This window comes from Microbispora sp. H10670 (genome assembly GCF_014161385.1).
Lineage (GTDB): Bacteria > Actinomycetota > Actinomycetes > Streptosporangiales > Streptosporangiaceae > Microbispora > Microbispora triticiradicis.
Window position 1 is genome coordinate 1 of sequence record NZ_JABBWW010000033.1, and the last position, 56,520, is coordinate 56,520.

The window sequence follows — 56,520 nt, forward strand, 5'->3', positions numbered from 1 at the left end:
ATCTTCACGTACAGTGCGGTGGCGAGGGTGTCCAGGTCTTTCGTCACAAATCGATCTTGGACACCCTCGCTTCATGTCCGCAGGCAGTTCGCGAACCTCAGCCCTTGGAATCAATCATCTAGTCGTCGAAGTAGCCGTGCTTCGCGCCAGCGAACGACAGCGCGCGCTCCTGGCTGGCGTTCACCCCGGTCATGCAGCATCTGAAGCCGATCAAGTGGCTTCGCATCGAAGGGGTCTGGGGTTCAAATCCCCCAAAGCCACCACGACGAACGCCTGTCAGGCGATCCACCTGATGGGCCTTTCTCCTGCTGAAGGAGCGGAGACCGCCCCGAACCCGGTTGGTTCCGCAGCCAGGAGGGGCGCGTGTAGCGGTGAGCGTGGTCGAGATCTGGCCGTGCATGAGCAGGTCGGCTACGTCAGTCGCTGCCTTTCATTGCTTGAGGAACGGTGACCGGTTGACGCGCAATGAGGCCCGGCTCGCGCCTCCGTTGCAGGCCCGCCCGTAGCTACGGCGGCGGCCCGACGGCGTACGAGGTGACCGGCTTAAGAAGAATTACCTGTCGCTGCCAGTGAAAGGCAGACAAAGAACTTACGCCTCGGGAGGGTCCTTGGGCTCCGGTTCAGCGTCGGGTGTGGATGGGCCATCCTGCAAGTCAACGTCGGTCGTGGGCACGCTGGACTCGGAGGGGACAAGAGAGGAGTAGTCCGAGCCTGCGGGCATCGATAGCTTCAGCTTGTTAGGCGCGGAATGGGTGGACGGTGGTCCATAGAAACGGCAGCCGAGAGTGTGAATGGAGTCATATTTAAGTCCATCTAACGTGGCCGAGGCGTGAAATTGGGCCTCATCGAATGAGACTTCAACGAAGATCGATCGCTTGAATCGGGTGGTGCCCGCAAAAATTGCCTTATCGAAAGTGGCCAGTCTTGCGTGGACATCAAGAAAGTAAGCTGAACTCATGAAGGTTGCGGAATCTAACCAGAGCTCTTCATGAAATTTCGATCTACTGAAGTCGGCGGCCTGATGAAAATCGGACCCGGAGAAATAAACGACGTCAAACGCTGAGGCTTCTTGGAACCAAAACTCACCTGCAACGACCAGATGCTTAAAGGTGGCTTCTTCATAGAATCTCGCCCAGTCATAGTCGGCCAGTGTGTAGAATTGTGAACCTGTGAAGCTTACCTCGCTGAAAAAGGCACTAGTGAAGCGGGCGTCGTCTTCGAATCTGACACCGTCAAAGTTGGCCATGATGTTGAATTTAGCGTTCGCGAAATTAGCATTCGCTGCGAACTGTGCGCCTTCAAATAGGGTAGCGCCATGAAACTCGGCATATTGAAAGTCGGCCTTTCGGATGCGGCAACCTCGAAAGTCTGCAGAAAGTAGTGTGGCATGGTTGAGATCTAGGTCGACATTCTTCCACTGGAGTACGTCACCTGCATCCACGTGCCCGAGATGGTTAGCCAATATGCGCTGCGCTGTTTTCCTGACTTCCATCTCTTGCCGACCTCTCCGGTACTCCTCCATTAAAGGAGCTGACACATCAGGATCGATATCTTGGCCATCGTCTAGATCCTTTGGTGACCGGGGAGATTCGAATGGCATTCGAAGGTATGCGCACAATACGTTTACGATAGTTTGGCGCTGATGTACATGGTCATCCGCCAGTCGTTCTAACGCATAAAGCGCAGCAAGTCGCACAGGTGCTTTATCGCTACCTAATTGTTCGACGGCCTTGCTGTACAGTTCGGTGACAGCAGATACCTCTTCCTGATGCTTCTGTGCTCGTTCGCTCAGCCATTGGCGGCGCATGGAGAGTAGAAGCGCTACGGCTCCGCCCGTCCCGGCCCCGACGGTTAGCCCTGTTCGAATTGCTTCGCTTCGGAGCTTAGCTAGTTCAAGATTGTTGTTTGTAACGACACTGGCTTCATTAAGAAGGATTGTAGTGCTGATCCACATAGAGGTCCCGATAAGTGCCAAACCAAGCACTACCATCCACCCGGGAAGGGTTCTAAGGGGCTTTCGATCTGTAGTCTTTGGTTGCCGCTTTCGAATTAGTATCACTATAGAAGCGACTAGTAATATCACTGCGATTGTGGCAGGAAATAACGATGCGTCGATTGTTGTAATATGGACCCAAAGCTTTTTCAGGAAAAGCTTCTGAATTATAGTGATTGTGGCGAGTAGAATGCCGAATGTGAACAGGGCGGTGACGAGTCCGTGTTGCCGAAGAGCGTGGAACTGGGCGCGTATCCTCTTTCGCATGGGGTTATCTTGTAGCAGCACAGCCTCTAGTTGAGGGCACGTGATCGAATCGTGCTGATGACAAGCGCGACGATGTCGGAGCTGGTTCGCCGCGTCTTCTACCGTGCCTGGCCCGAATGAGGCGATGCCACCATTCGCCTCTGCACGTCACCAGCCGTCCGTGTAGGCGTGCTCTGGTGGTCCGGGCTGGATGGCCATGTGAATCCTGTCGTACCTGCTGTGGGAAACCAGCTCTTAGACCACAGCCTCACAGGGGCAGGCGTACCCCAAATGACTGGCAAGCGGGCCACGAAGGAGCCGCGTGAACGGGGCCTCATCCGCAGCGTCCACGGCAAGGGCACCTACGTGCAGGCGCCGCCGACTACAAAGGCCGCCGCCACGGATGAGTGAGCCAGGCCTGAGAGGCCGGTAGCTGGGGCCTGTGCCCCATGCATGCCCAGGATGACCACAAGAGGCGCAGCGAAGAGCGGTTGTGCCAGCTCAAAGGGTACGCAGAGGCCGGGTAGAGGGACCCCTTAAAAGGGCTGTGGTGTGGGTTCGAGTCCCACCGGGGGCACTGTGTGCCGCCTCGCCCAACAAGCCCGTGACCTGCGGGAGCGCGCCCACGGGCCGATCGTGACCGTCCGGCCGACTTCGGCCGAATTCGAACGTCCACACAGAAGCCGTGCCCCTGGTGTGCCCGCGTCGGCGCGAACTCTTGAGCAGACAAATCCTCTGGGCCGGAATGCCGCTGACGAGGTATCCGCCCTTCCCCTGTAATCAGGTGGTCGCGGTGAACCAGACGGTTCCTTTCGGCAGTTCCTCTTCCAGCAGACCGAGGCGGAACGCCGGCCCCGCTTCAGACGGTCTCCACCCACGGACCAGGGCGGTGCGGATCGCCGAGGCCACAAGTGCCGGCCTCACTGTCGTCGACCTGCCCAGGGACCAGCCGCGCGGATGGACGCATGGCAGAGAGACCACGAGAACGCTGCCTGACCGCACACCGTGCTCCACCGCGAACGTCAAGGGGGTCCAGCCGTTCCCCTGGCTGTAGGTCGGCTTCTTGCGCACCGTCCAGCGGTACTGGGTCTCGCCGACCGTGATGGGCCGTGACCCCTTACTCGCTAGTGCCATCTCTCTCCGTCTTGATCGCCTGCCCCTCAGTGTGCGCTGTCAGCCCCGCTCGTGTCCAAGGCCGCTTCGGAAACGTCGGCGTTGCTCGGGGTGGACATGTAACCCCTGTGGGGGTACAAGGGGGTTATGCCGAAAATCAATGTGTATCTGCCCGATGATCTGGCGGAGGCGGTGAAGGAGGCCTCCCTGCCGGTGTCCGCGATCTGCCAGCGGGCACTGGAGCAGGCCGTACGGCGGGTGACGGCCATCCGGGAGAGCATCCTCGGTGATCTGGAGATCGACGATCCGCGGTTGTCGCACTTCACGCCGCGGACCCGCGCGGTCTTCCGGCTCGCGCTGGAGCGCGCCCGGGGTGAGGATGCCCCCGGAGTCGGTACCGAGCACCTGCTGGCGGCGATGCTGGCCGAGGGCACCAACCTGGCGCTGCACGTCCTGCGAGCGATGGAGATCGAGCCAGCGCTGGTCGAGCGCGACCTGGCGGCCCGCCACCCCGCCGTACGCTCCGAGGCCGGGCGAATCGGCCAGGCCGGCCAGGCCGGGGAGAGCGCGCCCGAGACGGGTGAGGAGCCCGCGCGGGAGGAGGACGGCGAACCGGCCGCCGGGCCCGGCCGATTCGACGCCCTGGCGGCCAACGCCCTGGAACTGGCCGTCGCCGAGGCCCAGTCGCTCGGGCACAACTACATCGGGTGCGAGCACCTGCTGCTCGGCCTGGCCGCCGAGCCGGAGGGGATCGCCGGGGAGGTGCTGCGGGCGCGGGGAGCCGAGCCCCGCCTCACCCGCCGTACGGTCGTCGCGGCGCTCGCCGGCTACGTCCACCTGCGGGCGCAGGCACAGGAAGCCGCAGGTTCCGTACAGGGCGGCTCGGGACAGGGCGGTGCGGGGCAACAGAGCGGTGGCACGGCGGCACAGGGCGATGGTGCGGCGCAGATCCGGGAAGCGGTCCAGATGGTGGCGGCCGTGGTCCGCCGGGAGATCGCGCCGCTCCTCGAACGCGTCGAACGTCTGGAGCGGCACGCCGGTGTCGCCGGATCGGCCGAGGACGAGACGCCGTGACCGCACGGGTGCTGCTGGTCGCCACAGGCGACGTCATGGCGTACGCCCGGCGGACCTCGCGGCCGGGACTGGCGACGGCGGACGACCTGCTGGCCGCCGTGTCCCGCGGCCTCGGCGCGGATCCCGGCGCGGACCCCGCTGCCGACCTCGTGGCCGGCAGCACCGGGGACCTCAGCGCGTACCTCGGTGCAGATCTCGGTGCGGATCTTGGCGCAGGCCCACGCCCGGATCTCGGTTCGGATCTCGGCCTGGAGGTCGTCACCGAGGACGTGCGGGCCGAGCCGAGCTGGGACACCTCGCCCGCCACGATGCTGTCGCTGGCCCGGCGGGTGCGTACGGCCCTGCTCGACGAGGGGTTCGACGGCGTGATCGTCACCCACGGGCTGGACACCGTCGAGGAGACCGCCTTCCTCACCGACCTCCTCGCGGGACCGGCCGCGCACCGGGGCGGCATCGTGTTCACCGGGGCCGTACGGCCGCTCGACGCGTTGTCGAGTGACGGGCCGCGCAACCTCGCGTCGTCCCTGGTCGCCGCGGCCGACCCCGCTCTGCGAGGAGTGGGCGCGGTGGTGTGCGCCGGGGACGAACTGCACGCGGCCCGCTGGGTGACCATGGCCGACGCGACGGCGGTGACGGCTCTTTCGTCCGCTCCCGCGCCGGTGCTCGGCCGGGTCGCGGACGGCGGGGTCGAGATGTGCGCCGCGCCGCCGCCCCGGCCTCCGGAGCAGGAGGGGGAGCCGGAGACGAACGTGGCACTGGTCAAGACCTACCCGGAGATGGATCCGGTGCTCCTCACGGCCGTCGTGGACGCCGGGGCCAGGGGGGTCGTGCTGGAGGGGACCGGCGCCGGGAACGTCCCCGTCGGGCTTTTCACGACGATCAGCGAACTGGCGGAGTGGGACATCCCGGTGGTGGTCGCCTCGCGGTGCCGCACCCGGCCGGTTCCCCTGGAGGCCCTGCCGCCCGGCTACGGGCTCGCGGCGAAGGTCGGCGCGATCGGAGCCCGAGGGCTCGCCCCGGTCAAGGCGCGGTACGCGCTGATGGCGGCGCTCGGCGGGGGAGGGCGCCAGGCCGTACGGGACTGGTTCGCCCGGCTCTGACCCAACCGGGAGTCCCGGCTTTTTTCCTTACCAGGTGGCGGGAACCCCACCGGGGGGCCGAACGTTGCCATTGTGGCGGGGTGGCGTTCCATGCGAGACACGTTCGAGGAACACCGCTCCCCGGGCATGTCCCCACTGGCCGCCCCAGCGGCTGATCGGCAAGTCGCGTCCTGGAGGAAGCGGATGGAGAGCAAGAACCCGATATTCAGTCGGCGCGGTCCGGCTGGTCAGCAGACGTGGACCGGCCCGACGCCCAGCGTGCACGAACTGAACGACATGTACGCCGCCCCCTCCTACGCTCCGCCGGCGGCGCGCGCCATGACGATGGACGACGTCGTGATGCGCGGCTTCATGACGCTCGGCACGCTCGTCGTCTCGGCCGCCCTGGCGTGGTACTTCAACGTCGGCTGGGGGCTCGCGGCACCCGCGATGATCGTGGGTCTGATCCTCGGGCTCATCGTGTCGTTCAAGCAGAGCACGAACCCGGCGCTGATCCTCGGCTACTCCCTCTGCTACGGCATCGCCATCGGCGTGCTGAGCCACATGTACGAGACGGTCTACAACGGCATCGTCCTGCAGGCCGTGCTCGGCACGATGGTCGCCTTCGGCGGCACGCTCGCGGTGTACGCGCTGAAGATCTTCCGGCCGACGCCGAAGTTCGCCAAGTTCGTGGTCGCCGCCGCGTTCGGGGCGATCGGCCTGATGCTGATCAACTGGATCGCGAGCATCTTCGTCAGCGGTGGCCTGGGGCTGCGTACCGACAGCCCGATCGGCTGGATCTTCAGCATCGGCATGATCCTGCTTGGCTGCTTCTTCCTGCTGCTCGACTTCAGCGAGATCGAGCAGGGGGTGCGGGCCGGCGTGCCGGAGCGCTACTCCTGGCTGATGGCGTTCGGCCTGACGCTGAGCCTCGTCTGGCTCTACCTGGAGATCCTCCGGTTCATCAGCTACTTCACGAACAACGACTAGCCGGTGCCCGCGGGACCTGCCGAAGGTCCACCGGGCACCTCCCGATCGCGGGGTGAGCAGGGCGCCGTTCCTCCCGGAGCGGCGCTCCTTTTTTGGTGCTATAGCAGGATTCGGTGATCGGTTCTGTAAGTTTGGATCAACATCCTGTAACAAAACGATGCCGTTGGGGGCTTGTCAAGCGCGGACCGGTGATGCACTGTGACACAAAGCAGCCTTTTCCGTGGAGGTGCCCATGTCGTTGAACCACTCACCGGAGACCCAGACCAAGCTGATCGCCCGCGTCCCGTCCATAACCGGGCGTGAACTCCCCGAGTGGTTCGAAGCCATCGACAACGGTCCGTCGTTCCTGCGCTGTGAGGAGCGGGCCAACTGGCTCGCCGACGAGCACGGGCTGAGTCACGGCTACGCCGCCGCGATCGTCCGCGAGCACGAGCGGCGTCGGCGCTTCTAGCGACCGGCCCGCACAAGCAGAAACGCGCCCGCACCGGTCAGGTGCGGGCGCATCATTGTCTTCATGGATCTCGACAAGGCGCGTGAGTTCGTCAGGAACAACCACCGAGCGGTCATGCTGACCTGGCATCCGGACGGACGCCCGCAGACCTCTCCGGTCACCGTCGGCTGTGACGAGGACGGCCACATCGTGGTCAGCAGCCGCGAGACCGCCGTGAAGACCCGCAACCTCCGCAACAACCCCCAGGTCGTGCTGACCGTGACGACCGACGCGTTCTTCGGCGCGTGGGTCCAGATCGAGGGCAAGGCGGAGGTCGTCCCGCTGCCCGAGGCGATGGAGCCGCTGATCCGGTACTACCGCGACATCAGCGGGGAGCACCCGGACTGGGACGACTACCGCGAGGCGATGGTCCGGGACAAGCGCGTGATCATCCGCATCGAGCCCACCCGCGCCGGTCCCGACCACCACGGCTGACCACCCCATGTGCCGCCCGCGCCGGGGCGGTCCCGGCGCGGGGGTCACGTTCAGGACAGCCGCTCCAGCACCATCGCCATGCCCTGGCCGCCGCCGACGCACATGGTCTCCAGGCCGATCGACCTGTCGTGGAACCGCAGGCTGTTGACCAGCGTGGAGGTGATGCGGGCGCCGGTCATGCCGAACGGGTGGCCCACTGCGATCGCCCCGCCGTTGACGTTGAGCCGGTCGATGTCGATGCCGAGCTCGCGGTAGGAGGGGATCACCTGGGCGGCGAACGCCTCGTTGATCTCGACCAGGTCCACGTCGTCGATCGACATGCCGGCCCGGGTGAGGGCCTGGCGCGACGCCTCGATCGGGCCGAGGCCCATGATCTCGGGGGACAGGCCCGTGACGCCGGTCGACACGATCCTGGCGAGCGGCGTGATGCCCAGCTGGGCCGCCTTGACGTCACTCATGACGATCACCGCGGCGGCGCCGTCGTTCAGCGGGCAGCAGTTGCCCGCCGTCACCGTGCCGTCCGGCCGGAAGACCGGCTTGAGCTGCGCGACCGCCTCGTACGTCGTGCCGGCCCTGGGGCCGTCGTCCTTGCTCACCACGGTGCCGTCGGGCAGCGTGACCGGCGTGATGTCGCCGTCCCAGAAGCCGTTGGCGATGGCCTTCTCCGCGAGGTTCTGCGACCGCACGCCGAACTCGTCCTGCTCGCGCCGCGAGACGCCCTTCAGGGCGGCCACGTTCTCGGCGGTCTGTCCCATGGCGAGGTAGATGTCGGGCAGCGCGCCGTCCGCACGCGGGTCGTGCCACACCGGGCCCCCGCCCTTCGCGGTCTCCTCCGTCCGGGCCTTGGCCTCGTCGAACAGCGGGTTCTGCGCGTCGGGCAGGTCCGAGCTGCCGTTCCCGAAGCGGGAGACGGTCTCGACGCCCGCCGAGACGAACACGTCGCCCTCGCCCGCCCTGATGGCGTGGAACGCCATCCGGGTCGTCTGGAGCGAGGAGGAGCAGTAGCGGGTCACGGTGGTTCCGGGCACGTTGTCCAGGCCGAGCAGCACCGACACCACCCGGCCCAGGTTGTGGCCCTGCTCGCCGCCCGGAAGGCCGCAGCCCAGCATGAGGTCGTCGATGTCGGCCGGGTCGAGCTGCGGCACCTTCGCCAGCGCGGCGCGGACCATCTGCACGGTCAGGTCGTCGGGACGGATGTCCTTGAGTGACCCCTTGAAGGCGCGGCCGATCGGCGACCGCGCGGTCGCCACGATGACTGCCTCGGGCATGTGACTCTCCTGCCTGAACTCGTGCCCCTCCACCCAGGGTTCGCGGGGCCTCCTTCCCGGAGGTTACCCCCCGGTACGCCGCCCGCCACGCCCCGCCTACCCGTACATGCCGGGGGCGGTGGTGGTGTGGTCGTTGACGGCGTGGAGGCCGCCCTTCTCGTCACGCCACAGGCGCCAGCCGTTCTGGCTGCCGGTGAACCAGGAGGGCGGCGCGGCGGAGGAGCTCTTGCGCCTGCCCGTGGCGAGGTCGAACTCGCACAGCGCCGCGATCGAGTAGAACCCGGGGATCATGCCGCGCAGCGGCAGCGGCTTGGGGTCGGTGACGCAGAACGACCACCCGCTCGCGCCGCTCACGGGTGTCGGCTCCCCGGTGCTGAGGTCGAAGACCGAGCCGGGGGCGTCGCGCTTGAGGAAGCCGAGCCGGTCCATGTCCCTGGGGAAGGCCAGCCACCAGCCCGACCCTGGCACCTGGGCGGGGGTGATCTGCCCCAGGACCCGCCCGCTCTCGGCGTCGAGCCGGGCGAACCCGCCGTACTGGCCCTGCTCGTCCACCGGCCGGACGATCGGCGCGTACGCGGGGTTGCCGCTGGGGTAGACGCGGACGACGGACGGCCGCATCCAGTCGACGGCCCCGTCGGTGAGGCGCGCCGAGAACAGGCCGAACGCCGAGGTCTGCTTGGTCTGCGGGTTGGTGTACGGCGCGACGTACCCGACGATCTTGTCGCCGGTCGCGCCGAAGGCCCAGCCCCCGCTCAGGTCGACGCCGGGGCCGAGGGCGTCCTCGATCGGCAACTGCCAGACGGCCTTGCCGTCCTTCAGCGTGCGCGCCTCCAGCACCGGATGCGAGGCCAGCCTGAGCAGCACCACCCTGGTCGGGTCGGACCACTCGACCTCGGCGATGCCGGGCAGGCGCCACATCAGCGCGCCGTCGCGCGGGTTCAGCACCACGACGCGGGCCGAGGCGAGCTCGGTGTCCTCGGAGACGCAGACGTACGGCCCGCAGCGCTGCGGCCCGAAGGTGGACCGCATCGGCCTGGTCCACTTCTGCCGCCCGGTGCGCCCGTCCCTGGCGACGAGGACGGCGTTCTTCCCGCCGGAGGGGTCGAGCGTGACCACCACGGCCTGGCCGACGCCGGTCTCGACGGTGGCGGGGGCCTGCACCCCCATCCCCGGCAGCCGTCCGACCATCGTCGCCGGGTGCGTCCACAGGCGGCGGCCGGTGGACAGGTCGAGGGCGACGGTCTCCAGCGTGCCGTCGGGCCGCATGGAGGTGGCGGCCGCGACGCCGCCTCCCGTGGTGGCCCGGCTGACCGCGTTCACCTGCGTGTTGTGCCAGGCCGGACGGTCCTTCGCGGCGTCGTCGCCGCCGGAGCAGCCGGTGAGGGCGGCGCCGGTCAGCAGGGCGCTCGCCGCGAGCGCCAGAGCGGGTCTCAGGTGGGCTGGCTGGGGCCGGATCATTTCGCTCCTACAGGGGGTGATGGCCCGGCCGCAGGAGGTGACCGGCTCTAGGCGTTCGGAAGCGGCCCGGGTCTCCGGCGGAGCAGCGTCGCCCACCGTCCATGGGGGCCGACCGCCCGGCCGGCGACACGGGTCGCGGTGACCTCGGTGCCGGGCTCCTCCACGGCCATTGCGGCCAAGAGGTGTTGCGATCCTTCGACGCGTACGGGTTCCGGCTCGGGCCACAACCCCAACGCGGTGCATACAGACGGTAGCACTGCGTACGCGGCCTGTAGGTAACCTCGGGCAGATGGATGAAAACGATCAGGTCCGAACATCTCGGCCGGGTTGGCCTCGAACTCGGGTCCGAGCAGGTCGGCGAACGCGACGGTCCGCCCGCCCGTCTCGACGACGGCGACCGTCTGGGCCGCGGCGAGCCGGCGCGACCAGCGCCGGGTGACCCAGCGCAGGGGCTGGGCGATCGGGCGCACGGTGCCGAGGTCGGGGCAGGTGCCCACGACCACCTCCGCTCCGGCCTCGCGCAGCCTGCCCACCGCCTCCCGCAGGTGCTGTACGGCCCGGGCCGGCGGGGTCGCCGTGGTCACGTCGTTGGCCCCCACGAAGATGATCGCGATCTCCGGGCGGGTCTCCAGCACGCGGTCCACCTGGCCGCCGAGGCAGGCGGAGGAGGCCCCCGACCGCCCGGCCACGGTGAGGCGCACCGGCCGCTCGGCCACCTCGGCGAGGCCGTACGCGATCAGTACGCCGGGGGTCTCCTCGGGGCGGGTCATGCCGAGACCGACCGAGGTCGAGTCGCCGAGCACGGCCATCCGGATCGGCTCCCCGGGATAGGCGCCGTACAGGCCGTCGGCGTCGGGGCCGGCGAGGCCGTGCGGCTGTCCCACGATGCGGCGGGCGACGGCGGCCTCGGCGAAGAGCAGGCCGTACGTGATCGCTCCCAGGGCGGTGAGGCCGCCCCCGCCCAGGGCGGCGGCGGTCGCCATGCGCCGCGCGGCCCGCGTCGCGCCGGATGTCGGAATCACCGGCCCTCACCCTCACGGTACGGTGTGGAACCTGACGGTACGGTTTGAAAGTAGGAGACACGCCGAGGTCCGGCCACCCCTACGGACCCCCGGCGTGAAGACGGCCGACAGGCCTCGGGCGGACAAGGTGGTCCTCGCGGTGCGCGTACACGACTCGCTGATCGAGCTGATGGGGAACACCCCGCTCGTCCGGTTGCGCAAGGTCACGGCGGGCGCGCCCGCCCAGGTGCTGGCCAAGGTGGAGTACTTCAACCCCGGCGGCTCGGTGAAGGACCGCATCGCGGTGCGGATGATCGAGGCGGCCGAACGGAGCGGCGCGCTCAAGCCCGGCGGCACGATCGTCGAGCCGACCTCCGGCAACACCGGCGTGGGCCTGGCCATCGTGGCGCAGGAGAAGGGCTACCGCTGCCTGTTCGTCTGCCCGGACAAGGTCGCCCAGGACAAGGTCAACGTGCTCCGGGCGTACGGCGCGGAGGTGGTCGTCTGCCCGACCGCCGTCTCGCCGGACCACCCCGACTCGTACTACTCGGTGTCGGACCGGCTGGCCCGCGAGGTCCCGAACGCCTGGAAGCCCGACCAGTACTCCAACCCCGGGAACCCGGAGAGCCACTACCTCTCCACCGGCCCGGAGATCTGGGAGCAGACCGAGGGCAGGATCACCCACTTCGTCGCCGGCATCGGCACCGGGGGGACCATCAGTGGGACGGGTAGGTACCTGAAGGAGATCTCCGACGGCCGGGTGAAGATCATCGGTGCCGATCCGGTGGGGTCGGTCTACTCGGGCGGCACCGGCCGGCCGTACCTGGTCGAGGGCGTCGGCGAGGACATCTGGCCCGCGACCTACGACACCACGATCTGCGACGAGATCATCGCGGTCTCCGACAAGGACTCGTTCGGCATGACCCGCAGGCTCGCCCGGGAGGAGGCGCTGCTCGTCGGCGGCTCGTGCGGCATGGCGGTGGTCGCGGCGGTGCGGGTGGCCCAGGCGGCCGGGCCGGACGACGTCGTGGTCGTGCTGCTGCCGGACGGCGGCCGCGGCTACCTGTCGAAGATCTTCAACGACGAGTGGATGGCGGACTACGGCTTCCTCACCGAGACGAGCGAGGAGGGCCTGGTCGGCGACGTGCTGGGCCGCAAGTCGTCCGGGCTGCCCGAGTTCGTGCACGTCCATCCGCACGAGTCGGTCGGCACCGCGATCTCGATCATGCGGGAGTACAACGTCTCCCAGCTCCCGGTCATGAAGGAGGAGCCGCCGGTCATGGCGGCGGAGGTCGTCGGCTCGATCGTCGAACGCGACCTGCTGGACGGCCTGTACCGCGGCCGGGTGCGGTCGGAGGACGAGATCGGCGGCCACATGTCCGCGCCGCTGCCGATGATCGGTTACGGCGAGCCGGTGGCCCGCGCGGTCGAGGCGCTGGAGAAGGCCGACGCCGCCGTGGTCCTCGACGACGGCAAGCCGGTGGGCATGGTCACCCGTCAGGACCTGCTGGCCTTCCTCGCCAACCACTGAGCCAACCACTGAGCCAACCACTGAGCCAACCACTGAGCCGACCAGCGGGCCGGCCACCGGGCCGGCCCCTCGGCCGTCTGTGAGCCGGCCACTGACGCGCCCGCCGGGACCAGGCGGGACGGGCGGCTACGCTCGACCTCATGAACCATGGTTTCGAGACCCTCGCCATCCACGCGGGCCAGGAGGCCGACCCCTACACGGGTGCCGTCGTGCCTCCCATATATGCCGTTTCCACCTACAAGCAGGACGGCGTGGGGGGCCTGCGGGCGGGATACGAGTACAGCCGGTCGGCCAACCCCACCAGGACCGCCCTGGAGGAGGCGCTGGCCGCCGTCGAGGGAGGCGTGCGCGGGCTGGCCTTCGCGTCGGGCCTGGCCGCGGAGGACACGCTGCTGCGCGCCGTCTGCAAGCCGGGCGACCACGTGGTGATCCCGGACGACGCGTACGGCGGGACCTACCGGCTGTTCGCCCGGGTGCTGGAGGAGTGGGGGGTCACCTTCGACCCGGTGCCGCTCGGAGACGTGGACGCGGTGCGCGCCGCCGTACAGCCGCGGACGCGGGCGATCTGGGTGGAGACCCCCACGAACCCCCTGCTGAACGTCGCGGACATCGCCGCGCTGGCGAACGTCGCGCACGACGCGGGCGCGCTGCTCGTCGTGGACAACACCTTCGCCTCGCCGTACCTGCAGCAGCCGCTCGGCCTGGGCGCGGACGTGGTGGTCCACTCGACGACCAAGTACGTCGGCGGCCACTCCGACGTGGTCGGCGGGGCGCTGGTGACCCGGTCGGCGGACCTCGGCGAGCGGCTCGCCTACCACCAGAACGCCATGGGCGCCGTGGCCGGGCCGTTCGACGCCTGGCTCACCCTGCGCGGGCTCAAGACGCTGGGCATCCGCATGGACCGGCACTGCGACAACGCCGAGCGGGTGGCCGACCTGCTGCTGTCGCACCCGAAGGTCGTCCAGGTCCTCTACCCCGGCCTGCCCGAGCACCCGGGTCACGAGGTCGCGGCCAAGCAGATGCGGCGTTTCGGCGGGATGGTGTCCTTCCGGGTCGAGGGTGGCGAGGAGGCGGCCGTCGCGGTCTGCGACCGGGCCCGCCTGTTCACGCTCGGGGAGTCCCTCGGCGGCGTCGAGTCGCTGATCGAGCACCCCGGGCGGATGACCCACGCCTCCGCCGCGGGGTCGCCGCTGGAGGTTCCCGCCGACCTGGTGCGCCTGTCGGTCGGCATCGAGAGCATCGACGACCTGCTCGCGGACCTCTCCCAAGCCCTGGGCTGAGTCCTGCCGCACGTGGCCCACGGCGCCTCGCAGCGTCGTCGCCCCATCCACGCCGATTCCTCTAGGCGGAGGTGTGGCAGGAGGTCCGCCCGGCCGGTTTCGCCGACCGGATCCGGCGGCCCGGCGCCCGCCCGCGTGCCGATCGCGCGCCCGTCGCCGCCCAGGGCTCGCCGAGCAGCGCGGCGAGCGCGACGGCGGCCAGGACCGACCCGGCGAGGGTCACGCTGTGGACGCCGGGCCCCTCGATCAACGCGCCGCCGAGCATCGACCCGCCGGCGATCCCGACGTTGAACGCCGAACTCGTCCCCGCGGAGGCGAGGTCGGTGCCGCCGGGGGCGATCTGGAGCGTACGGTTCTGGATCGCGGCGGCGAGGGCGCTGAAGGCCATGCCCGCCAGGCAGAGGCAGACGACGGTCGCGGCCTTGACGGCGCCGAAGGCGTGGAGGCCGAGCAACGCGCAGGTGATCACGGCGAGCGGCGTCAGCAGCGCGCCCCTGGGGCTCCGGTCGAGCGCCCGGCCCACCAGCACGGTGCCGGTGACCCCGGCCACCCCGCCCGCGAGCAGCAGCGGGCTCAGCGAGCCCGGCGCGAAACCCCCCACTTCCAGCAGGTACGGCGTGATGTACGTGTACGCCGTGAAAAAGCCGGTCACGCCGACGACGGTGGCGACGACGAGGGTCACGTACCGCCCGAGGTCGGGCGCGGGGGCGCGGCTCGCCTGCCCGCCGTCCTCGCCTCCCGGCCCGGCGGCGGCCGGGGGCAGGAGCGTGGCCACCGCGACGCAGGTGACGAGCCCGAGGACCGCGAGCGCCGCGAGCGCCACCCGCCAGCCCGCCTGCTGCCCGAGCCACGTCCCGGCGGGGACGCCGAGGACGGGCGCGAGCGCGTTGCCGATCGCCATCCGGGCGACCACGCGTCCGCGTACTGCAGGGGGGAACATCGCGGTGGCCGTCGGGGCGACGACCGACCAGAAGAGCGCCTGGGTCAGCGCGATCAGCAGCCGCCCCCCGAGCAGGACCGGGTAGCCGGGCGCGACGGCGGTGAGCAGGGAGCCCAGCACGAGCACCGCCAGGGTGGCGGTGAGCAGGGCGCGCCGGGGCACCCGCCACGTGAGCCGGGTGAGCGGCAGCGACGCCAGCACCACGACGGCGGCGTATCCGGTGACGAGGAACCCGGTCTCGGACGGGGATCTGCGCAGATCGTGCGCGATCACGGTGAGCAGCCCGATCGGCAGGACCTCCGTGGTGACGTAGGCGAAACAGGCCACGGAGAGGGCGGCGAGCGCCCACTTCTCCCGGCGTCCCGGTAAGGGCGTCATGTGTCCTCCATCTGCTACCGGTAAAACTCTATTTACTGGTAGCATGACATGCGTGACTGAGGCCCACAACGGTGATCCGCGCATCGTCGGCGGACATCTCGCGCTCGACCTGGTCAACACGGTGGCGCCCCGGGTGCCCGGCGGGTCCGAGCATCACGAGTACCTGCCCGGCCCCGCCGCCCTGCTGGCGTGGGCGGAGCGCGCGGGAGTCGCCGGCGCCGAGGAGGCGCGGGCGGTGGCGGCCGCCTGGTCGGCCGTCCCCTCGTCCGCCGCCCAGGCGTGGCACGCCGCCCTGGAGATCCGGGAGTCCGTCTACACCGTGCTGGCGGCCGGCCTGCCGGCGGCCGGGACACCGGGGATCGGGGCGCCGGGAATCGGGGCGCCGACGGCCGGCATACCGGCGGCTGGGGTGCCGGCGGCGTCTTCGCCGGAAGCGGCCCCCGGAAGCCGTCCGAGCGCGGAATCCGAGGTCGTCGCGGCGCTGGAACGGCTCGGGCTGCGGTGGGCGGGCGCCGCGGCGCGCTCGGCGCTCGTCCCCGGCACGGCCCCGCTTGTCCCCGGGAGCGCTCCGCCCGTTCCCGAGAGCGCCCTGCCTGTCCCCGACACCGCCCCGCTTGTCCCCGGGAGCGCCCCGTCTGCTCCCGAGGCCGCCCCGGGTCGGGTGGTCCACCTGTTGGTGGGCACCAGCCCCGCCCTCCTGGTGCCGGACCGGCTCGCCCACGCGGCCGTGGAGTTCCTGTCCACGGCCGACCTGCGGCGGCTGCGGGTGTGCCCCCTGGCGGAGGGCGGGTGTGGCTGGCTGTTCCTCGACCACAGCCGCAACGGCTCGCGCCGCTGGTGCGCGATGGCCGACTGCGGGTCGCAGGCCAAGGCCCGGCGTCTCACGGAGAGACGCCGGGCCAGGCGTGCTACCGGTGTATCAGGCTAGACCGGTAGCGTCAGGGGTTGAAGAAGACCATCAGGAAGAGGATGACGAGCCAGATCAACGCGCTGATCCCGCCGAGCGCGGCGATCCGCCCGGTCTGCACCTTGGCGTCGTCCGCCGGCGACTCGGTGGACAGCGCCTCGATCGCCGTGCGCTGGTCCCGCTCGACGATCACCAGCAGGACGGCCGCCACCACGAACAGCGTCATCGACACCGACAGGTACGGGGCGCCGAGGGCGCTGCGGCCCAGCAGCAGGCCGAACAGGAACACCCCGATCGTGAGCAGCCCGAACAGCCGGGTCGAACGGTGCAGATAGCGCAGCACACCGATCTCCCGGGCCCTGATGTAGCGCGGCGTGACGCTCGTGACCGCCGTCAGCGGGCCGAGCGCGAAGATCGCGAATCCTATGTGCAGCCACAGCAGCAGATGGTCGAGAGGCGACATGGGGCAGAGGCTATCGCGTCGGTTCCGTACCGCACCCATCGCGGCACGAAGCGCGGCGCCGTGGACAGGGCGTGCCGGGCCGCGCGTCCCGGCACCCGGCCTCATTTCCGGCGGCGCGGGCGGTTGTGGACCGACATCTCGTAGAGGACTCCGGTGAGGATCATCAGGACGACGAGGCCGACTGCTGCGAACATGGGAGCGCTCCTTCCACCGGCGTGTGGAACGACCAGCGCGAACACGGGGAGTGTCTGTCTATCGTCCGCCGATTGCAGCCCGGTCGGCAATGGATTATCGATCCCGCCGGCGACGGTCCCCGGACTCCGGGCCCACGATCGGATCGTGCCGCCTGTCCGTACGCCTCCGTCCGCACGTGCGGCGCGCCGGTGCGGGGCCGTCCCCCGTGACGCCCCTGTCCCACCAGGGTGCCACGCGCGGGCCCGTCGCACCCCGTCCGGGGCCGCTCAGCGGGTGCGGCGGGCGCGCAGGAAGTCGCTGACGACGTACTCGCCGAGCCGGTCGGCGCTGGCGGAGAAGACCCGGCCGCCGTTGCGCCTGGCCACCTCGTTGACGAACTCGCGCAGCCGGTCGTCGGCGGCCAGCATGAAGACGTTCAGCGTCGCGCGGCGCCGGGTCATCTTGTCCACCTCGGCGAGCGTGAGCGTCAGCGTCTCCTGCGAGGGCGGCCACTCGAACCGGGGCGCGCCGTTCCGCATCAGGTGCGCCGTGGGCTCACCGTCGGTCACCACGAGCACCACCGGCTCGAAGTCGGGGTGCCGGTCCAGGTGGCGGCCCGCGATCAGCAGCGCGTGGTGCAGGTTGGTGCCCTGCACCATGTCCCATTCGAGCCCGGCGAGTTCGTCCGGACGCAGCACCCGCGCGTAGTTCGAGAAGCCGATGATCTGCACCGCGTCCTGGGGGAACTTCGAGGCCACCAACGCCTGGAGCGCCAGCGCGGTCTGCTTGGCCGCCGCCCAGGTGCCGCGCAGGGCCATCGAGTACGACAGGTCGACCAGCAGGCACACGGCCGCCGCCGAGCGCCGCTCAGTCTCCACCACCTCGAAGTCGTCCACCGACAGGGCCACCGGGGCGCCCCCGCCCCGCCGTACGCCGTTGACGACGGTCCGTACGACGTCGATCGGCTGCTCGTCGCCGAAGCGCCACTGCCGGGTCGATCCGGTGGGCTCCCCGGCCGTCCCGGCGTCGCGCTGGTCGTGGTCGCCGCGCCGGCCGGATTCGAGCGAGGAGAACACGCGGCGCAGGGCGGTCTCGCCGAGCCGCCGTACGGCCTTGGGGGTGAGCTCCAGCTTGCCGCGGTTGCGCCGCAGGTAGCCCTGGGCCTCCAGCTCGCGCTCGACCTGGCGCAGGGACTCCAGGTCGTCCACCGCCGAACGGCCGAGGGCCCGGCGTACGGCCTCCTCGTCGATGTCGTCGAGCCGGGCGCCGGGGTAGTCCTGCCGGAGGGCGGACTCCAGGTCGCCGAGGTCGGCCAGTTCCTGCAGGGCGGTCACGGCGTCGCCCATCTCCATCGGCCGCTCGCCCGACACGCGTTCGGGAGCGCCCCAGGCGAGGTCGGGGCGGCGGGCGTGGAGGGCCTCGCCGAGCCGGCTCATCTGCTCGGCCAGGCCCGCCTGCTCCAGCGTGTGGTTGATCAGCCCGGCCAGCTCCTCGCGCTGCTCGGGGGTGAGCGAGGCCAGCAGCCGCTGGGCGGCGGCGGCGCGGCGGGCCAGCTGGTCGACCAGCTCCTCCAGGTTCCGCGGATTCTCGGGGTACATGTCCCCGTATTTCTGCATGAACCGGTCGAAGTCATCCTGGGTGTGCTCGCCCCGGGCGTCCCGGTCGAGCATGTCGTTGAGATCCGACATCATCTGCCGGACCCGTTCCATCGCCGTCGGATCGGGGTTGGCCAGAGCCTCCCGCATGCCGCGGAACCGGCTGTCGAGGACCTCCCTGCGCAGCAGGTCGCGCAGCTCCTCGAACGTCTGCCGAGCGGCGGCCGACCGCCAGTCGTAGCCGGCGAGCTCCTGCACGGCGCGGGCGGTGTCGGAGGGCAGCGTGTCCAGCATCGCCTCCCGGAACCGGGCGTCGTCCAGAGCCTCTCCGGCCTCTCCCGAGCCCTCGGACTCCCGCTGGAGCTCCGCCCGCTCCTGGCCGATCGCCTTGTCGAGCAGGGCGCGGGCCCGCTCCAGCGTCCCGTCGAGCCGGGTGCCGTCCCTCAGCTCCCGGCGGCGGCGCCGCACCTGGCGGAGCAGATCCTCCAGGCCCCGGCGCCCGGGCGCGCCGGGCAGCCCCCGGCGCAGCAGGTCGCGCAGCGCGTCGAGCGGCGTCGAGCCGGACAGGACGGCGTCGCCCATCTCGTCCAGGGCCGCGCGCACGTCGTACGGCGGAGCCAGCGGATCCGGCCCGTCGTGGTACTCCCGGTAGAAGTAGCTCACGTGCGGTACACCGTGCCGCCGTCGGTCTCGTCCTTGGACAGTCTGCGCATCAGGTAGAGCCCCTCCAGGGCGAACTCCAGCGCCGCGGCGGCGTGACCGGGCGACTCGTCGCCCTCGCCCATGCCGAGCCTGGTCATCATCTTCGACAGCCCTTCGACGCGGCCGATGCGGCGCAGCAGTTCGGGGGCGGGCACCAGATCGCCCGACTCGACCCGCGCGCCCTCGCCGAACCGGTCCAGCAGCGGCGTGAGGTCGGCCCCGCCGAGAGTGCCGCGGAAGGTCTCCGCGGTCGCGCGGCGCAGCAGGTGGGAGAGCACGTCGACCTCCCGCCCCTCCTCGCTGACCTCGAACTCCACCTTGCCGCGCAGCGTGTGGACCACGCCGGGCAGGTCGCACACCCGCGTGACCGGCCGTTCCTCCCCGGTCAGCGCGGCCCGCCGTACGGCGGAGGCGGCGGCGGTCTCGGCCGCGGCGATCGAGAACCGCGCCGACACGCCGGAGCGGGAGTCGACGGCGGTCGACTCGCGGACGAGGCGGGTGAACCTGGCGATCACCTCCACGAGGTGGTCGGGCAGGTCGGCGCCGAGCTCGTCGAGGTCGGCCTCCTGGCGGATCAGGACCAGCTCGTCCTCGATCGTCTGGGGGTAGTGCGTGCGGATCTCCGCGCCGAAGCGGTCCTTCAGCGGCGTGATGATCCGGCCGCGGTTGGTGTAGTCCTCGGGGTTGGCGCTGGCGACGAGCAGGACGTCCAGGGGGAGGCGGAGGTTGTAGCCGCGGACCTGGATGTCGCGCTCCTCCAGCACGTTCAGCAGCGCCACCTGGATGCGCTCGGCCAGGTCGGGCAGCTCGTTGACGGAGAAGACACCTCTGTTGGTGCGGGGGACCAGGCCGTAGTGCACCGTCTCGGGGTCACCGAGCGTGCGGCCCTCGGCGATCTTGATGGGGTCCACGTCGCCGATCAGGTCGCCGACGGAGGTGTCGGGGGTGGCCAGCTTCTCGCCGTACCGGTCCTCGCGGTGCTTCCACGCGACCGGCAGGTCGTCGCCGTGGGCGGCGGCCAGCCGGCGGCACCGCACGCAGACCGGCGCGTACGGGTGGTCGTTGATCTCACAGCCCTTGACCACGGGCGACCACTCGTCGAGCAGGCCGGTGATGGTGCGGATCAGCCGGGTCTTGCCCTGGCCGCGCTCACCGAGGAGCACGAGGTCGTGCCCGGCGATCAGCGCCCTCTCCAGGTGCGGCAGGACGGTCTCGTCGAAGCCGACGATGCCGGGGAACCGGGGCTCGCCGGCACGCAGCCTGGCCAGCAGGTTCTCCCTGATCTCGGCCTTGACCGTCCGGTATCGATGTCCACTCTCGCGCAGTTCACGCAGAGTGCTGGGGGCAGGCGTGGGCGATTTGTGCACGGAGTCGAGCCTACGTCCCCGCCCGGTGATCCGGCAGCAGGGTCGCGTCATCCGGGCCGCGCGATCGGGCCGTACGAGCGCGATTCGCCGGGCGTACCGCGCGTTGACCTCCGTTCAGTGGGGAGAATCGTGGAAACGACCGGCCGATGAGAAGCGGTCGCGCGAAAGAGAGGGCGAGACGATGGCGGTATTGACGAGCCGCTTCGCCGACGGTCTCGCCGTGGGCGCCAACCTGGAGGAGGCGGCCGAGACCGCCGTACGCCAGGCGTTGGCCGGCCTGTCGGGTCCGCCGGACCTGGTCTGTTTCTTCGTCTGCGGAGACGACCCCGACGACGTGGCCCGGGCGGGGCAGCGGGCGATGTCCGTCGCGTCCGGGGCCGACGTGATCGGGTGCAGCGCGACGGGCGTGATCGGCCACGGCCAGGGCGTGGAGCTCGCCCCGGCGGTCAGCGCGTGGGCCGCGTCCCTCGACGGGGCCAGGATCGACGCGTTCGCGCTGGAGACGCTGCGGACCGAGGACAGGTTCGTGGTCGTGGGGCTGCCCGAGCGGATCCCGGACGACCGGGTGGCGATCCTCCTGGCCGATCCCTACAGCTTCCCGACGGACGCCTTCGTCGAGCACTCCGACGAGGTGCTGGACGGTCTGCCGATCGTCGGCGGCCTGGCCAACGGACTCCAGGGCCGCGGCTCCGTCCGGCTGTTCGCCAACGGCGAGGTGCACGAGTCGGGCGCCATCGGGGTGGTCATCGGTGGCGAGGTGAACGTGAGCACGGTGGTGAGCCAGGGCTGCCGGCCGATAGGCCCGACCATGGTCGTCACCCGCGCCGAGGACAACGTGCTGCTCGAACTCGCCGGGCAGCCCGCCCTCGCCCGTCTTGAGGACATCGTGAGCGATCTCGACGAGGAGGACCGCGAACTCGTCGCCGCCGGCTTACAGATCGGCGTCGCCATGGACGAGTACGCCGAGCGCCACGAGCGGGGCGACTTCCTGATCCGGGGGGTCATCGGAATCGACCCCGAGCGGGAGGCGGTCGCCATCGGCGACGTGGTCGAGATCGGCAGGACCGTGCGGTTCCAGGTCAGGGACGCCGACGCGGCCGACGAGGACCTCTACGAACTGCTCGACGCCCATCTGCGCGACACCGGCAGGGCCGACGGCGCGCTGCTGTTCTCCTGCAACGGCCGCGGCTCCGGGATGTTCGACTCGGCCGACCACGACGCGCTGGCCGTACGCGAGACGCTGGGGCCGATCGGGGTCGCGGGGTTCTTCGCGGCCGGAGAGGTCGGGCCGGTCGCGGGGCACAACCACGTCCACGGGTTCACCGCCTCGCTGCTCGTCTTCTCCTCCGGCCCGTCCGGCGCGGGGAAGGGCGCGTGAGCGATCTCACCCTGGCCGTCGACATCGGCGGCACGAAGTTCGCGGCCGGGCTGGTGGAGCCGGGCGGGCGGGTCGTGGCCGCGCAGCGGTCCGCGACGCCCCGGGGCGGCGACGCGGAGGCCCTGTGGGAGACCCTGACCGGCCTGCTCGACCGGCTGGAACCGCCCCCGGGTGTCGCGGGCGTGGGGATCGGCTGCGGCGGCCCGATGACCTGGCCCGCCGGGGAGGTCTCCCCGCTCAACATGGGCGGCTGGCGCGGCTTCCCGCTGCGTGAGCGGCTCGCCGCCCGGTTCCCCGGCATACCGGTCCGCATCCACAACGACGCGATCTGCCTGGCCGTGGCCGAGCACTGGCGCGGCGCGGGGCGGGGGAGCGCGGCCATGCTCGGCATGGTCGTGTCGACCGGCGTCGGCGGCGGCCTGATCCTCGGCGGCAGGCTCATCGACGGCGGGACGGGCAACGCCGGTCATATCGGCCACGTCGTGGTCGACCCCGGGGGACCGCCGTGCGGCTGCGGCGGCAACGGCTGCCTGGAGGCGATCGCCCGGGGTCCCGGGCTCGCCGCCTGGGCGCTCGCGCAGGGCTGGTCACCCGGCCGCGCCGGGTCGTCCCAGGAGCCGGGCAGGGCTTCGGAGCCGGGCGGGGAGTCCTTCCGGCAGGACGGGGAGCCGTCCGGGCAGGGCGGGGAGCTCTACCGGGAGGAGGGGACGGCCACCGCGCGGCGCCTGGCCGCCGACGCGGTGGCGGGCGACCCGATCGCGCTGGCCGCGATGACGCGGGCCGGGCGGGCCCTCGGCGTCGCCATCGCCTCGGCCGTCAACCTCTGCGACCTCGATCTCGTGACCGTCGGCGGCGGGCTCAGCCAGGCCGGCGACCTGCTCTTCGGGCCGCTGGAGGAGGCGCTGCGCGAGCACACCCGGATGGGGTTCGCCGGGCGGGTGCGGGTCGTGCCCGCCGCGCTCGGCCAGGACGCCGGCCTCGTCGGCGCCGCCGCCCTGGTGATCGCGGGCGACCGGTACTGGTCACCCGGGCCGTGACGACGCGTTCCGCCCGCGCCCTCTCCGCACGCCGCCTCCCCCCGGAACCTGTGATGATGGGCGCATGGCTGTCCCACAGGTGACGTACGACGACGTCGTCGCCGCGCGCGAGATGCTGTCCGAGGTGGCGGCGCCGACGCCGGTGCTGCACTCGCGGGTGCTGTCCGAGACCGTCGGCGGCCCGGTCCACCTCAAGTGCGAGAACCTGCAGCGGGCCGGGTCGTTCAAGATCCGCGGCGCGTACGTGCGCATCGCGCGGCTGACCGCGGAGGAGCGGGCCCGGGGGGTGGTCGCGGCCAGCGCGGGCAACCACGCGCAGGGGGTGGCGCTCGCCTCGTCCCTGCTCGGGGCCAAGTCGGCCGTCTACATGCCCGAGGGCGCGCCGCTGCCGAAGGTGGAGGCCACCCGGGCGTACGGCGCGGACGTGGTGTTCGCCGGGCACACCGTGGACGAGGCCCTCCGGGCGGCCAGGGAGCACGCGGAGCGCACCGGGGCGGTGTTCATCCACCCGTTCGACCACCCCGACGTCGTCGCCGGGCAGGGCACGGTCGGCCTGGAGGTCCTGGAGCAGCTCCCCGGCACGGCCACGATCGTGCTGCCGATCGGCGGCGGCGGCCTGGCGGCGGGCGTCGCGCTCGCGGTGAAGTCCCAGCGTCCGGGGATCAAGGTGGTGGGGGTGCAGGCGGAGCGGGCCGCCGCCTATCCCGACTCGCTGGCCGCGGGCCACCCGATCACGGTCGTGCCGACGTCCACGATGGCCGACGGCATCGCGGTCGGGCAGCCGGGCGACCTGCCGTTCGAACTGATCCACTACCTCGTCGACAGCGTCGTGACCGTCTCGGAGGAGTCGCTGTCACGGGCCCTGCTGCTCTGCCTCGAACGCTCGAAGCTGCTGGTGGAACCGGCCGGCGTGGCGGGGGTGGCCGCGCTGCTCGACCACCCCGAGGCGTTCGAGCCGCCGGTGGTCGCCGTGCTGTCCGGCGGGAACATCGACCCGCTGCTGCTGGCGCGGGTGCTGCGGCACGGCCTGGCGGCGGCCGGCCGCTACCTCGCCTTCCGCATCCGGCTGACCGACCGGCCCGGCGCGCTCGCCGTGCTGCTGGCCAGGCTGGCGGACCTCGGCGCCAACGTGCTCGACGTGGTCCACGAGCGGTTCGGCTCCCGGCTGCACCTCGACGAGGCCGAGGTCCTGCTGCAACTGGAGACCCGGGGGCCCGCGCACGGCGACGAGGTGATCGGCGCGCTGCGGCGGCACGGCTACCGGATCGACGCGGAGTACGGCCTCCAGGTGGGCGGCGAGGGCGTCGTCGCGGCCCTCAGGCCCTGACCCGGCGGGTCAGGCGACCGGCGCCGGGCGCCCCGGCCGGAACAGCCAGGCGTCGAAGAGCGGCTTGAGGTTCCTCCCGGAGACGCGCTCGGCCAGCGCGAGGAACTCGGGCGTCGTGACGTTGCCGTACCGGTGCGCGGCGGTCCACTGCCTGATCAGCGGGAAGAACTTCTGATCGCCGATCTCCCGGCGCAGGGCGTGCAGCGCCATCGCGCCACGCGTGTAGACCGCGGCATTGAACAGGTCGTCGGCGCGGGCCACGCCCGGGGGATAGCTCCACATCGGGTCCGCCTCGTTCGCGTAGTAACGGCGGAAGGTCGCGTCCGCGGTGCCCTGGCCGCTGTGCTCCGCCCAGAGCCACTCGGCGTACGTCGCGAAGCCCTCGTTCAGCCACAGGTCACGCCAGCGGCTGACGCTCAGGCTGTCGCCGAACCACTGGTGGGCCAGTTCGTGGGCGATTATGGCGGGCTCGGGCGAGAAACCGCCGTAGATCGGCTTGGTCTGGTTCTCCAGCGCGTACCCCACCGCGTGGTCGTCGATCACCCCGCCCGTGGAGGAGAACGGGTACGGCCCGAAGACGCTCGACCAGTAGTCGGTGATCTTCCCCGTCTGGGTGATCAGGGTGTCGAGCGAGCCGCGGAACGAGTCGGCGACGGCGGCGTAGATCGGCAGCCCCCCGGCGCTCGTGCCGGTGCGCACCTGGAACTTCCCGGTGGTCATCGTGGCGAGGTAGCTCGCCATCGGGTGCTTCTCGCGCCACACGAACGTGGTCTTGCCCGCCGTGGTCCGCGGCGTTCCGGACATCTCGCCGTTGGCGATCGCGGTCAGTCCCGCGGGCACGGTGATCTGGAAGTCGTACGTCGCCTTGTCGGCGGGGTGGTCGTTGGAGGGGAACCACGTCTTGGCGCCGTCCGGCTCGCAGGTGACGAAGGCGCCGTCCGGCGTGGCGATGAAGCCGTACTCGCCGAGGCCGGCCGACCGCAGCGACCGGGGCACGCCGGAGTAGTCGATCGTGACCGCGAACTTCCCGCCGTCGGCGATCCGCCCGGCCGGTGTCACGACGAGTTCGTCGTCCCGCCGGCTGAACGCGGCCGCCGCGCCGTCCACCGTCACCCGGCTCACCGTGAGCCCGTGCAGGTCGAGGTCGAACGACGTCAGGTCCTGCGTGGCCTTCGCCCGGATCGTCGTGCTGCCCGCGAGGTTCCGCGACGCCGGATCGTAGGACAGCTTGAGGTCGTAGTGCTCGACGTCGTAGCCGCCGTTGCCGCCGCCGGGGAAGTCGGGGTCCCCGATCCCGGGGGCGCCCGTCGTGTTTCCCGTGCCGGCCGTGTTTCCCGTGCCGGCCGTGTTTCCCGTGCCGGCCGTGCTTCCCGTACCGGCCGTGCTTCCTGTGCTTCCCGTGCTCGCCGTCGGAGCGGTGACGCCGGCCGTGGTGCCGGGCGAGGCCGAGGCGGCGGCGCTCTGGGACGGCGCGCAGGCCGTGGCGGTCGCGACGGCCACGGCGCAGACGACCGCCGGAACGGCCGGGATGACTGGGAAACGGTTCAGCGGCATAGAGTCGCAACTCTACGCGAGGCGACGGCGTGCTCCGTATCGCCACGTCAGGGCGTCTCCCCTGCTCAGAGGGGGTTCAGGTGTCGACGACGAGGGTCCGGGCGGCCTTGTCGTGCAGGGCCTGCTTCCTGGGGTCGAACAGGATCCAGGCGAGGTCGACCAGCCCCAGGCAGCAGAGCGAGCCGAGCACGGTCATCACCGCCTGCCGCAGCGCGACCGGCCCGACACCGGCCGGCTCCCCGCTCTCCCGGACGACGCGCATGCCGAACAGCCGTTTCCCCACGGTCTGCCCGTTCCAGTACGACTGGAGCAGCCAGTAGTAGAGGAACCCGATCACCGCGACGAGGAAGCCGTCACCGGCCGGGACCCTCGTCACCGCGCCCGCCACGTCGTCGTACACGGCCCTCCAGTCGTCCCAGGTGACCGGTGTCGTGATCAGCGAGACGATCACGGCGTCCACGATCCCGGCGAACAGCCGCCGCCACCGCCCGGCGAGCCGCGGCGCCGTCTGCCCGAACGGAGGGGGCGTCCAGGGAGTCCTCGGCTCCTCGTACGGGCTTCCCGGAGGCGGCGGCGTTCCCATGGCTGAATGGTCACCCCGCCGCCCTTCGGGCAAAGCCCGGCATGCGCAAAGTGTGCGTTAGAGGGTGCCCCGGCGCTCCTGCTCGCGCTCGATGGCCTCGAAGAGGGCCTTGAAGTTGCCCTTGCCGAAGCCGAGGGAGCCGTGCCGCTCGATGAGCTCGTAGAACACGGTCGGGCGGTCCAGGACGGGCTTGGTGAAGATCTGCAGCAGGTAGCCGTCCTCGTCGCGGTCCACCAGGATGCGGCGCTTCTTCAGCTCCTCGACCGGCACGCGGACCTCGCCGATGCGGGAGCGCAGTTCCGGGTCGTCGTAGTAGGAGTCGGGCGTGTCGAGGAACTCGACGCCTGCCGCCCGCATCGCGTCCACCGTCGCGACGATGTCGTTGGTGGCCAGCGCGACGTGCTGCACGCCCGGACCGCCGTAGAACTCCAGGAACTCCTCGATCTGGGACTTCTTCTTGCCCTCGGCGGGCTCGTTCAGGGGGAACTTGACCTTGCGGGTGCCGTCCGCGACGACCTTGGACATCAGCGCCGAGTACTCGGTCGCGATGTCGTCGCCGATGAACTCCGCCATCTTGGTGAAGCCCATGACCTTCTCGTAGAACCCGACCCACTCCTCCATGTGCTCGACGTTGCCGACGCAGTGGTCGACCGCCTGGAAGAACCGGCCGTTCTTCACCGCGGGCGGCGCGACGATCGGCTCGGCCGCGACGTATCCGGGCAGGTACGGGCCGGTGTAGTTGGCCCGGTCGACCAGTGTGTGCCGGGTCTCGCCGTACGTCGCGATCGCCGCGACCACGACCTTGCCGTGCTCGTCCTCCACGACGTGGGGCTCCGCCAGCCCCCGGGCGCCCTGTTCCAGGGCGTACCGGTAGGCCGCCTCCACGTCCGGCACGTCCAGCGCGAGGTCGACGACGCCGTCGCCGTGGTCGGCCACGTGCCGCGCGAGCGGCGTTCCCGCCCGTACGGCTCCGCGCAGCTCGAAGCGCGCCGAACCCGAGACGAGGACGTACGCCACCTCGTCCCGGCTGCCGGTCTCCGGCCCCCGGTAGGCCACCAGGCGCATCCCGAAGGCGGTCGAGTAGTAGTGGGCGGCCTGCTTCGCGTTGCCGACCGCGAAAACCACCGCGTCCATGCCGTGAACCGGAAAGACATCGTTCATGTGACAACTGTCGGTTGGCATGGCCAATTTGTGCAACAGTGAGTTGAATCGGTGGACAATTTGCTCAGTCTCCGCGCCACGGAAGGGAAAACGGTTATGACGATTGACCACCTCGACGCCCGGCTCGTCGCCCTGCTGGCCGCCGAGCCCAGGATCGGCGTGCTGGAGTGCTCCCGCAGGCTCGACGTCGCCCGGGGGACGGTGCAGGCCCGGCTCGACCGGATGGCCGCGAAGGGGGTCATCACCGGCTACGGCCCGGACATCGATCCGGCCGCGCTCGGCTTCGACGTGACCGCGTTCGTGACGTTGCACATCAGGCAGGTCGCGGGGCACGTGCCGGTGGCCGACCAGCTCGCGCTCGTCCCCGAGGTCCTGGAGGTCCACACGATCACCGGCGGGGGGGACATGCTCTGCCGGGTGGTCGCCCGGAGCAACGCCGACCTCCAGCGCGTCATCGACCTGATCGTGGACGTGCAGGGGGTCGTGCGGACCGAGTCGGTGATCGCGCTCGACACGCCGGTGCCGTACCGGACCCTTCCCCTCGTACGGGCGGCGGGCGGCTGATCGCGCCACCGGGGGCCATGTTGGCGTGGTTTATCCACAGGTGCTTGTCCGCGGGGCATCTTTTCCACAGAGGTGACGGGGAGTGCGGAACCATCGTGGGCCATCGTTTACCGTGGTTGCATTCGCCCAGCTCACAGGGCCACAAGCGGGCGTATCGGGGGTATCGGACTTATCGGGGGTCGCAGGGTGGACAACACCGGGGAGGGCCCGATCGGGGAGGGCTCGGCCGAGAGGGACGCCGGCGACGGGGCGGGCAGGCCGGAACGCCGCCGGCGGCGACGGCTGCCGCGCGTCCTGCTCGCCTGCCTCGTCACCTCGATCGCCGGACTGGTCGTGTTCCTCGCCGTCGTGTGGGCGCTGACCCCGATCCCGGGCGGCACCCAGGAGCTGGCGACGGCCCAGGGGTCGGTGATCTACTACCGGGACGGCAGGACGGTCCTCGCCACCGAGGGCGTGAACCGCAAGAACGTGCCGCTCGCCCGGGTTCCCAAGGCGGTCAGGGACGCCGTGATCGCCGCCGAGAACCGCACCTTCTACCGGGACCAGGGCGTCTCCATGTCGGGCACGGCGCGCGCCCTCTGGTCGACGGTCACCGGACGCCAGCTTCAGGGCGGCTCCACGATCACCCAGCAGATGGTCCGCAACTACTACAGCGGCCTCGGCCAGGAACGCTCCGTCGGGCGCAAGCTCAAGGAGATCATGATCGCGCTCAAGGTGGATCGCTCCAAGCCGAAGGACTGGGTGCTGGAGCGCTACCTCAACACGATCTACTTCGGCCGCGGGGCGTACGGCATCCAGGCCGCCGCCCGCGCCTACTTCGACAAGGACGTGCAGAACCTCACGGTGGCCGAGGGGGCCTATCTCGCGGCCGTGATCCAGCAGCCCACCCGGTTCGCCGATCCCACCGGCCCCGCGCTCGACGCGGTCCGGGCGAGGTGGGCGTCGGTGATCCAGGGCATGCGCGAGATCGGCGCGATCGGCCGCGAGGAGGCCGGGTCGCAGACGTTCCCGACGCTCGCCCGGCAGCGGCCGCCGCTGTCCCTGGGCGGCCAGAACGGCTACATGCTCGCGCAGGTGCGGGCCGAACTGAACCGGCTGGGCTTCACCGACGAGGACATCAACCACGGCGGCCTGAAGGTCACCACGACGTTCGACAAGAAGCTCATGTCCCTCGCCGCCGAGGCGGTCAGGTCGGTGCTGCCCGAAGGCACCCCCAAGAAGGTGCGCACCGGCCTCGCGGCCGTCGATCCCGGCACCGGGGAGGTCGTCGCCTTCTACGGCGGGCGCTACGAGACCAACCAGTACGACAACGCCTTCTCCGCCAAGGTCCAGGCCGGGTCGACCTTCAAGCCCTACACGCTGGCCGCGGCGCTCGAAGCCGGCTACGGGCTCGACACGCTGGTGAACGGCAACTCGCCCGTCACCATCGGAGCCGCGAGCATCCCCAACTCCGGCGGCAGGTCCTACGGCCCGGCGATCCCGCTGGTCCAGGCCACGCAGTATTCGGTCAACACCGCCTTCGTCGACCTCGGGCAGCGGATCGGCCTCGACAAGGTCGTCGCGGCGGCCCGGGCGGCCGGCATCCCCGAAGCGCAACTCGCCCCGCACTCGGGGGCCGCCACTCTCCCGCTCGGCGTGGCGTCGGTGAGCGCCGTGCAGCAGGCCTCGGGGTTCGCCACCTTCGCCGCCGGGGGGATCCACCGCGAGGCCCACGTGATCAGGTCCGTCACCGACGGCACCGGGCTCGTCCGGACGTTCTCGCGGCCCGGCGCCCGGGCCTTCAGCGAGAACACGGCCGCCGACACGACGTACGCGCTGGAGCAGGTCGTGCTCAACGGCACCGGCACGGCCGCGCGGCTGTGGGACCGGCCGGTCGCGGGCAAGACCGGCACGACGGACGAGTCGGCCGCCGTCTGGTTCTCCGGGTACGTCCCGCAACTGGCGGTCGCCGTCGACATGTTCCGCGACGACAACAAGCCGGTGACCGTCCCCGGATACGGCGAGTTGTACGGCGGCACGCTTCCGGCGGAGATCTGGAAGACCTTCGTGGGCACCGCGATGGAAGGCAAGCCGGTGAAGGAGTTCCCCGAGCCGGTCACGTGGAATCCCTACTACTCCTGGGACTACGGCAGGGCCACGCCCCGGCCGAGCGGCGATCCCAACGTCATTTCGGTGGACCCTTCGGGCACCTTCCCGCCGTACGCGCCGGGGGCGCCGGGGCTGCCTCCCGGAGCGCCCGGAGACGTGGAGCGGCCCGGCGGCGCCGGCCAGGAGGGCACGGGCCAGGAGGGCGGCGGCCCGCGGGGCGGCGCCGACAACTTCGCCCCGGACCTTCGCCCGAACGGTTTCGATCCCAGCGATCCGGGCCGGTCCGACGACGCGGGGGCCGCGCCGGGCGGGCCCGTCACCGGGCGGAACGCCCCCGCCTCCGGCGGCGCCGACCGCACGGGCACGGACCGCGCGGGCACGGGCGTCGGGGGCACGGGCGTCGGGGGCACCGGCACGGGCGGAAGAAGGAACGCCGGTGACGCCCCGGCACGCCTGCTGCCGTAACCGCCGGAAGATCTGCCCGGACGGAGCGATGTCCGGATACGGGCGAAGACGACCCCCCGACGACCCCCGGGGTGAGGCGACGCCGCGAGGTGCCGCGCCGGGCGACGCGACGGAGACGATAGCCGGGGGTCGGCCCCACGTCAGTTCGCCAGCTCGGCCCGCAGTTCGGCGGGGGTGGTCACCGGCGCCCGGCAGGTGAAGCGGCGGCACACGTAGGCGGCGGGCGAACCGCCGATCATGCCGCGTCCCTCCAGCAGCGGCACGTCCACAGCTCCGTCACCCACAGCTTCGTCATCCACGGCTCCGCCGTCCACTGATCCGCTGCCGGCGGATCCGTCGCCGAGCGCCACCACCAGGCCCGGCGCGCCGGACAGGAGGGCCGCCCGGTGCAGCGCGCGGGTGCGGGGGTCGCCGGACGGGCCGACGATCGCCACCTCCACCGGCCCGCGCAGGGCCGCCTCGGCCACGGCGAGACCCCATCCCGCGAAGCGGGCGTACCGCCCGGCCAGCGTGGAGACCGCGCCGAGCGCCGCCTCGGCCGCCTCCCGATGCCGGGCCGAACCGGTCAGCGCCGCGTACGACAGCAGCGCGCCCGCCGCCGCGAAGCGCCCGGACGGCGTGGCGTTGTCGGTGGGGTCGGCGGGTCGCTGGAACAGCCGTTCGCCGTCGTCCGGGGCGTCGTAGAACCCTCCGGAGCCGTCGGGGAACCGGGTCAGGACGGTCTCCAGCAGGTCGCCGGCCCGGTGGAACCAGCGGCTCTCGCCGGTGACGCCATAGAGGGCGATGAACCCTTCCGCCGTGTTCGCGTAGTCCTCCAGCATGCCGGCGTTGGTCCCCGCCCGGCCGTCGCGTGAGGTGCGCAGCAGCCGGGCCGGGCCGCGGGCCACCGTGTGCAGGTCGTCGAGCAGCACGGCCGCCTCCCGCGCGGCGTCCACCAGCACGGGCCGCTCGAACAGCGCGCCCGCCTCGGCCAGGGCGGCGATCACCAGCCCGTTCCACGAGGCCACGATCTTGTCGTCCCGGCCCGGCCGCGGGCGCCGTTCCCGCGCGGCCCGCAAGGCCGTACGGATTCGGTCGAACCGCTCCGGGTCGTCGGGGTCGGCCAGAAGCTGGAGCACGGACGTGCCGTGCTCGAACGTGCCCGTGACCTCGAACACCGAGGCCGCCCAGGCGCCGTCGTCCTCCCCGAGGACCTCGCGAAGCTGCTCGGGAGTCCAGACGTAGAACAGGCCCTCGCCGTGGGTGCCGTCCGGTCCCTCGCTGTCGGCGTCGAGGGCCGAGGCGAAACCGCCCTCCGGGGTGCGCATCTCCCGCAGCAGCCATTCGGCGGTCTCCAGGGCCACCCGCCTGGCGAGGACCGAGCCCGTCGCGCGCCACCAGTGGGCGTAGACCCGCAGCAGCAGCGCGTTGTCGTAGAGCATCTTCTCGAAGTGCGGCACGACCCAGTCGGCGTCGACGGAGTAGCGGGCGAAACCCCCGCCGATCTGGTCGTACATGCCGCCCCTGGCCATGGCCTCCATGGTCGCCTCGGCCATGGACACCGCCTCGGGCGTGCCGTGCCGCAGCAGGAACTCCAGGGCCATGGACGGCGGGAACTTCGGCGCCCCGCCGAAGCCGCCCCGCCGCTCGTCGAAGCCCTCCGCGAGATTCCGTACGGCGAGGGCGAGCGTGCCGGCGTCCGGCAGCGGGCCCGACGGCACCCCGGTCCGCTCGCCGAGCGCCTCCACCACCTTCGCGCCCTGGGTCAGCACGCCCTCCCGGTCCTGCCGCCAGGCCTCCGAGACGGCCTGCAGCAACCGGTGGAGGTGCGGCCGGGGAAAGTAGGTCCCGGCGTAGAACGGATGGCCCTCCGGCGTGGCGAACACCGTCATCGGCCAGCCGCCCTGCCCGGTCATCGCCTGGACGGCGCCCATGTAGACGGCGTCCACGTCGGGACGTTCCTCGCGGTCGACCTTCACGTTGACGAACAGGTCGTTCATCTGCCGCGCGGTGGCCTCGTCCTCGAACGACTCGTGGGCCATGACATGGCACCAGTGACACGCCGAGTAGCCGACGCTGATCAGCAGGGGGACGTCGCGCCTGCGCGCCTCCGCGAACGCCTCCTCGCCCCACGGAAACCAGTCCACCGGGTTGTCCACGTGTTGCAGGAGATAAGGAGAGGTCTCGCCGCCCAGCCGGTTCATACGGCCAGCCTCTCACACGCTCAGATGCGCGCTCCCTCGTCTTCCGGCCAGGGCAGACGGGCTCCCGGGGCGTTCCCCGCGTCCGGGGGAAGGGCCCGGTGGGAACGCGCGGGGAGAACGTGGGGATGTGTTCGGGCGCGTCCGGGCGTAGGCTCACAGGACGTGGGCTTGGATCTGGACTTCGCGGTCAGGCACTCGGGGCGCCCGGCGGCCGCCATGACGCGGCGGGACGTCGCCCGGGTGCTGCTGGCCGTGCCGTCGGGGCAGGCCCTGGTCGCCCTTCCCGACCTGCGGCGGCAGCTGCTCGCCGTGGGCAATCCGCTGTCGGTCACGTTCTGGGAGTCCGCCAAGGCGGTGCTGACCAGCATCGAGTCGGGCGTGGCCACGGTGGGCGAGGTGCAGCGCTGGCTGGAGTCCAGCGGCACCGAGCCGATCATGCTCACCCGCAGCTACTTCCTCTGGCCAGAGGAGAGCGAGCGCGGCCCGGTGGCCACCGAGATGTACGAGCGGCTGGTCGAGTTCCTGGAGGAGCGCCTTGCGGCGGGGGAGATCGACGCGGACGCGCTGGCCTGCGGGGACGCCGGGGCCCGCCACGCCTACGAGGAACTCCAGGAACGCTGGCTCGGCACGCCGCTCCCCGACGGCCGGGTGCCCAACGTCGTGGTCAACGACGAGCAGGACAAGGAGCTGTACGCCGCCTGGGACGAGGAGGAGGCCTTCGCGCTGAGCGAGCTGCGGCGGGTGCTCGACGACCTGCCCGAGCCGCCCTTCCCCGAGGCCGACCTCCGCATGGCCGCCCGCCGGTTGCGCGTCACGCTGGGCCGGCCCGGCTACCCCGGCAACGTGCTGCGCGCGTGCGCCGGCCTGGAGGAGGGCGACCTGCCGGAACGGGACGAGGACCTGTGGCTCACGGTCGCCGCCGGGATCGCCGCGCCGATCTCCGACCTCCCGGACGAGGAGGACGCGGCCCGGTTCTTCGACATGGAGGGCGATCTCAGCCACGAGGACTCGATACTGGCCTCGCTGTGCGCCATCCACCACGCCGACTGGCTCGCCTCGGTGATCACCCTGGTCCGGTACGGCCCCGGCGTGCTCGCCTCACCCGAGCGGATCGCCCGGTTCATCGCCGACTCCGAGGACGTCGACGTCGACCCGGACGAGCCGGAGGACCTGGAGGCGACGGAGATGCTGTTCACGGCGGTCACCCCGCTGTGGGCGCACCTCGGCATCGTGGACCGGGCGGAGGTGCTGACCCCGCTCGGCTGGTGGGGCCTGCCCAAGGCGCTGGAGCGCGCCTGGTCCTCCGGCCCCGCCCTGCCGGACTGACGGCACTAGTTCCGGTAGTCGTCGTCCACCAGGTCGCGGTACTCCGGATTCCGCTGGATGTACCAGGCCACGAACGAGCACAGGGGCACGACGCGCAGCCCCGCCGTACGCGCGCCGTCGAGGGCGGCGCCCACCAGATGGCCGCCCAGCCCCCGGCCCTCGTACTCGCCGCGGACCTCGGTGTGCGTGAAGACCATCGCCCCGTCCCGCATCCGGTACTGCGCGAACCCGGCGACCACGCCGTCGACGAGGATCTCGTAGCGCGACGCGGCCGGGTCGGCGACGACCTCGACGGCCGCGCTCACGCGTCCGGTCCGTTCCCGTGGCGGTCGTCCTCGCGGCGGTCGTCCGGCACCTGGATCTTCCTCATCTGCTTGTTCATGTTCTTCAGCAGGAGGAACAGGGCGACGGCGATCGCGGCGACGACGAGGAAGCCCAGGAGACCAGGCCCGTAGGTGTTTGCGTCCACCCGTCCAGCTTACGAGCGGGCAGGGGCGGCCTCCGCGTGGATCCCCGTGAACAGGTCGTCCTCCGGCAGCGTGGTGTCCACCAGCGACCGCGCGAGGTGGTAGTCCTCGGTCGGCCAGATCTCCTCCTGGAGATCCCTCGGGCAGACGAACCAGAAGCCGTCGGGGTCGACCTGGGTGGCGTGCGCGAGCAGGGCGAGGTCGCGAAGCTCGAAGTACTCCCCGCACGGAACCCTGGTCGTGACCTCCCACTTCTCCGGGCGGTCCTCCCACCGGGCGATCCAGTCGGCGTACGGCGAGCCGATGCCGCGCTCGGTCATCGCGTTGTGCAGCGCCTCGAACCGCTCCCTGGTGAAGCCCATGTGGTAGTAGAGCTTCAGCGGCTGCCACGGCTCCCCGGTGCCCGGGTAGCGGTCGGGGTCGCCCGCCGCCTCGAACGCCTCGACCGACACCCGGTTGGTCATGATGTGGTCCGGGTGCGGGTAGCCGCCGTTGTCGTCGTACGTGAGGATCACGTGCGGCCGGAACTCCCGCACGGCGGCGACGAGTGGCGCCGAGGCCGCCTCCAGCGACTGCAGCGCGAAGCAGCCCTCCGGCAGCGGCTCGTTCTCGTCCTCCGGCAGCCCGGAGTCCACGAACCCGAGGAAGCGCTGCCGCACGCCGAGGATCTCGCGGGCCTTCTCCATCTCCTGCCGGCGCACCTCGCCCATGTTCTCGAGGATGTCGGGCCGGTCCATCTTGGGGTTGAGGATCGAGCCGCGTTCACCGCCCGTACAGGTGACGACGAGGACCTCCGCGCCCTCCGCGACGTAGCGGGCCATCGTGGCGGCACCCTTGCTCGACTCGTCGTCGGGGTGCGCGTGCACGGCCATCAGCCTCAACGGTGCGCTCACGGCTCTCCTCATGGTGTCCTCTGGCTGTCAAAGAGGTTAGCTTCTAAGTGACCGTGCGCACCGGACCGGCATGGCCCGCGCCGGCACGGTCCCCTGTGCGGACGATCGTCTCGCACAACACCGACAAACCTCAGGGAGATTCCGCGATGCCCACCGATGAGGCCGGCGGCGGGGGGACACGCCCGGTGCTCGGCACGCCGGACGACTTCGCGCCACGCCCGGCGCGGCCCGGCCGGCTGGTGCCGTACGTCGTGATGGCGCTGGTCGTGGCGCTGATCGCGGGCGGCTGGGGCTACGTCATGCTCCGCGCGAACGGGAACCCGGCCGTCAGCGCCCAGGTGATCACATTCGACGCGAGCGCTCCGGACTCCGCCGTAATAACGTTCACCGTGCACAAGCCCACGGGCCGGGCGGCGACGTGCCGGATCCAGGCGCTCGACACCAGGCACCTGGAGGTCGGCAGCCGCGAGGTGGACGTTCCGCAGGGCCGGTCGGACCTGGAGTTCACCGAGCGGGTGAGGACGAGCGCGCAGGCCACAGCGGTACATGTCGACTACTGCGATCTCGTATAGTGGAATCTTTGGGGAAGCGTTCGAAGGCGTTAACTCGTTAGCCTTTCGAGTCACTTACGGAAACAAGGAGAGCCCGTGGCCGTCTCCCAGAACGACAACGTCACCTGGCTGACGCAAGAGGCGTACGACCGCCTCAAGGAGGAGTACGAGTACCTTTCGGGCCCGGGTCGCACGGACATCGCCAAGAAGATCGAAGCCGCCCGGGAAGAGGGTGACCTCAGGGAGAACGGTGGCTACCACGCCGCCAAGGACGAGCAGGGCAAGATGGAGGCCCGCATCTTCCACCTCCGGCAGATCCTGGACAGCGCCAGGGTCGGTGAGGCTCCCCGCGCCGAAGGCATCGTCGGACCCGGCATGACCGTGACGGTCCGCTTCGACGGCGACGACGAGGAGGTCACCTTCCTGCTGGCCTCCCGCGAGGAGAGCGGCGCTCCGATCGACGTCTACTCGCCGAACTCTCCCCTCGGGTCCGCCATCAACGGCAAGAAGGTCGGCGAGCAGGCGACCTACACGATGCCCAACGGCAGGCAGAACACCGTCGAGATCCTCGAGGCCGTGCCGTACGTCGGCAACTAGGGGCCGCGACCCAGGGGTCTTGTCCCTTTTCGCCCCGGCCGGGAATTCTGCAATCGATTGCGCTATTCCCGGCCGTACGGCAGTCTCGTCGTGGAACGAAGCATTCGCTGCGGAAGGGGTGAGATCGTGCTCGAACGCCGAGCGCGCTTATCCACCCGTGTCCGCAGGAAACTCGCCGTAGCGGTCTTCGAGGCGCGTCAGGACCTGGCGTACCGGCCGCGGCTTCCCCGGCACAACCTCGGACGGCACAACCTCGGACGGCGGGCCGCCGGGCTGCGCAGGACGGTCCCCTTCATCGCCGTGCTGCTCGTGTGCGTGCTGGCGGCCGACGTCCTCGCGCTCGGCGAACTCACGTCCGGCACCGCGAACCCCGATGCGACCGCGGGGGTCTCCCAGCGGCGTACGGCCCACGGCTACGTGGCGGCGGCGCGGCAGGACCACGCCGGGACGGCCCCCGGAACGGCCCAGAACCCGGCGGCGGGCCCGTCGGAGAGTCCGTCGGCGCAGGTGGCGCCGCTGGGGCGCCTGATCCGCCCGCACCTGTTCGTGGTGGCCGACCAGCCGCTGCCCGCCGAACTGGTCGAGAGGGTGCGCCGGGTCAAGGGCGTCGCGGACGCCGAGGTGACCGGCGCCGCCGACGTGACCGTGGACGGCAAGCGCGTGCAGACGATGGGCGTCGACCCGTCCACCTTCCGCGCGTACACGCCGAAGGTGACGGCCGCCACCGACGGGCTGTGGCGCAACATCGCGGCCGGGGACATGGCGGTCTCGTTCGAACTCGGCCACGACGGCGGGGTCAAGCTCGGGTCCGTCGTCGAGGGCGGCGGCAGGCGCCTGCGCATCGGCGCGTACGCCACGGTCGGCATGGGCTCGATCGCCGCGATCGTCTCGAAGAACACGGCGGCGGCGCTGGGCGTCCCGGACGGCAACGCCCTCGTCGTGAGCGCGCCGAAGGTCGACTCGGCCAAGCTCCGCCGGAGCCTGCTGAAGATCCTGCCCAAGGGCAGCCAGGTCGCCACGATCAACCCGGTGGTGGTCACGCCCAAGGGGCGCACCGTGTGGCCGTCGACCGCGTTCATGTCCGCCGACCAGCTCAAGGTGGCGCTGGAGGCGGCCGTCGGCAAGCTCGGCCGGCCGTACGTCTGGGGCGCCGAGGGCCCCGACAGCTTCGACTGCTCCGGGCTCGTGCAGTGGGCGTACGCGCAGGCGGGCGTGCGGATGCCGCGGGTGACGTACCAGCAGTGGGTCACCGGGCCGCAGGTGCCGCTGTCGCAGGCGCAGCCGGGCGACCTGCTGTTCTGGCGCAACGATCCGACCAACCCCGGCTACATCTCGCACGTCGCCATCTACTGGGGCAACGGGAAGATGCTGCACGCCCCGCACACCGGCGACGTCGTGAAGATCGCGGACGTCTACACGAAGAACCTCGCCGGAGTCGTCCGGGTCAGTCCTCAGGTCTCCGCCCGGGTCCGCTGACCCCGTCGGCCGCGAGGCCGTCCATCACGAGCGAGAACAGGTGATCCCGCCGGGCGGCGAGGGACGGCGCCTGCTCGGCGATCCAGCCGACGGCGTTCACCAGGGCGAACAGGTCGATCCTCGTCACGTCCGGCCGGATGCGGCCGTCGTCCTGGGCGCGCCGCAACAGCCGTCCCGCGGCCTCCCGCATCGCCGCGCACGACGCGTGCAGGGGAGAGCTCTCGTCGCCGATCGTGGTCATCATCGAGGCGGACAGGCCGCGGTAGGCGGCCGCTCCGTCGACGAACTCCCGCAGCCACTCCAGCAGTGCCGCGTGCGGGTCGCCGCCGCCGGCCAGTTCTCCCGCCCTGGCCGCGAGGTGGTCGAACCGCTGCCGCAGCAACGCCTCCAGGAGGGCCTCCCTGGTGGGGAAGTGCCGGTAGAGGGTGCCCATGCCGACCTCGGCACGGCGCGCGATGTCGCGCAGCGACGCCTGCGTCCCCTGCTCCTCCACGACGATCCTGGCGACCTCCAGGATGCGCCCGTGGTTGCGCCGCGCGTCCGCGCGCTGCTGCCGGTCCGTCATGCGTCGATCCTCGCACCCCGGTATCTGGGGCGTTGACATGCGGAGCGGTGCTCCGCTTATTATCTGGAGCACCGCTCCGAATCGTCCCTCCAGGAGGATCGATGCCCGCGATGAAGGCCGTCCGCATGCACCGGACCGGCGAACCCGGCGTTCTGACGGTGGAGGAGCTTCCCCGCCCCGAGCCGGGGCCCGGAGACGTGCTCGTCCGCGTCCACGCGGCCGGCGTGAACCCGCCCGACTGGTACGCCCGCCGGGGCTTCGCCGGCATCCCCGAGGACATACGGCCCACGCTCCCTCTGCCGTACACGCCGGGCTCGGACGTCTCCGGGACGGTCGCCGCCGTGGGCCACGGCGTCACCGAGTGGCGGGAGGGCGACGAGGTGTTCGGCCTCGTGCGCTTCCCCTCCCTGGAGAACGGGGGGAAGGGCTATGCCGAGTACACGACCTCGCCCGCGTCGCACCTGGCCCGCAAGCCGGCCTCGCTCGGCCACGTCGAGGCGGCCGGCGTGCCGATGGCGGGCCTCACCGCCTACCAGTTCATCGTCGATCACATCAAGCTCGACGAGGGCCGCAGGGTGCTGGTCAACGGCGCCGCCGGCGGGGTCGGCCACTTCGCGGTCCAGCTCGCCAGGATCAAGGGCGCGTACGTGATCGGGGTCGCCTCGGGACGGCACGAGACGTTCCTGCGCGAGCTGGGGGTGGACGAGTTCCTCGACTACACCACCACGCGGGTGGAGGACGAGGTGCGGGACGTGGACGTCCTCATCGACACCGTGGGCGGGCCGGACGCCCACCGGTTCCTGCCGGTGCTGCGGCGCGGAGGCGTGATCAGCCCGATCTTCCACGCCGAGTACCACCGGAAGCGGGTGGCCGATCTGGGCATCTCCTTCCGGCGCGGCCAGGTCCACTCGGACGGCGGGCAGCTGGCCGAGCTGGCACGACTGCTGGAAGAGGGCCGGCTGCGCGTGGGCGTCGACTCGGTCTTCCCGCTCGCCGAGGCCGCGAAGGCGCACGAACGGGCGGAGCGCGGGCACATCCAGGGGAAGATCGTCCTGCGGGTGGCGCCCGATCAGACCGGCAGACCGGCCTCCAGGTAGCCGAGCGCCTCGTCGATCAGGACGAGCAGCGGCGTCCTGCCGTCCTGCTCCACCCAGCCGAACAGGGCCGTGAGGATGACTCCCAGGACCGCCCCAGCGAGCGTCCGTACGGCGGGGCCGCGTGGATCGCGGCCGGAGCGTTCCGCCATGGCGGCCGCGAGCAGCTCGATCGTGGCGAACAGTCCCTCCACGGTCCGCGCCCGCAGGGCGGGCACGGAGGTGGTGAGCTTGATCCGGGCGAGCATCTGGTCCAGCTCCTCCGGGCCGATCGACTCGAAGGCGGTGCGGAACGCGGCGCGCAGGGCGGTCAGCGGGGGCAGGTCCGGCGGCTGGGCCCTGATGGCCTCCAGCAGCATCGGGTCGTAGTCGTCCTGGATGACCACGTCTTCCTTGGTGGGGAAGTACCGGAAGAACGTACTGGGGGAGACCTCCGCGGCCTCCGCGATCTGCTCGACCGTCGTGGCCTCGTAGCCCTGTTCGGCGAACAGCCGCAGGGCCTCCTCCTGGATGGTCCGGCGGGTCTTGGCCTTCTTGCGCTCGCGCAGGCTCGTGACAGCGCTGGCGGAGGCGGCGGAGTTCCGGTCAGCGCGCTGTGGTGAGCTCATGCCCCGATTCTGCCGTCTTTCCGCTCCTGGCCGTGTTCCCCGGCAGGAAGACGGCCACCAGGACGGCGGCGGCCGCGGACGCGCCCCCGCACAGCAGCAGGACCAGGTCCATGCCGTCGACGAACGCCTCGCGGGCGGCCCACAGCAGCGCCGCGTCGCCCGTACGGGCGGCCAGGGCCACGGCGGCGGTGATCGAGTCGTCCGCCGCCCGCGGGACCCCGGCGGGCAGCCCGGAGGCGTACGCCGCGGAGAGCACGCTGCCCAGGCCGGCCACGCCCAGCGCGCCGCCGACCTGCCGGACGGTCTGCAGGGTCGCCGAGCCCGAGCCCGAGCGCTCCTGCGGCAGCAGGGCGAGCACGCCGTCCATGGCGGGGACCATGGCCAGGCCCACCCCCGCGCCGAGGACGGCCAGCCAGGCCGCGACGAACCCGTACCCGGAGGACACCGAGGTCGTCGCGCCCAGGACGAAGCCGGCGGCGAGCACGACCAGGCCCGCCGGCATCACCACGCGCAGGCCGAGGGGGGCGGTGAGCCGCTCACCGGCCAGGCCGCCGAGCATGAGCCCCGCCACCATGGGGATCACCCGTACGCCGGTGCCGAAGGCGTCGTGGCCGAGCACGGCCTGCAGGTGCTGGGGGACGACGAACAGCACGCCCGACATGCCGAGGCTGACGAACGTGGCGCCGGCCGCGCCCCACACGAAGACCCGGCTGCGGAACAGCCCGACGTCCAGCATCGGCCTGCGGACGCGGGCCTCGACCCGGACGAGCGCCGCCAGCAGCACCACCCCGGCCGCCAGGCCGGCGAGGACGCGGACGTCGCCCCACCCGCGGGCCGGCGCCTCGATGACGCCGTACACCAGTGCCGCCAGGCCCGTCACCGACAGCAGCGCGCCGGGAACGTCGGTCCGGGGCGCGGCGGGGTCACGGGACTCGGGGATGAACACGGCCGCCGCGACCGCCGCCACGACGACCACCGGGATGTTGACGAGGAAGATCGAGCCCCACCAGAAGCGGTCGAGCAGGTAGCCGCCCACGATGGGGCCGAGGGGCAGGCCGAGGGCCAGGGCGGCGGTGAAGACGGCGATCGCGCGGCCCCGCTCACGCGGGCCGAAGACCACCGGCAGGATCGAGGTCGACAGCGGCATGATCAGCGCGCCGCCCGCGCCCATGAGCGCGCGGGCCGCGATCAGCGCGCCGGTGCCGTTCGCGTACGTCGCGAACACCGACGCGACCCCGAAGGCCGCGAGCCCGGCCAGTAGCAGCCGCCTGCGGCCGAAGCGGTCGCCGAGCGCCCCCGCAGGAAGCATCAGCGCGGCGAACGGAACCAGGTACGCGTCCACGATCCACTGCAGGTCGCCGGTCGTGGCGCCCAGGTCGGCCGCCAGCGTCGGCAGTGCCACGTTGAGCACCGTCGCGTCCATCCCTATGACCAGGACGCTCAGCACGAGGGCGCCGAGCGCCCACCAGCGAGAAGTGAGAGATGCCATGAATTGATAGTAACTGTCAAAAACTAGTATCTGTCAATCCAGATCTTAGACTGAGCAGCGTTGTAATCTTGATTACATGGATGCAGAAGAACAACTGAAGGCGTGGTTCGCCGGCCGCCTGCCGGAGACGTGGTTCGCCGGCCGGCCGGAGGTCGTGGTGGACCGTGAGGAGATCACCGTGCTCGGGACCCTGCCGCCGCTGTCGGTGGCCGAAGGGCTGCCCGACCTCGAACGGGCCGCGGCCGTCGAGGGATACGTCGAACGGTTCCGCGAGGAGACCCGCGAGCGCAGGATCGAGATCGCCCGGGAGGCCGAGCACCGCTTCCGGCGCAAGGTGTCCTGGGGGGTCGTCGCCGGTGGCGAGACAGTGATGTTCACCACTCTTTCCGTGCCGGTCATGACCCGCCTGCGCCAGCCGGAGCGGCAGGTGCTGGACACCCTGGTCGCCGCGGGTGTGGCGCGCAGCCGCAGCGACGCGCTGGCCTGGTGTGTCCGGCTGGTCGGGAAGCACACCGACAACTGGCTCGCTGACCTGCGCGATGCCCTCCAGCACGTCGACCGGGTCAGGGCGGAGGGTCCCGGCGGATTGGACTGAACCAATTTGCGCAGAGGTCTAAACCATTGCGATCGGTCTATACCAATGTGTAACGCCGGTGAGGCGGGTAAGGAGGGGAAAGACGTTTTTTCGACAGGGCCCGAGTGGGTAAGGTCGCACAACATCACGGCCCCTGCCTGGGCGGATACCGTCGGGGGCCGTGATGGAGAATGGCACCGAATTGCACGGGAGTGGAAACGCGATGGTCTACTCCAATCGGCTTCGGGGGCCGTTCGCCGCGAATGACGCTCTGGCCCTGAGAGATTAAGGAGCCGCCCCCGTGTCCATTTCAGTAGATGTGCCGACGCCCACCACTCACAGCGATCTGGCGGCCTGGGTGAGCCGGATCGCGGAGCTGACCCAGCCGGACCGCGTCGAATGGTGCGACGGCTCGGAGGCCGAGTGGACGCGCCTGACCAACCTTCTGGTCGACCAGGGCACCTTCCGGCGGCTCGCCAAGCGTCCCAACAGCTTCTACGCGGCCTCGGACCCGGGCGACGTCGCCCGGGTGGAGGACCGCACGTTCATCTGCTCGGAGCGCGAGGAGGACGCGGGCCCGACCAACAACTGGATCGCGCCGGACGAGATGCGCGAGACGTTCGCCACGCTGTTCCGGGGCTGCATGCGGGGCCGGACGATGTACGTCGTGCCGTTCTGCATGGGCCCCCTGGGCGGCGACCTCTCCCAGCTCGGCGTCGAGATCACCGACTCGCCGTACGTCGTGGTGTCGATGCGGATCATGACGAGGATGGGCGAGGAGGCGCTGCGCCTCATCGAGGAGCGTGGAGCGGCGCGAAAGGCCCGAGAGAGCGAGGCACGAGCCAACGAGGGCCGCGGCAAGCGCGACCATGAGCACAGCGACTTCGTCAGGGCGGTGCATTCGGTGGGGGCGCCGCTGGAGCCCGGTCAGGCCGACGTGCCGTGGCCGTGCAGCCGGACCAAGTACATCAGCCACTTCCCGGAGACCCGCGAGATCTGGTCGTACGGCTCGGGCTACGGCGGCAACGCGCTGCTGGGCAAGAAGTGCTACGCGCTGCGGATCGCCAGCGTGATGGCCCGCGACGAGGGCTGGCTGGCCGAGCACATGCTGATCCTCAAGCTCACTCCGCCGGAGGGCGAGGCGCGGTACATCGCGGCCGCCTTCCCGTCGGCCTGCGGCAAGACCAACCTCGCCATGCTCCAGCCCACGATCCCGGGCTGGAAGGTCGAGACGATCGGCGACGACATCGCCTGGATGCGCTTCGGCGCCGACGGCCGGCTGTACGCGATCAACCCGGAGGCCGGCTTCTTCGGCGTCGCGCCCGGGACCGGACAGACGACGAACGCCAACGCGATCGAGACGCTGTGGGGCAACAGCGTCTTCACGAACGTCGCGCTGACCGACGACGGCGACGTCTGGTGGGAGGGCCTCACCGACGAGCCGCCCGCGCACCTCACCGACTGGAAGGGCCGCGACTGGACGCCCGGGTCGGGCGAGCCCGCCGCCCACCCGAACGCCCGGTTCACCACCCCGGCCGAGCAGTGCCCGACGATCGCCCCCGAGTGGCAGGACCCGGCCGGCGTGCCGATCTCGGCCATCCTGTTCGGCGGGCGCAGGGCGACCGCCGTGCCGCTGGTGACCGAGTCGCTGAGCTGGCGGCACGGGGTCTTCCTGGGCGCCAACGTGGCGTCGGAGAAGACCGCGGCGGCCGAGGGCAGGGTCGGCGAGCTGCGCCGCGACCCGTTCGCGATGCTGCCGTTCTGCGGCTACAACATGGGCGACTACTTCGCGCACTGGATCGGCGTCGGCGAGTCGGCCGACCCGGAGAAGCTGCCCAGGATCTACTACGTGAACTGGTTCCGCAAGGACGCGGACGGCCGCTTCCTGTGGCCCGGCTTCGGCGAGAACAGCCGGGTGCTCAAGTGGATCGTCGAGCGGCTGAACGGCGTGGCCGGCGCCGTGCCCACGCCGATCGGCAACGTGCCGGACGCGATCGACACCGAGGGCCTCGGCATCGCGCCCGGGGACATGGAGCTTCTGCTCGGCGTCGACCCCGAGGTGTGGCGTGAGGAGGCCGCGCTGATCCCGCCCCACTTCGAGACGTTCGGCGACCACATGCCAAAGGAGCTGTGGGACGAGTACCACGCCCTGGTCGAGCGGCTCGGCTGACTCCCGCGTACGGCCCGCGCGCCGGGGAAGCCGGAGGAGAGCGGGCGGGGCACGCCGCGCCGCCCGCGATAATTGGTGACCGAACCCCCCACCGGTCGTGAGGAAGAGGGTCGCATGAGCATGCGCGATCTCGTGTACAAGCTGTACGAGCGCAGGCTCGAAGGGAAGCTGTCCTCCGCTCGGATTCCCCGGCACGTCGGCGTCATCGTCGACGGCAACCGCAGGTGGGCGCGGGCCATGGGCCTGCACGACGTCAGCCGGGGCCACCAGAAGGGCGCCGACAAGATCTCCGAGCTGCTCGGGTGGTGCCGGGAGGCCGGGGTCGGCTACGTCACGCTGTGGCTGCTGTCCACCGACAACCTCTCCAGGGACAAGGCCGAGCTGGGGCCGTTGCTCCAGGTCATCGAGAACCTCGTGCAGGATCTCGTGGACCAGGGCTGGCACGTCAACCCGATGGGATCGCTGGACCTTCTGCCCGATCACACGGCTCGTGTCCTCAAACACGCGAAAGAAACCACATCGCATCGCCCCGGCCTGATTGTGAACGTTGCCGTTGGGTATGGAGGAAGGCGTGAGATCGCTGATGCGGTGCGCTCCCTCCTCCAGGAGCACGCCAGCAAGGGCGCGAGCATCGAGGACCTCGTCGAGGTCCTCGACGTGGAGCACATCGCGGAGCATCTCTACACGCGCGGCCTGCCCGACCCCGACCTCGTCATCCGGACCTCGGGAGAGCAGCGACTCTCCGGATTCCTGCTCTGGCAGAGCGCCCACTCCGAGTTCTACTTCTGCGAGGCCTACTGGCCTGACTTCCGCAGAGTCGACTTCCTGCGGGCGCTCCGCTCGTACGCCGCGCGACACCGTCGGTACGGCTCCTGAGACGGTACGTGACCAGCGCCTTTTAACCTGCCTAAACCTATTGGGCTGGGGACTTTCGTTACGTACCGTGGTAGCTGAGCGGCCGTCGAGAGGATCGGCGGTCACCACCTCGGGAGAGGGCCCGTCCTTGCGCGACCACCATGCGGGGAGGGCCGGAGACCCGGTCTGCCTTCGCAGGTCACGGGCCCGGTCCGGTCACCACCAGTCAAGGCAGGGCGCCGGCCTCAGGCGCCCGGGGGAGAACGCGTGGCAGTGTCCTCGAGCAACCCGTCCACATCCCGCACCTACGTTCTGGACACCTCCGTCCTGCTCGCCGACCCGGCGGCGCTGAGCCGCTTCGCCGAGCACGAGGTCGTCGTCCCGATCGTCGTCATCACGGAACTGGAGGCCAAGCGTCACCACCCGGAGCTCGGCTACTTCGCCCGGGAGGCGCTCCGCTTCCTCGATGACCTCAGAGTGCGGCATGGACGGCTGGATGAGCCCATGCCGATCGGCGACGGGACCATCCGGGTCGAGTTGAACCATAGTGATCCATCCTGCCTCCCGGCGGGGTTCCGCCTGGGTGACAACGACACCCGCATCCTGACCGTCGCCCAGAACCTCGCGGCCGAGGGCGCGGACGTGGTGCTGGTGTCGAAGGACCTGCCGATGCGGGTCAAGGCCGCGTCCATCGGCCTCTGCGCGGAGGAGTACCGCGCGGGCATGGTGGTCGAGTCGGGCTGGACCGGCATGGCGGAACTCCAGGTCACCACCGAGGAGATGGACACGCTCTTCGACGCGGGCACCGCCGACATCGACGAGGCGCGCGACCTGCCGTGCCACACCGGTCTGCGGCTGCTGTCGAGCCGCGGCTCGGCGCTCGGCCGCGTCATGCCGGACAAGTCGGTACGGCTGGTCCGGGGCGACCGGGAGGTCTTCGGGCTGCACGGCCGGTCCGCCGAGCAGCGGATCGCGCTCGACCTGCTGATGGACCCCGACGTCGGCATCGTCTCGATGGGCGGCCGCGCGGGCACCGGCAAGTCGGCGCTCGCACTGTGCGCGGGCCTGGAGGCGGTGCTGGAGCGCCGCCAGCACCGCAAGATCATCGTCTTCCGTCCCCTGTACGCCGTGGGCGGCCAGGAGCTCGGCTACCTCCCCGGCACGGAGAACGACAAGATGGGCCCCTGGGCCCAGGCGGTCTACGACACGCTGGGCGCGGTGACGACTCCGGAGGTCATCGAGGAGGTCATCGACCGGGGCATGCTGGAGGTCCTGCCGCTGACCCACATCCGCGGCCGTTCCCTCCACGACGCGTTCGTGATCGTGGACGAGGCGCAGTCGCTGGAGCGCGGCGTGCTGCTGACCGTGCTGTCCCGCATCGGGGCCAACTCCCGGGTCGTGCTCACCCACGACATCGCCCAGCGCGACAACCTGCGGGTGGGCCGGCACGACGGCGTGCTCGCGGTGGTGGAGAAGCTGAAGGGCCACCCGCTGTTCGCCCACATCACGCTGACCCGGTCCGAGCGGTCGCCGATCGCGGCCCTGGTGACCGAGATGCTGGAGAACATCACGCTCTGATCCCCGTCAGGGTGGGAGCTGGCCGTCCTCGGGGGCCAGGTCCCAGTACTCCCGGCAGGTGTGGGCCTTCAGCCGCCCGTTCCTGCCGGGAGCCACGTGGGCGATCTCCACGGCCCAGACCTCCGGGCTCAGCCGGGCCGTACAGGTGATCTGGGCCATGGCCGCCCTGGAGATCTTCCATCCGCTGACGAACAGGCGCACGCGCAGGCTCAGCGTGCTGTCCGGGTCGTTGCGGCTGCCCTCGTACGGCGAGTACCTCACGAGCTGCGTCTGGGCCGGCGAAAGCCCGGTCAGCGCGGTGGACAGGCGGTTCGCGGGCCGTCCGCTCGCCTTGAACAACGCGTCGAGGACGTCGTTGACGTGCGCGGACCGCGCCGCGACGCGGGCGGGCCGCAGCTTGCCGTCCCGCAGCAGGTAGATCGTGACGAGGGTCGGGGTGCCGCTGATGGCCGGCGCCGGGCCGGCGTCGACCACCTCGCTCGGCCCGACCCCGCAGGCCGCGGAGGCCGCCAGCAGGGCCGTGATCAGGGTGGTGAGCATGGTCGTGCGCAGGGTTGTGCGCAGGCCCGCCGCCCCGGCCCGCCGTCCCCGGCCGTGTCCGATACCGGTCATGGCGTGGGGATCCACAGCCGGAAGAGGATGCCGGGCTCGCGGCGCTCCGCCGTGACCGAGCCGTCGTGCAACTCGGCGTTGGCCCTGGCGATGGCCAGGCCGAGGCCGCTGCCCACGCTCCGAGCACGGTCGGCGCCCGCCTTGTAGAAGCGCTCGAAGACGTGCGGGAGGGCGTGCTCGGGGATGCCCTTCCCGTGGTCGCGCACGGTCACCTCCAGGCCCCTCGACGCGTCGGGGCGGACGCGCACCCGGGCGGTGACCACGACCGGCGGCGCGCCGTGGTTGAGCGCGTTGCCGACGAGGTTGGCCACGATCACGTCGAACCTCCGGATGTCCAGCGAGAAGGTGAGGCCGACGGGCACGGTGAGCTTCACCTTGTCGGCCCAGCCCCGCACCTCCAGGCAGTCCGCCAGGGCGTCGCCCACGTCGACGGTCTCCCGGTGGAGCCTGGCGGCGCCCGCGTCCAGCCTGCTGATCTCGATGAGGTGCTCGACCAGCACCCGGAGGCGGCCGATCTCGCGGACGACGATCCGGACGGCCTCCCCGGCGTCGTCCGGCAGGTTCTCGGCGTCCTCGGAGAGCATGTCGGTGACCGCCGTCATCGCCGTCAGCGGGGTGCGCAGCTCGTGGGAGACGTCGGCGACGAACCGGCGCGACATCGACTCCAGCGTCCGCAGCTCGCCGACCGTCTCCTCCAGCGCCGCCGCCGTCTCGTTGAACGTCGCGGTCAGCTCCGCCAGTTCGTCCCTGCCGCGTACGGGCAGCCGGACGTGGAGGTCGCCCGAGCCGAGCGCGCGGGCGGCGGCGCCGAGCCGGCGCACCGGCAGCAGCACGCGCCGGGCCGACAGCAGGGCCAGGGTCAGCGCCAGGACGAGGGTGATCCCCCCGGCCTGCGCGAGGGCCGTCCGCAGGCGGGAGAGGACGGCGTCCTCCTCCGACAGGGGGACGAACACGTACGCCGTCAGGCCGGTCGGCCGCACCACCCCCTGGCCGGTCTCCCGCTGGATCTGCGTGGCCACGATCAGCCACGGCCGGCGCCTGAGGAGCACCCGCTGGTGGACCAGCCGCCCGGCCGCCTGCTCGCGCAGCCGGCGGGGCACGTCGGCGATGGTGAACTCGAAGCCGGAACTGGTCCGCAGGAGCCGGCCGTACGTCACGATCACGGTGCGTTCCGGCGCCTCCAGCGCGTGCACGACCTGGCCGAGGTCGTCCTCGGTGACGGTGGTGTCGCTCGGCCAGACCACGTCGCTCACTCCGATCGGCAGGGTGGTCCTGGACAGCGTCTCGCGCACGTCGGCGACCGCGCCCCGCTCGGCGCGGTCCAGCAGGCCGCGGCGGACGATCTGGTATCCGAGGCCGGTGACGACGGCGGAGGCGGTGACCGCCACCAGCAGGAAGGTGATCACCAGCCGCCCCCGCAACCCCGAGGGCAGCCAGGTCATGGCGGACTGAAGCGGTATCCGAAGCCGCGCACGGTGTGGATGTAGACGGGGTCGGCGGGCACCGGTTCGACCTTGGCGCGGATGCGCTGCACGCAGGCGTCGACCAGCCGGGAGTCGGCCACGTGTGTGTGGTCCCAGACGGCGCGCAGGAGATAGCGGCGGGTGAGGACCTGGCCGGGACGGCGGACGAGTTCGAGCAGCAGGCGCAGTTCGGTCGGGGTGAGGTGGATCTCCCGGCCGGCCAGGCTCACCTTCAGCGCGCCGCGGTCGATCACCAGGTCGCCGAAGACGAGCCGGTCGGGCGAGGCCGACTCCAGCCGGCGCAGGATGGCCCGGATGCGGGCGTCCAGCACGCGGGGCTCGACCGGCTTGACCACGTAGTCGTCCGCGCCGGCCTCCAGCCCGACCACCACGTCGAGGTCGTCGCCCCGGGCGGTGAGCAGGATGATCGGCAGGGGGTCGAGCCTGCGGATGCGGCGGCACACCTCCACGCCGTCGATGCCCGGCAGCATGACGTCGAGGATCGCGATCTCGGGACGCCGGGTGCGTATGTGGTCGAGCGCCTCCTCGCCCGTGGCGTACGCGGTCACCGCGTGGCCCTGCCGGGTGAGCGCGAGTTCGAGCCCGGTGCGGACCGAAGGGTCGTCTTCGACCAGGAGAATGCCTGCCACCTGGTCATTATGCGACGTACACAATGATTCCCCTATTCGTCCCAATATCGATGCCGGGTTGTCACGAGACGAGGTGTGACCAAAATCACACCGGCGGGGAAAGCGCATGTGATCGGTGGTGGGGTCAAGACGTCACCAAACAGGTACCACGATTCGGTTGCGGACCACCCCCCGGGACAGGGCAAGCTCATTGGCCGTGAGCTCTGGTCAGCAGTTGAAGGATCGCCCCCGCGCCTCCCGGTCCCGACGGGGCGGAAACGGCCGTTCCGGCCCCGGCTGGCTGACACCCAAGCGGATCGCGATCCTCGGCGTCTCGGTGGCCGTGCTCGCGGGGGGGACGTTCTACACGGTTCGTACGGCCGTCGACCACGCCAACGCGCCCGTAAAGCCCCTGGAGCCGGGCGACTTCCTGGCCCTCGACCCCGCCAAGCCCGACCCCGAGGCCGACACGCTGAAGGAGAACGCGGTCCAGGCCCTGCGCAAGGACCGGCTGGAGAAGGCCCGCGACCGTTCGAAGGTCCTCGACCCCGTCGACATCGTGGAGAAGGCCCCCGGCGGCGCCGGCCTGCCGCCCGCGAACTTCCCGCCCGGTTCGACCCCCGACCCCGGCAGCAACAAGGCCCTCGGCAAGCAGATGGCCGAGGCGCGCGGCTGGGGCGGCGAGTGGGGCTGCCTGGAGAAGCTGTGGGACAGGGAGAGCCACTGGAACGAGCGGGCCATGAACCGCTACAGCGGCGCGTACGGCATCCCCCAGTCGCTCCCCGGCAGCAAGATGGCGAGCGCGGGCGCCGACTGGCAGACCAACCCCGCCACCCAGATCAAGTGGGGGCTCGGCTACATCGCCGGCCGCTACAAGACGCCCTGCGGCGCCTGGGCCCACTCCCAGTCCACCGGCTGGTACTGAGCCACCGGGCGGCTCCGCGAAACTCTGGTCAGGGTTGGTCGATCCTTCGGCAAGCCCGCGCGTCCGGCGGCGCCCGCGCTGCACCCTTGGCCTCATGGGTGTGAAGGTCAGCGTGGTTATGCCCGTGTCCAACCCCGGGCTCTCGAACGACGACTTCGGTGCCGCCGTGCGTTCGGTGCTGGAGCAGTCGCTGCCGCCGGACGAGTACGAGGTCGTCTTCGCCGACGACGGGTCGACGGACGGGACCCGCAGGCGGCTCGACGCCATCGCCGGGCAGCGCGGCAACGTGCGGGTCCTGCACCTCGACCACACCGGTTCGCCCGCGCGCGGGCGCAACGTCGGCCTGTCCGTGGCCCGCGGCGAGTACGTCTACCTGCTCGGCCAGTACGACAGGCTGGAGCCGCACGCGCTGGAGCGGATGTACGACCGGGCCGTGGAGACCGACGCCGACGTCCTGATCGGCAGGCTGGCCGACGGCGGACCGCCCCCGGCCGCGTTCGCGGGCGACCACGACCGGGCGGACGTGCTGCGCGACCACCTCCTCGCGCTGCCCACCGCGCACAAGCTGTTCAGCCGGGAGTTCCTGGAGACCTGTCAGCTCCGCTTCGCCGACCGGCCGCTGTCGGAGCAGGCCTTCGTGACCCGGGCGTACCTCGCCGCGAAGGTGGTCGCGGTGCTGTCCGATGAGATCTGCTGCCATCTCGGCCCGGCCGCGCCGGGCACGGCGGGGGAGGAGCGGCTCGACGCCGAGGCGCTCTTCGACGGGCTGAACGCGGTCTTCGACGTGGTGGACGCCTGCACCGAGCCGGGATCCCAGCGCCGGCGGATCCACGCCCACTGGTACCGGGCGCTCGGGCTGCGCCGTCTCGCGGGGCCGCGCTTCCTCGCCGCGGAGCCCGAGGAGCGGATGGTCCTGTTCTCCTTCCTGCGCCGGTTCACGCTCGACCGGTTTCCCCCGGAGCTCGACGTCCACTTGCCCGCGCACCTGCGCGCCCGTACGGCGCTGCTGCGGCAGGACCGGCTCGACGCGCTGCTCGCCCTCGCCGAGGCGTCGCGGGGCACCGGGATCAGCGCGGAACTGCGCGGGCTCCGCTGGGACCGGGGCGCGCTCCTGCTCGACCTGAGCGTCGAGGTGCTGCGGCCGGGCGGGAGCCCGCTCTGGCTGCGCCAGCGCGGCGACCGGCTGCTGTGGACGCCGCCGGCGGCCCTGGAGGGACTGCTCGACGGGCTGCTCGGCGACGAGGAGGCCGACATGACCGAGGCGGTGCGCCGGGCGCGGGTGGAGGTCTGCGTACGGCATGCGGAGACCGGGGTGACATACGCCCTGCCGGTCGACTGCTCGGTCGGCCAGGCGACGGTGGGCGAGGCGACGGTGGGCCAAGGGACGGTGGGCGAGGGAACGGCGGCGGATCAGGCGGCGGGCGGCCGGGGGCGGGCGGCCGGTGAGGGGCAGGCGCGGGTCTGGGTGAACGGCCAGGCGCGCCTCGACGTCGGCTCGGCGGCTCTCGGCCGGTCGTTGCCCGCCGGGCTGTGGGAGATCCACGTGCGGCTGCGGGGCCTGCCGGGGGGCCGGGCCCGGATCGTCCGCCCCACGCATCCGATGAGCTGCGCGGGCGCCCTCGCCGGGGAGCCCGGGCGGCTGGTCGTGCCGTGCTGGTCGGAACGCGGCGAGCTGGGCGTGTGCGTGGAGCCGAGGTCGTTCCCCGAGTCGATCGCGCTGGTCTCGTCCCGGGCCACCGTGGCCCGGCAGGAGGGGCACGTCTTCGTCGTCGTACCCGTGCCGTACGTGCCGCCGAGCGGCGGCCCGCCGGCCGAGCTGGTGCTGCGCGAGCAGGACGGGCGCGGGCGCAGCATGGTCGTGCCCGCGCTGGTCGAGCCGGGGATTCCCGGCCGGGTGGCCGGGCAGCTCGTCGCGCGGGTGCCGGTGAGCCGGCTCGGCGGCGACGACTGCCTCGGCCCCGGCCTCTGGCGGCCCGCCCTGCGAATCGGGCAGAAGGACGTCGACCTGCTGTTCGGGCTGACGATCCGCCGCGGCGGGCAGGCGTCCGTCCTGCCCGCCGGAACCCCGCCGCGGGCGCCCTCGCCGCTGCGCCGCCTCGCCGTACGGGTGCTGCGCGACCGCCGCTGAACGGACCGGCCGGGGACCAAAAGGGGATCAGCCCCGCAGGTGGGCGAGCAGGGCCGCGCGGAACTCGGCGGGCCGGTCCAGGTGCGGGCCGTGGCCCGCGCCCTCGATGACCACCTCGCGGTAGGCGCCGTAGCGCTCCAGGACGGCCCGCGTCTGGGCGACCATCGGCTGGGCGGGCGTGCCGTCCCAGCCGGGCACGGCCCCGATCGCGCCGAGATGCGCGAGGTCGAACAGCGAGGTGTCCGACACGATCACGTCCTGGTCGCCCCTGATCCACAGGATCGGCGGCTTGGGGTCGATCTCGTGCAGGTCGTCGATCCGGAAGTTCGTCGGCGCGATCGAGTTGAGCACGCCGCGCTTGCCGGGCGCGAGGTTCGGCCAGACGTCGGAGGGCAGGAAGTCGCCGGGGTAGTGGTCGTCGCCCACCCGGGTGGACAGCATCGACTCGACGAACGCGTCCTCCTCCTCGCCGAGGTCGGTGCCGGGCGCGACGTACGTGGCGCGCAGCACCGACCGGGGCGAGAGCGGGGAGCCGTCCGAGCGGTCACCCTCCCGCAGCAGCCGCACGAACTCGGGGTTGGCCCCGCCGCCGCCCGAGCCCACGCCGTCGGGCGAGTTGAGCGTGCCGTCCACGCCCGTCGTGCCGCCGAAGCCGTACGGCGAGACGGGGTTGACCAGCGTCAGGCTGCGGACCGCCGCCGGCCGGTCGCGCAGGACCTGCATGACCACCCCGCCGCCGAGGCTCCATCCGACGAGGTGCACGGGCCCGAGCCGGTCGAGCAGCGCGAGCACGTCGTCGGAGTAGTCGCGCACGCCCCGGCTCGCGTCCACCGGCTCGGGATCGGAGCCGCCGAACCCCCGCAGGTCCACCGCGTACGGCCGGAACCCCTCGCCGAGCGAGGTCATCGTGGACCGCCAGAACGCGCTGCAGGAGACGTTGCCGTGCACGAACAGCACCGGCTCGCCCGACGTCCCGGGTACGGACAGGACGTTCAGGGTGAGACGGTCCGTGCGGATCCGCTCGGCCGTGACGGGCAGGGTCATGGTGTTGCTCCCAGTGTGCAGGTGTTCTCGAGATCGCCCGTGGCCGGGCGGGGCAGGGTGGCGCTCGGAGGCGGTGTCGTGCCCCTGCCGATCCACGCCTCCAGCGCGGTGAACGCGCTGCGGAAGCAGGGCAGCAGAGGCCGCAGCCGGTCGGGGAAGGCGGGGTAGAGGCTGTCGACGTGGGTGCCGTCCTCGACCCGGTAGTAGCGGAGCAGCCGGTCGCGGTGCCGGTCGGCGATCATCTTGGCGTAGACGTCGGAATCCACGCGGATCGGCAGCAGCGCGTCCAGGGTGCCGTGCACGATGACCAGCGGCTTCTTGATCTTCCCGGTGAGGCTCACCCGCGCCATCGCCTGCTTCACGGCCGCGGGCCGGGAGGCGTAGTCGTAGTCGGTGTCGCAGCCGGGCGTGCCGGAGGCGCAGAACGGCGTGCCCGCCTCGGTGTCGCCGTCGTAGGCGGGGTCGAACTCCTCGCGGAAGACGCGCTGGGTGAAGTCCCAGTAGTACTGGTAATGGAACGGCCAGAGGAAGTCGGACTCGGGGGCGAAGCCCGCCGCCGCGATCCCGGCGGTGTCGCCCTTCGCGTACGCGCGCAGCGCGGACGGCAGGAACGTCAGCAGGTTGGGGCCTTCGGGGGTGAAGAGCGTGCCCTCCCAGTCGACGCCGCCGTCGAACAGGTCGGGGCGGTTCTCGATCTGCCAGCGGACCAGGTAGCCGCCGTTCGACTGGCCGGCCGCGATCGTCGTGCGGGCCGGCCTGCCGTACCGCTGCCGGACGACGGCCTTCGCGGCGACGGCCAGTTCGCCGACCCTGCGGTTCCACTCGGCCACCGCGTCCCCGGGCCGTACGCCGTCGCGGTAGAACGTCGGGCCGGTGTTGCCCTTGTCGGTCGCGGCGTACGCGTAGCCCTTCGCCAGCGCCCAGTCGGAGATCGTGAAGTCGTTGGCGTAGGTCTCCCGGTTGCCGGGCGACCCGGCGACCACCAGGCCGCCGTTCCACCGCTCGGGCAGCCGGATCACGAACTGCGCGTCGTGGTTCCAGCCGTGGTTGGTGTTCCCCTTCGAGGTGTCGGGGAAGTAGCCGTCGATCTGCGTGCCGGGGACGCCGGAGGGGTTGACGGCCCCGGCCGAGTTGAGCCCCGACCAGTCCGCCTGGTCGGTGTGGCCGGAGGCCAGGGTGCCCTTCGTGGTGAGGTCGGCCAGGCAGGCGGTCACCTGCTTCTCCGCGCCCGGCACGGTCACCGCCGGGCACGTCCCGGGCGGCGTGGCCCGGGCGGGAAGGGCGGCGGCCACGAGGGGCAGGGCCGCCGTCAGCGCGGCCAGGCCGGCGAGACGCCCGCGCCACATCATGTCTTTCCCTCGCATCAGGCCTCTTTCGTGATGACAGCGGCCCGGGCGGCGCCGGAGGCCGGTTCGATCGCCGACAGGTCGCGGTCGCGGGTCTCCCTGGAGGCGACCACCGCGACCACGGTGAGCACCGCCGCCACGACCACGTAGACCGAGACCGGCACGCTCGATCCGTACGCGTCGAGCAGCGCCACCGCGATCAGCGGGGCCACACCGCCGGCCGCGATCGAGGCGAGCTGGTAGCCGATCGACACGCCCGAGTAACGCATCCGCGTGGCGAACAGCTCCGAGAAGAACGCCGCCTGCGGGCCGTACATCGCGCCGTGCAGCACCAGGCCGACCGTCACGGCCACGGTGACCAACGCGAAGTTCTTGGTGTCGATCAGCGGGAAGAACGCGAAGGCCCACAGGCCCACACCTACGGCGCCGAGCAGGTAGACCGGCCGGCGGCCGAGCCGGTCGGACAGCGCGCCCCACAGCGGGATCGTGACGAAGTGGATCGCCGAGCCGATCAGCACGGCGTTGAGCACGGTGCCCTTGGGCAGGCCCGCGGTGGTGGTGCCGTACACGAGCACGAACGCGGTGATGATGTAGTAGGAGACGTTCTCGGCCATCCGGGCGCCCATCGCCACCAGCACGTCGCGCCAGTGGTGGCGCAGCACCCCGAGGATGGGCGCGGAGGGCGCGGGCTCCTGACGGGCCAGCGCCTCCTGGAACACCGGCGACTCGGTGACCGTGATCCTGATCCACAGGCCGATCAGCACGAGCACGCCGGACAGCAGGAACGCGATCCGCCAGCCCCAGGCGAGGAACGCGTCGTCCGGCTGCACCGCGGCCAGCAGCGCCAGCACGCCGACGGCGATCAGGTTGCCGCCGGGAGCGCCGGCCTGCGGCCAGGACGCCCAGAAGCCGCGGTTGCGGGGGTCGCCGTGCTCGGAGACCAGCAGCACCGCGCCGCCCCACTCGCCGCCGAGGGCGAAGCCCTGCACCAGGCGGAGGAGGGTCAGCAGCAGGGGCGCGGCCACGCCCAGGGTGGCGTACGTCGGCAGCAGGCCGATCAGGAACGTCGCGCCGCCCATCATCAGCAGGCTGATGACGAGCAGCCGCTTGCGGCCGAGCCGGTCGCCGTAGTGGCCGAAGACGAGCCCGCCGAGGGGCCGGGCGACGAAGCCGACGGCGTAGGTGAGGAACGCGAGAAGCGTGCCGACCCGCTCGTCGTAGGTGGGGAAGAACAGTTTGTTGAAGACCAGGGCCGCGGCGGAGCCGTAGAGGAAGAAGTCGTACCACTCGATCGTGGTGCCGACCA

The 56,520-nt window shown here is 71.3% G+C and carries 49 protein-coding genes and 1 tRNA gene (1 of these 50 only partly in view); 25 read left to right on the plus strand and 25 right to left on the minus strand.

Annotated features, from left to right (window positions below; genetic code table 11):
- Positions 1 to 589: 589 nt before the first annotated feature.
- Positions 590 to 1,954: a pentapeptide repeat-containing protein gene (locus HHX33_RS30630; protein WP_182877634.1), complete on the minus strand. Its 1,365-nt coding sequence runs from the start codon at positions 1,952 to 1,954 to the stop codon at positions 590 to 592.
- A gap of 780 nt (positions 1,955 to 2,734) precedes the next feature.
- Here HHX33_RS30630 and HHX33_RS30635 point away from each other — a divergent pair.
- A tRNA-Leu gene (locus HHX33_RS30635) sits at positions 2,735 to 2,816 on the plus strand.
- A gap of 203 nt (positions 2,817 to 3,019) precedes the next feature.
- Here HHX33_RS30635 and HHX33_RS30640 read toward each other — a convergent pair.
- Positions 3,020 to 3,373, minus strand: a complete 354-nt coding sequence (locus tag HHX33_RS30640) for a hypothetical protein (RefSeq protein WP_220502385.1) — start codon at positions 3,371 to 3,373, stop codon at positions 3,020 to 3,022.
- A gap of 126 nt (positions 3,374 to 3,499) precedes the next feature.
- On the opposite strand from HHX33_RS30640, the gene HHX33_RS37530 reads away from it, so the two are divergent.
- From HHX33_RS37530 to HHX33_RS30665, 5 genes are all read left to right on the plus strand, one after another.
- Entirely contained in the window at positions 3,500 to 4,426 is a 927-nt protein-coding gene (locus HHX33_RS37530) for a Clp protease N-terminal domain-containing protein (RefSeq protein WP_182877635.1), read from the plus strand.
- Complete coding sequence (locus HHX33_RS30650; RefSeq protein ID WP_310741595.1) at positions 4,423 to 5,526, plus strand: asparaginase; 1,104 nt, start codon at positions 4,423 to 4,425, stop codon at positions 5,524 to 5,526. Before HHX33_RS37530 ends, HHX33_RS30650 begins: the two co-directional genes overlap by 4 nt.
- Before the next feature lie 183 nt (positions 5,527 to 5,709).
- Positions 5,710 to 6,495, plus strand: coding sequence for a Bax inhibitor-1/YccA family membrane protein (locus HHX33_RS30655; RefSeq protein WP_182877636.1), 786 nt, complete (start codon positions 5,710 to 5,712; stop codon positions 6,493 to 6,495).
- A 232-nt stretch (positions 6,496 to 6,727) separates the two neighbouring features.
- The gene (locus tag HHX33_RS30660) at positions 6,728 to 6,946 is read left to right on the plus strand and encodes a DUF4287 domain-containing protein (RefSeq protein ID WP_117410461.1); all 219 of its coding nucleotides are present in this window, start codon (positions 6,728 to 6,730) and stop codon (positions 6,944 to 6,946) included.
- A 63-nt stretch (positions 6,947 to 7,009) separates the two neighbouring features.
- Positions 7,010 to 7,420 carry a PPOX class F420-dependent oxidoreductase gene (locus HHX33_RS30665; protein WP_182877637.1) on the plus strand — a complete coding sequence of 137 codons (411 nt, stop codon included), beginning with the start codon at positions 7,010 to 7,012 and terminating at the stop codon, positions 7,418 to 7,420.
- Positions 7,421 to 7,470: 50 nt separating this feature from the next.
- Here the strand turns inward: HHX33_RS30665 and HHX33_RS30670 are convergent, their stop codons facing one another.
- The 3 genes from HHX33_RS30670 to HHX33_RS30680 all read right to left on the minus strand — a co-directional run bounded on the left by HHX33_RS30670 (position 7,471) and on the right by HHX33_RS30680 (position 11,129).
- Positions 7,471 to 8,688, minus strand: coding sequence for an acetyl-CoA C-acetyltransferase (locus HHX33_RS30670; RefSeq protein WP_182877638.1), 1,218 nt, complete (start codon positions 8,686 to 8,688; stop codon positions 7,471 to 7,473).
- Between the two features lie 96 nt (positions 8,689 to 8,784).
- Positions 8,785 to 10,146 (minus strand): PQQ-binding-like beta-propeller repeat protein, encoded by a 1,362-nt coding sequence (locus HHX33_RS30675; RefSeq protein ID WP_182877639.1) that lies wholly within the window; start codon positions 10,144 to 10,146, stop codon positions 8,785 to 8,787.
- A gap of 47 nt (positions 10,147 to 10,193) precedes the next feature.
- Positions 10,194 to 11,129 carry an SGNH/GDSL hydrolase family protein gene (locus tag HHX33_RS30680; protein ID WP_182877670.1) on the minus strand — a complete coding sequence of 312 codons (936 nt, stop codon included), beginning with the start codon at positions 11,127 to 11,129 and terminating at the stop codon, positions 10,194 to 10,196.
- Between the two features lie 178 nt (positions 11,130 to 11,307).
- Between HHX33_RS30680 and HHX33_RS30685 the strand changes: the two genes are divergently transcribed.
- Both HHX33_RS30685 and HHX33_RS30690 read left to right on the plus strand, forming a co-directional pair.
- Positions 11,308 to 12,678, plus strand: coding sequence for a cystathionine beta-synthase (locus HHX33_RS30685; RefSeq protein WP_182877671.1), 1,371 nt, complete (start codon positions 11,308 to 11,310; stop codon positions 12,676 to 12,678).
- 140 nt (positions 12,679 to 12,818) lie between these two features.
- Positions 12,819 to 13,958: a cystathionine gamma-synthase gene (locus HHX33_RS30690; RefSeq protein ID WP_117410456.1), complete on the plus strand. Its 1,140-nt coding sequence runs from the start codon at positions 12,819 to 12,821 to the stop codon at positions 13,956 to 13,958.
- Between the two features lie 61 nt (positions 13,959 to 14,019).
- On the opposite strand, the gene HHX33_RS30695 is transcribed toward HHX33_RS30690, so the two are convergent.
- Complete coding sequence (locus HHX33_RS30695) at positions 14,020 to 15,276, minus strand: MFS transporter (RefSeq protein ID WP_182877640.1); 1,257 nt, start codon at positions 15,274 to 15,276, stop codon at positions 14,020 to 14,022.
- Positions 15,277 to 15,328: 52 nt separating this feature from the next.
- On the opposite strand from HHX33_RS30695, the gene HHX33_RS36775 reads away from it, so the two are divergent.
- Complete coding sequence (locus tag HHX33_RS36775) at positions 15,329 to 16,204, plus strand: CGNR zinc finger domain-containing protein (RefSeq protein WP_310741597.1); 876 nt, start codon at positions 15,329 to 15,331, stop codon at positions 16,202 to 16,204.
- Positions 16,205 to 16,214: 10 nt separating this feature from the next.
- Here HHX33_RS36775 and HHX33_RS30705 read toward each other — a convergent pair whose 3' ends face one another.
- The 3 genes from HHX33_RS30705 to HHX33_RS30715 form a co-directional block, all read right to left on the minus strand.
- Positions 16,215 to 16,646 (minus strand): hypothetical protein, encoded by a 432-nt coding sequence (locus HHX33_RS30705; protein ID WP_117409295.1) that lies wholly within the window; start codon positions 16,644 to 16,646, stop codon positions 16,215 to 16,217.
- A 461-nt stretch (positions 16,647 to 17,107) separates the two neighbouring features.
- A complete protein-coding gene (locus HHX33_RS30710; protein ID WP_182877641.1) occupies positions 17,108 to 19,078 on the minus strand; it encodes a vWA domain-containing protein in 1,971 nt (656 codons plus the stop codon).
- A complete protein-coding gene (locus HHX33_RS30715) occupies positions 19,075 to 20,484 on the minus strand; it encodes a sigma 54-interacting transcriptional regulator (protein WP_310741598.1) in 1,410 nt (469 codons plus the stop codon). Before HHX33_RS30715 ends, HHX33_RS30710 begins: the two co-directional genes overlap by 4 nt.
- Before the next feature lie 181 nt (positions 20,485 to 20,665).
- On the opposite strand from HHX33_RS30715, the gene HHX33_RS30720 reads away from it, so the two are divergent.
- The 3 genes from HHX33_RS30720 to ilvA all read left to right on the plus strand — a co-directional run bounded on the left by HHX33_RS30720 (position 20,666) and on the right by ilvA (position 24,226).
- Complete coding sequence (locus HHX33_RS30720) at positions 20,666 to 21,862, plus strand: FIST signal transduction protein (protein WP_117409291.1); 1,197 nt, start codon at positions 20,666 to 20,668, stop codon at positions 21,860 to 21,862.
- A complete protein-coding gene (locus tag HHX33_RS30725) occupies positions 21,859 to 22,899 on the plus strand; it encodes an ROK family protein (protein ID WP_182877643.1) in 1,041 nt (346 codons plus the stop codon). Before HHX33_RS30720 ends, HHX33_RS30725 begins: the two co-directional genes overlap by 4 nt.
- Positions 22,900 to 22,963: 64 nt before the next feature.
- Positions 22,964 to 24,226 carry a threonine ammonia-lyase gene (gene ilvA / locus HHX33_RS30730; protein WP_182877644.1) on the plus strand — a complete coding sequence of 421 codons (1,263 nt, stop codon included), beginning with the start codon at positions 22,964 to 22,966 and terminating at the stop codon, positions 24,224 to 24,226.
- A 9-nt stretch (positions 24,227 to 24,235) separates the two neighbouring features.
- On the opposite strand, the gene HHX33_RS30735 is transcribed toward ilvA, so the two are convergent.
- The 3 genes from HHX33_RS30735 to hppD form a co-directional block, all read right to left on the minus strand.
- Positions 24,236 to 25,780 carry a M1 family metallopeptidase gene (locus HHX33_RS30735; RefSeq protein ID WP_182877645.1) on the minus strand — a complete coding sequence of 515 codons (1,545 nt, stop codon included), beginning with the start codon at positions 25,778 to 25,780 and terminating at the stop codon, positions 24,236 to 24,238.
- Between the two features lie 76 nt (positions 25,781 to 25,856).
- Entirely contained in the window at positions 25,857 to 26,363 is a 507-nt protein-coding gene (locus HHX33_RS30740) for an RDD family protein (protein WP_182877646.1), read from the minus strand.
- Positions 26,364 to 26,420: 57 nt separating this feature from the next.
- Positions 26,421 to 27,524: a 4-hydroxyphenylpyruvate dioxygenase gene (gene hppD, locus HHX33_RS30745; protein ID WP_182877647.1), complete on the minus strand. Its 1,104-nt coding sequence runs from the start codon at positions 27,522 to 27,524 to the stop codon at positions 26,421 to 26,423.
- Between the two features lie 96 nt (positions 27,525 to 27,620).
- Between hppD and HHX33_RS30750 the strand changes: the two genes are divergently transcribed.
- Together HHX33_RS30750 and HHX33_RS30755 are read left to right on the plus strand one after the other, a co-directional pair.
- Positions 27,621 to 28,088: an Lrp/AsnC family transcriptional regulator gene (locus HHX33_RS30750; protein ID WP_117409285.1), complete on the plus strand. Its 468-nt coding sequence runs from the start codon at positions 27,621 to 27,623 to the stop codon at positions 28,086 to 28,088.
- A gap of 186 nt (positions 28,089 to 28,274) precedes the next feature.
- Positions 28,275 to 30,641, plus strand: a complete 2,367-nt coding sequence (locus tag HHX33_RS30755; RefSeq protein ID WP_310741599.1) for a transglycosylase domain-containing protein — start codon at positions 28,275 to 28,277, stop codon at positions 30,639 to 30,641.
- 140 nt (positions 30,642 to 30,781) lie between these two features.
- Here HHX33_RS30755 and HHX33_RS30760 read toward each other — a convergent pair whose 3' ends face one another.
- Positions 30,782 to 32,824, minus strand: coding sequence for a thioredoxin domain-containing protein (locus HHX33_RS30760; RefSeq protein ID WP_182877648.1), 2,043 nt, complete (start codon positions 32,822 to 32,824; stop codon positions 30,782 to 30,784).
- Positions 32,825 to 32,986: 162 nt separating this feature from the next.
- Here HHX33_RS30760 and HHX33_RS30765 point away from each other — a divergent pair, with 162 nt between their 5' ends.
- Positions 32,987 to 34,150 (plus strand): hypothetical protein, encoded by a 1,164-nt coding sequence (locus HHX33_RS30765; RefSeq protein WP_310741600.1) that lies wholly within the window; start codon positions 32,987 to 32,989, stop codon positions 34,148 to 34,150.
- A 5-nt stretch (positions 34,151 to 34,155) separates the two neighbouring features.
- Here HHX33_RS30765 and HHX33_RS30770 read toward each other — a convergent pair whose 3' ends face one another.
- From HHX33_RS30770 to mca, 3 genes are read right to left on the minus strand one after another with little or no spacing between them, the layout of a single operon-like run.
- Complete coding sequence (locus HHX33_RS30770) at positions 34,156 to 34,455, minus strand: GNAT family N-acetyltransferase (RefSeq protein WP_182877649.1); 300 nt, start codon at positions 34,453 to 34,455, stop codon at positions 34,156 to 34,158.
- Entirely contained in the window at positions 34,452 to 34,619 is a 168-nt protein-coding gene (locus HHX33_RS30775) for a hypothetical protein (protein WP_165900854.1), read from the minus strand. Before HHX33_RS30775 ends, HHX33_RS30770 begins: the two co-directional genes overlap by 4 nt.
- Positions 34,620 to 34,628: 9 nt before the next feature.
- Positions 34,629 to 35,510: a mycothiol conjugate amidase Mca gene (gene mca, locus HHX33_RS30780; RefSeq protein ID WP_138461783.1), complete on the minus strand. Its 882-nt coding sequence runs from the start codon at positions 35,508 to 35,510 to the stop codon at positions 34,629 to 34,631.
- A gap of 146 nt (positions 35,511 to 35,656) precedes the next feature.
- Here mca and HHX33_RS30785 point away from each other — a divergent pair, with 146 nt between their 5' ends.
- The 3 genes from HHX33_RS30785 (at position 35,657) to HHX33_RS30795 (ending at position 38,134) form a co-directional block, all read left to right on the plus strand.
- Positions 35,657 to 36,082 carry a DUF4307 domain-containing protein gene (locus HHX33_RS30785; protein WP_182877650.1) on the plus strand — a complete coding sequence of 142 codons (426 nt, stop codon included), beginning with the start codon at positions 35,657 to 35,659 and terminating at the stop codon, positions 36,080 to 36,082.
- A gap of 75 nt (positions 36,083 to 36,157) precedes the next feature.
- Positions 36,158 to 36,658, plus strand: a complete 501-nt coding sequence (greA, locus tag HHX33_RS30790) for a transcription elongation factor GreA (protein WP_117409279.1) — start codon at positions 36,158 to 36,160, stop codon at positions 36,656 to 36,658.
- 126 nt (positions 36,659 to 36,784) lie between these two features.
- A complete protein-coding gene (locus tag HHX33_RS30795) occupies positions 36,785 to 38,134 on the plus strand; it encodes a C40 family peptidase (RefSeq protein ID WP_310741601.1) in 1,350 nt (449 codons plus the stop codon).
- Here the strand turns inward: HHX33_RS30795 and HHX33_RS30800 are convergent.
- On the minus strand, positions 38,103 to 38,699 hold the full coding sequence (locus tag HHX33_RS30800) for a TetR/AcrR family transcriptional regulator (protein ID WP_182877651.1): 597 nt from the start codon (positions 38,697 to 38,699) through the stop codon (positions 38,103 to 38,105). The genes HHX33_RS30795 and HHX33_RS30800 overlap by 32 nt on opposite strands.
- A gap of 101 nt (positions 38,700 to 38,800) precedes the next feature.
- Here HHX33_RS30800 and HHX33_RS30805 point away from each other — a divergent pair, with 101 nt between their 5' ends.
- Entirely contained in the window at positions 38,801 to 39,796 is a 996-nt protein-coding gene (locus HHX33_RS30805) for an NADP-dependent oxidoreductase (protein WP_259403045.1), read from the plus strand.
- Here the strand turns inward: HHX33_RS30805 and HHX33_RS30810 are convergent.
- Together HHX33_RS30810 and HHX33_RS30815 are read right to left on the minus strand one after the other, a co-directional pair.
- Complete coding sequence (locus HHX33_RS30810; protein ID WP_182877652.1) at positions 39,769 to 40,401, minus strand: TetR family transcriptional regulator; 633 nt, start codon at positions 40,399 to 40,401, stop codon at positions 39,769 to 39,771. The two genes, HHX33_RS30805 and HHX33_RS30810, sit on opposite strands and share 28 nt — an antisense overlap.
- Positions 40,379 to 41,890, minus strand: a complete 1,512-nt coding sequence (locus HHX33_RS30815; protein ID WP_182877653.1) for a DHA2 family efflux MFS transporter permease subunit — start codon at positions 41,888 to 41,890, stop codon at positions 40,379 to 40,381. Before HHX33_RS30815 ends, HHX33_RS30810 begins: the two co-directional genes overlap by 23 nt.
- Before the next feature lie 76 nt (positions 41,891 to 41,966).
- Here HHX33_RS30815 and HHX33_RS30820 point away from each other — a divergent pair, with 76 nt between their 5' ends.
- The 4 genes from HHX33_RS30820 to HHX33_RS30835 all read left to right on the plus strand — a co-directional run bounded on the left by HHX33_RS30820 (position 41,967) and on the right by HHX33_RS30835 (position 47,067).
- On the plus strand, positions 41,967 to 42,485 hold the full coding sequence (locus HHX33_RS30820; RefSeq protein WP_182877654.1) for a hypothetical protein: 519 nt from the start codon (positions 41,967 to 41,969) through the stop codon (positions 42,483 to 42,485).
- A gap of 280 nt (positions 42,486 to 42,765) precedes the next feature.
- Positions 42,766 to 44,634: a phosphoenolpyruvate carboxykinase (GTP) gene (locus tag HHX33_RS30825; protein ID WP_182877655.1), complete on the plus strand. Its 1,869-nt coding sequence runs from the start codon at positions 42,766 to 42,768 to the stop codon at positions 44,632 to 44,634.
- A 114-nt stretch (positions 44,635 to 44,748) separates the two neighbouring features.
- Positions 44,749 to 45,510 carry an isoprenyl transferase gene (locus tag HHX33_RS30830; protein ID WP_182877656.1) on the plus strand — a complete coding sequence of 254 codons (762 nt, stop codon included), beginning with the start codon at positions 44,749 to 44,751 and terminating at the stop codon, positions 45,508 to 45,510.
- A gap of 246 nt (positions 45,511 to 45,756) precedes the next feature.
- Entirely contained in the window at positions 45,757 to 47,067 is a 1,311-nt protein-coding gene (locus HHX33_RS30835) for a PhoH family protein (protein WP_182877657.1), read from the plus strand.
- Between the two features lie 6 nt (positions 47,068 to 47,073).
- On the opposite strand, the gene HHX33_RS30840 is transcribed toward HHX33_RS30835, so the two are convergent.
- Genes HHX33_RS30840 through HHX33_RS30850 form a run of 3 tightly spaced genes read right to left on the minus strand, consistent with a single transcriptional unit; the run spans position 47,074 to position 49,792 of the window.
- Positions 47,074 to 47,679: a hypothetical protein gene (locus HHX33_RS30840; protein WP_182877658.1), complete on the minus strand. Its 606-nt coding sequence runs from the start codon at positions 47,677 to 47,679 to the stop codon at positions 47,074 to 47,076.
- Entirely contained in the window at positions 47,676 to 49,121 is a 1,446-nt protein-coding gene (locus tag HHX33_RS30845) for a sensor histidine kinase (protein WP_182877659.1), read from the minus strand. The genes HHX33_RS30840 and HHX33_RS30845 overlap by 4 nt, the downstream gene beginning before the upstream one ends.
- Positions 49,118 to 49,792, minus strand: coding sequence for a response regulator transcription factor (locus HHX33_RS30850; RefSeq protein ID WP_117409270.1), 675 nt, complete (start codon positions 49,790 to 49,792; stop codon positions 49,118 to 49,120). The genes HHX33_RS30845 and HHX33_RS30850 overlap by 4 nt, the downstream gene beginning before the upstream one ends.
- A gap of 214 nt (positions 49,793 to 50,006) precedes the next feature.
- On the opposite strand from HHX33_RS30850, the gene HHX33_RS30855 reads away from it, so the two are divergent.
- Entirely contained in the window at positions 50,007 to 50,696 is a 690-nt protein-coding gene (locus tag HHX33_RS30855; protein ID WP_259403047.1) for a lytic transglycosylase domain-containing protein, read from the plus strand.
- Positions 50,697 to 50,790: 94 nt separating this feature from the next.
- Entirely contained in the window at positions 50,791 to 52,824 is a 2,034-nt protein-coding gene (locus tag HHX33_RS30860) for a glycosyltransferase family 2 protein (protein WP_182877661.1), read from the plus strand.
- 27 nt (positions 52,825 to 52,851) lie between these two features.
- Here HHX33_RS30860 and HHX33_RS30865 read toward each other — a convergent pair whose 3' ends face one another.
- The 3 genes in view from HHX33_RS30865 to HHX33_RS30875 are tightly spaced (each overlapping or abutting the next) and all read right to left on the minus strand, a layout consistent with a single transcriptional unit that may run on beyond the window.
- A complete protein-coding gene (locus HHX33_RS30865; protein ID WP_182877662.1) occupies positions 52,852 to 53,868 on the minus strand; it encodes an alpha/beta fold hydrolase in 1,017 nt (338 codons plus the stop codon).
- Positions 53,865 to 55,232 (minus strand): 3-hydroxybutyrate oligomer hydrolase family protein, encoded by a 1,368-nt coding sequence (locus HHX33_RS30870; protein ID WP_182877663.1) that lies wholly within the window; start codon positions 55,230 to 55,232, stop codon positions 53,865 to 53,867. Before HHX33_RS30870 ends, HHX33_RS30865 begins: the two co-directional genes overlap by 4 nt.
- A protein-coding gene (locus HHX33_RS30875) for an MFS transporter (protein WP_182877664.1) crosses the window boundary here: on the minus strand, positions 55,232 to 56,520 show its 3' portion. Its footprint extends 49 nt past the window's final position; only the last 1,289 of its 1,338 coding nucleotides appear in the window; its start codon lies beyond the right edge, outside the window; the stop codon is at positions 55,232 to 55,234. The genes HHX33_RS30870 and HHX33_RS30875 overlap by 1 nt, the downstream gene beginning before the upstream one ends.

Excerpts from the sequence above, each read along its gene's own strand:
- HHX33_RS30630 (WP_182877634.1), bottom strand. The coding sequence starts at position 1,954 with ATGTGGATCAGCACTACAATCCTTCTTAATGAAGCCAGTGTCGTTACA.
- HHX33_RS30640 (WP_220502385.1), bottom strand. The coding sequence starts at position 3,373 with ATGGCACTAGCGAGTAAGGGGTCACGGCCCATCACGGTCGGCGAGACC.
- HHX33_RS37530 (WP_182877635.1), top strand. The coding sequence starts at position 3,500 with ATGCCGAAAATCAATGTGTATCTGCCCGATGATCTGGCGGAGGCGGTG.
- HHX33_RS30655 (WP_182877636.1), top strand. The coding sequence starts at position 5,710 with ATGGAGAGCAAGAACCCGATATTCAGTCGGCGCGGTCCGGCTGGTCAG.
- HHX33_RS30660 (WP_117410461.1), top strand. The coding sequence starts at position 6,728 with ATGTCGTTGAACCACTCACCGGAGACCCAGACCAAGCTGATCGCCCGC.
- HHX33_RS30665 (WP_182877637.1), top strand. The coding sequence starts at position 7,010 with ATGGATCTCGACAAGGCGCGTGAGTTCGTCAGGAACAACCACCGAGCG.
- HHX33_RS30670 (WP_182877638.1), bottom strand. The coding sequence starts at position 8,688 with ATGCCCGAGGCAGTCATCGTGGCGACCGCGCGGTCGCCGATCGGCCGC.
- HHX33_RS30675 (WP_182877639.1), bottom strand. The coding sequence starts at position 10,146 with ATGATCCGGCCCCAGCCAGCCCACCTGAGACCCGCTCTGGCGCTCGCG.
- HHX33_RS30680 (WP_182877670.1), bottom strand. The coding sequence starts at position 11,129 with ATGGCGACCGCCGCCGCCCTGGGCGGGGGCGGCCTCACCGCCCTGGGA.
- HHX33_RS30690 (WP_117410456.1), top strand. The coding sequence starts at position 12,819 with ATGAACCATGGTTTCGAGACCCTCGCCATCCACGCGGGCCAGGAGGCC.
- HHX33_RS30695 (WP_182877640.1), bottom strand. The coding sequence starts at position 15,276 with ATGACGCCCTTACCGGGACGCCGGGAGAAGTGGGCGCTCGCCGCCCTC.
- HHX33_RS30705 (WP_117409295.1), bottom strand. The coding sequence starts at position 16,646 with ATGTCGCCTCTCGACCATCTGCTGCTGTGGCTGCACATAGGATTCGCG.
- HHX33_RS30720 (WP_117409291.1), top strand. The coding sequence starts at position 20,666 with ATGGCGGTATTGACGAGCCGCTTCGCCGACGGTCTCGCCGTGGGCGCC.
- ilvA (WP_182877644.1), top strand. The coding sequence starts at position 22,964 with ATGGCTGTCCCACAGGTGACGTACGACGACGTCGTCGCCGCGCGCGAG.
- HHX33_RS30735 (WP_182877645.1), bottom strand. The coding sequence starts at position 25,780 with ATGCCGCTGAACCGTTTCCCAGTCATCCCGGCCGTTCCGGCGGTCGTC.
- HHX33_RS30740 (WP_182877646.1), bottom strand. The coding sequence starts at position 26,363 with ATGGGAACGCCGCCGCCTCCGGGAAGCCCGTACGAGGAGCCGAGGACT.
- hppD (WP_182877647.1), bottom strand. The coding sequence starts at position 27,524 with ATGAACGATGTCTTTCCGGTTCACGGCATGGACGCGGTGGTTTTCGCG.
- HHX33_RS30750 (WP_117409285.1), top strand. The coding sequence starts at position 27,621 with ATGACGATTGACCACCTCGACGCCCGGCTCGTCGCCCTGCTGGCCGCC.
- HHX33_RS30760 (WP_182877648.1), bottom strand. The coding sequence starts at position 32,824 with ATGAACCGGCTGGGCGGCGAGACCTCTCCTTATCTCCTGCAACACGTG.
- HHX33_RS30785 (WP_182877650.1), top strand. The coding sequence starts at position 35,657 with ATGCCCACCGATGAGGCCGGCGGCGGGGGGACACGCCCGGTGCTCGGC.
- HHX33_RS30800 (WP_182877651.1), bottom strand. The coding sequence starts at position 38,699 with ATGACGGACCGGCAGCAGCGCGCGGACGCGCGGCGCAACCACGGGCGC.
- HHX33_RS30805 (WP_259403045.1), top strand. The coding sequence starts at position 38,801 with ATGCCCGCGATGAAGGCCGTCCGCATGCACCGGACCGGCGAACCCGGC.
- HHX33_RS30810 (WP_182877652.1), bottom strand. The coding sequence starts at position 40,401 with ATGAGCTCACCACAGCGCGCTGACCGGAACTCCGCCGCCTCCGCCAGC.
- HHX33_RS30815 (WP_182877653.1), bottom strand. The coding sequence starts at position 41,890 with ATGGCATCTCTCACTTCTCGCTGGTGGGCGCTCGGCGCCCTCGTGCTG.
- HHX33_RS30820 (WP_182877654.1), top strand. The coding sequence starts at position 41,967 with ATGGATGCAGAAGAACAACTGAAGGCGTGGTTCGCCGGCCGCCTGCCG.
- HHX33_RS30830 (WP_182877656.1), top strand. The coding sequence starts at position 44,749 with ATGAGCATGCGCGATCTCGTGTACAAGCTGTACGAGCGCAGGCTCGAA.
- HHX33_RS30840 (WP_182877658.1), bottom strand. The coding sequence starts at position 47,679 with ATGACCGGTATCGGACACGGCCGGGGACGGCGGGCCGGGGCGGCGGGC.
- HHX33_RS30845 (WP_182877659.1), bottom strand. The coding sequence starts at position 49,121 with ATGACCTGGCTGCCCTCGGGGTTGCGGGGGCGGCTGGTGATCACCTTC.
- HHX33_RS30860 (WP_182877661.1), top strand. The coding sequence starts at position 50,791 with ATGGGTGTGAAGGTCAGCGTGGTTATGCCCGTGTCCAACCCCGGGCTC.
- HHX33_RS30865 (WP_182877662.1), bottom strand. The coding sequence starts at position 53,868 with ATGACCCTGCCCGTCACGGCCGAGCGGATCCGCACGGACCGTCTCACC.
- HHX33_RS30870 (WP_182877663.1), bottom strand. The coding sequence starts at position 55,232 with ATGCGAGGGAAAGACATGATGTGGCGCGGGCGTCTCGCCGGCCTGGCC.